General features: G+C 63.1%; 43 protein-coding genes and 2 tRNA genes (1 of these 45 running past the window's edge). 29 read left to right on the forward strand and 16 right to left on the reverse strand.

What is annotated here, in order from left to right; all coding sequences use genetic code 11:
- Both RMO51_RS09810 and RMO51_RS09815 read right to left on the reverse strand, forming a co-directional pair.
- Positions 1-1,469, reverse strand: a 1,469-nt coding sequence (locus tag RMO51_RS09810; protein ID WP_310394229.1) for a M13 family metallopeptidase N-terminal domain-containing protein, incomplete at its 3' end; no start/stop codon positions are given.
- Positions 1,470-1,854: 385 nt separating this feature from the next.
- Positions 1,855-3,921, reverse strand: a complete 2,067-nt coding sequence (locus RMO51_RS09815) for a M13 family metallopeptidase (RefSeq protein ID WP_310394230.1) — start codon at positions 3,919-3,921, stop codon at positions 1,855-1,857.
- Between the two features lie 179 nt (positions 3,922-4,100).
- Between RMO51_RS09815 and xseA the strand changes: the two genes are divergently transcribed.
- The 6 genes from xseA to RMO51_RS09845 all read left to right on the forward strand — a co-directional run bounded on the left by xseA (position 4,101) and on the right by RMO51_RS09845 (position 8,477).
- Entirely contained in the window at positions 4,101-5,480 is a 1,380-nt protein-coding gene (xseA, locus tag RMO51_RS09820) for an exodeoxyribonuclease VII large subunit (RefSeq protein WP_310394232.1), read from the forward strand.
- Between the two features lie 47 nt (positions 5,481-5,527).
- Positions 5,528-5,827, forward strand: coding sequence for an exodeoxyribonuclease VII small subunit (gene xseB, locus RMO51_RS09825; protein ID WP_310394233.1), 300 nt, complete (start codon positions 5,528-5,530; stop codon positions 5,825-5,827).
- A gap of 99 nt (positions 5,828-5,926) precedes the next feature.
- Positions 5,927-6,241, forward strand: coding sequence for a hypothetical protein (locus tag RMO51_RS09830; RefSeq protein WP_310394234.1), 315 nt, complete (start codon positions 5,927-5,929; stop codon positions 6,239-6,241).
- Between the two features lie 75 nt (positions 6,242-6,316).
- The gene (locus RMO51_RS09835) at positions 6,317-6,973 is read left to right on the forward strand and encodes a hypothetical protein (protein ID WP_310394236.1); all 657 of its coding nucleotides are present in this window, start codon (positions 6,317-6,319) and stop codon (positions 6,971-6,973) included.
- Between the two features lie 269 nt (positions 6,974-7,242).
- Positions 7,243-8,064, forward strand: coding sequence for a sensor histidine kinase (locus tag RMO51_RS09840; RefSeq protein ID WP_310394238.1), 822 nt, complete (start codon positions 7,243-7,245; stop codon positions 8,062-8,064).
- Positions 8,061-8,477 carry a response regulator transcription factor gene (locus RMO51_RS09845; protein WP_310394240.1) on the forward strand — a complete coding sequence of 139 codons (417 nt, stop codon included), beginning with the start codon at positions 8,061-8,063 and terminating at the stop codon, positions 8,475-8,477. The genes RMO51_RS09840 and RMO51_RS09845 overlap by 4 nt, the downstream gene beginning before the upstream one ends.
- 53 nt (positions 8,478-8,530) lie before the next feature.
- Here RMO51_RS09845 and RMO51_RS09850 read toward each other — a convergent pair whose 3' ends face one another.
- The gene (locus RMO51_RS09850; protein ID WP_310394242.1) at positions 8,531-11,203 is read right to left on the reverse strand and encodes a TonB-dependent receptor; all 2,673 of its coding nucleotides are present in this window, start codon (positions 11,201-11,203) and stop codon (positions 8,531-8,533) included.
- 376 nt (positions 11,204-11,579) lie between these two features.
- Entirely contained in the window at positions 11,580-11,936 is a 357-nt protein-coding gene (locus RMO51_RS09855; RefSeq protein ID WP_310394245.1) for an MGMT family protein, read from the reverse strand.
- A gap of 195 nt (positions 11,937-12,131) precedes the next feature.
- Between RMO51_RS09855 and RMO51_RS09860 the strand changes: the two genes are divergently transcribed.
- From RMO51_RS09860 to RMO51_RS09875, 4 genes are all read left to right on the forward strand, one after another.
- On the forward strand, positions 12,132-13,355 hold the full coding sequence (locus RMO51_RS09860) for an efflux RND transporter periplasmic adaptor subunit (RefSeq protein WP_310394246.1): 1,224 nt from the start codon (positions 12,132-12,134) through the stop codon (positions 13,353-13,355).
- Between the two features lie 56 nt (positions 13,356-13,411).
- Complete coding sequence (locus tag RMO51_RS09865; RefSeq protein WP_310394248.1) at positions 13,412-13,777, forward strand: four helix bundle protein; 366 nt, start codon at positions 13,412-13,414, stop codon at positions 13,775-13,777.
- A gap of 31 nt (positions 13,778-13,808) precedes the next feature.
- Positions 13,809-16,886, forward strand: coding sequence for an efflux RND transporter permease subunit (locus RMO51_RS09870; RefSeq protein WP_310394249.1), 3,078 nt, complete (start codon positions 13,809-13,811; stop codon positions 16,884-16,886).
- Positions 16,887-17,047: 161 nt separating this feature from the next.
- Entirely contained in the window at positions 17,048-18,454 is a 1,407-nt protein-coding gene (locus RMO51_RS09875; RefSeq protein ID WP_310394250.1) for a TolC family protein, read from the forward strand.
- Positions 18,455-18,699: 245 nt separating this feature from the next.
- Here the strand turns inward: RMO51_RS09875 and RMO51_RS09880 are convergent, their stop codons facing one another.
- Complete coding sequence (locus tag RMO51_RS09880) at positions 18,700-19,593, reverse strand: T9SS type A sorting domain-containing protein (protein ID WP_310394252.1); 894 nt, start codon at positions 19,591-19,593, stop codon at positions 18,700-18,702.
- 142 nt (positions 19,594-19,735) lie between these two features.
- Here RMO51_RS09880 and eat point away from each other — a divergent pair, with 142 nt between their 5' ends.
- The 4 genes from eat (at position 19,736) to eutC (ending at position 24,359) form a co-directional block, all read left to right on the forward strand.
- Positions 19,736-21,040, forward strand: coding sequence for an ethanolamine permease (eat, locus tag RMO51_RS09885; RefSeq protein ID WP_310394253.1), 1,305 nt, complete (start codon positions 19,736-19,738; stop codon positions 21,038-21,040).
- Between the two features lie 245 nt (positions 21,041-21,285).
- The gene (locus RMO51_RS09890) at positions 21,286-22,674 is read left to right on the forward strand and encodes an ethanolamine ammonia-lyase subunit EutB (protein ID WP_310394255.1); all 1,389 of its coding nucleotides are present in this window, start codon (positions 21,286-21,288) and stop codon (positions 22,672-22,674) included.
- A gap of 151 nt (positions 22,675-22,825) precedes the next feature.
- Complete coding sequence (locus tag RMO51_RS09895; protein ID WP_310394256.1) at positions 22,826-23,473, forward strand: VOC family protein; 648 nt, start codon at positions 22,826-22,828, stop codon at positions 23,471-23,473.
- A 112-nt stretch (positions 23,474-23,585) separates the two neighbouring features.
- Positions 23,586-24,359, forward strand: a complete 774-nt coding sequence (gene eutC, locus RMO51_RS09900; protein ID WP_310394258.1) for an ethanolamine ammonia-lyase subunit EutC — start codon at positions 23,586-23,588, stop codon at positions 24,357-24,359.
- A 485-nt stretch (positions 24,360-24,844) separates the two neighbouring features.
- On the opposite strand, the gene RMO51_RS09905 is transcribed toward eutC, so the two are convergent.
- Both RMO51_RS09905 and RMO51_RS09910 read right to left on the reverse strand, forming a co-directional pair.
- Complete coding sequence (locus RMO51_RS09905; RefSeq protein WP_310394259.1) at positions 24,845-25,000, reverse strand: hypothetical protein; 156 nt, start codon at positions 24,998-25,000, stop codon at positions 24,845-24,847.
- 143 nt (positions 25,001-25,143) lie between these two features.
- Positions 25,144-26,346, reverse strand: a complete 1,203-nt coding sequence (locus RMO51_RS09910) for a glycoside hydrolase family 43 protein (RefSeq protein ID WP_310394261.1) — start codon at positions 26,344-26,346, stop codon at positions 25,144-25,146.
- Positions 26,347-26,511: 165 nt separating this feature from the next.
- On the opposite strand from RMO51_RS09910, the gene RMO51_RS09915 reads away from it, so the two are divergent.
- From RMO51_RS09915 to RMO51_RS09945, 7 genes are all read left to right on the forward strand, one after another.
- A complete protein-coding gene (locus RMO51_RS09915; protein ID WP_310394262.1) occupies positions 26,512-27,603 on the forward strand; it encodes a 1,4-beta-xylanase in 1,092 nt (363 codons plus the stop codon).
- 39 nt (positions 27,604-27,642) lie between these two features.
- Positions 27,643-28,704 (forward strand): glycoside hydrolase family 43 protein, encoded by a 1,062-nt coding sequence (locus RMO51_RS09920; protein WP_310394264.1) that lies wholly within the window; start codon positions 27,643-27,645, stop codon positions 28,702-28,704.
- Between the two features lie 534 nt (positions 28,705-29,238).
- Positions 29,239-32,349, forward strand: a complete 3,111-nt coding sequence (locus tag RMO51_RS09925) for a TonB-dependent receptor (protein WP_310394265.1) — start codon at positions 29,239-29,241, stop codon at positions 32,347-32,349.
- Between the two features lie 43 nt (positions 32,350-32,392).
- Positions 32,393-34,045, forward strand: coding sequence for a RagB/SusD family nutrient uptake outer membrane protein (locus RMO51_RS09930; protein WP_310394267.1), 1,653 nt, complete (start codon positions 32,393-32,395; stop codon positions 34,043-34,045).
- A gap of 103 nt (positions 34,046-34,148) precedes the next feature.
- Complete coding sequence (locus tag RMO51_RS09935) at positions 34,149-35,225, forward strand: glycoside hydrolase family 43 protein (RefSeq protein ID WP_310394269.1); 1,077 nt, start codon at positions 34,149-34,151, stop codon at positions 35,223-35,225.
- Positions 35,226-35,437: 212 nt separating this feature from the next.
- Positions 35,438-36,919 (forward strand): family 43 glycosylhydrolase, encoded by a 1,482-nt coding sequence (locus RMO51_RS09940; protein WP_310394271.1) that lies wholly within the window; start codon positions 35,438-35,440, stop codon positions 36,917-36,919.
- A 95-nt stretch (positions 36,920-37,014) separates the two neighbouring features.
- Complete coding sequence (locus RMO51_RS09945) at positions 37,015-38,238, forward strand: aldose epimerase family protein (protein WP_310394272.1); 1,224 nt, start codon at positions 37,015-37,017, stop codon at positions 38,236-38,238.
- A gap of 88 nt (positions 38,239-38,326) precedes the next feature.
- Here the strand turns inward: RMO51_RS09945 and RMO51_RS09950 are convergent.
- From RMO51_RS09950 to mltG, 5 genes are all read right to left on the reverse strand, one after another.
- Positions 38,327-38,411, reverse strand: a tRNA-Ser gene (locus tag RMO51_RS09950).
- Between the two features lie 112 nt (positions 38,412-38,523).
- Positions 38,524-38,610: transfer RNA gene (locus tag RMO51_RS09955), tRNA-Ser, on the reverse strand.
- A 106-nt stretch (positions 38,611-38,716) separates the two neighbouring features.
- The gene (locus RMO51_RS09960) at positions 38,717-39,691 is read right to left on the reverse strand and encodes a YihY/virulence factor BrkB family protein (RefSeq protein WP_310394274.1); all 975 of its coding nucleotides are present in this window, start codon (positions 39,689-39,691) and stop codon (positions 38,717-38,719) included.
- 109 nt (positions 39,692-39,800) lie between these two features.
- Positions 39,801-40,292: a thioesterase family protein gene (locus tag RMO51_RS09965; protein WP_310394276.1), complete on the reverse strand. Its 492-nt coding sequence runs from the start codon at positions 40,290-40,292 to the stop codon at positions 39,801-39,803.
- Positions 40,293-40,412: 120 nt separating this feature from the next.
- Positions 40,413-41,495, reverse strand: coding sequence for an endolytic transglycosylase MltG (gene mltG / locus RMO51_RS09970; RefSeq protein WP_310394278.1), 1,083 nt, complete (start codon positions 41,493-41,495; stop codon positions 40,413-40,415).
- Positions 41,496-41,700: 205 nt separating this feature from the next.
- Between mltG and RMO51_RS09975 the strand changes: the two genes are divergently transcribed.
- Positions 41,701-42,333 (forward strand): L-threonylcarbamoyladenylate synthase, encoded by a 633-nt coding sequence (locus RMO51_RS09975; protein ID WP_310394280.1) that lies wholly within the window; start codon positions 41,701-41,703, stop codon positions 42,331-42,333.
- 83 nt (positions 42,334-42,416) lie between these two features.
- On the opposite strand, the gene RMO51_RS09980 is transcribed toward RMO51_RS09975, so the two are convergent.
- Both RMO51_RS09980 and RMO51_RS09985 read right to left on the reverse strand, forming a co-directional pair.
- Positions 42,417-43,340, reverse strand: a complete 924-nt coding sequence (locus RMO51_RS09980) for a lysophospholipid acyltransferase family protein (protein ID WP_310394283.1) — start codon at positions 43,338-43,340, stop codon at positions 42,417-42,419.
- Positions 43,337-44,218, reverse strand: coding sequence for a hypothetical protein (locus tag RMO51_RS09985; protein WP_310394285.1), 882 nt, complete (start codon positions 44,216-44,218; stop codon positions 43,337-43,339). Before RMO51_RS09985 ends, RMO51_RS09980 begins: the two co-directional genes overlap by 4 nt.
- Positions 44,219-44,288: 70 nt before the next feature.
- Here RMO51_RS09985 and RMO51_RS09990 point away from each other — a divergent pair, with 70 nt between their 5' ends.
- The 6 genes from RMO51_RS09990 (at position 44,289) to RMO51_RS10015 (ending at position 55,208) form a co-directional block, all read left to right on the forward strand.
- Positions 44,289-44,987 carry a WbqC family protein gene (locus RMO51_RS09990; protein ID WP_310394287.1) on the forward strand — a complete coding sequence of 233 codons (699 nt, stop codon included), beginning with the start codon at positions 44,289-44,291 and terminating at the stop codon, positions 44,985-44,987.
- Positions 44,988-45,162: 175 nt separating this feature from the next.
- Entirely contained in the window at positions 45,163-47,772 is a 2,610-nt protein-coding gene (locus RMO51_RS09995) for an ATP-dependent Clp protease ATP-binding subunit (protein ID WP_310394289.1), read from the forward strand.
- Between the two features lie 1,455 nt (positions 47,773-49,227).
- Entirely contained in the window at positions 49,228-51,333 is a 2,106-nt protein-coding gene (locus RMO51_RS10000) for a S9 family peptidase (protein WP_310394291.1), read from the forward strand.
- Positions 51,334-51,533: 200 nt separating this feature from the next.
- Positions 51,534-53,102, forward strand: a complete 1,569-nt coding sequence (locus tag RMO51_RS10005) for an acyl-CoA carboxylase subunit beta (RefSeq protein ID WP_310394293.1) — start codon at positions 51,534-51,536, stop codon at positions 53,100-53,102.
- A gap of 111 nt (positions 53,103-53,213) precedes the next feature.
- On the forward strand, positions 53,214-54,284 hold the full coding sequence (locus RMO51_RS10010) for a M42 family metallopeptidase (protein WP_310394295.1): 1,071 nt from the start codon (positions 53,214-53,216) through the stop codon (positions 54,282-54,284).
- Positions 54,285-54,497: 213 nt separating this feature from the next.
- A complete protein-coding gene (locus tag RMO51_RS10015; protein ID WP_310394297.1) occupies positions 54,498-55,208 on the forward strand; it encodes a helical backbone metal receptor in 711 nt (236 codons plus the stop codon).
- On the opposite strand, the gene RMO51_RS10020 is transcribed toward RMO51_RS10015, so the two are convergent.
- The gene (locus RMO51_RS10020) at positions 55,192-56,316 is read right to left on the reverse strand and encodes a 3-phosphoshikimate 1-carboxyvinyltransferase (protein ID WP_310394299.1); all 1,125 of its coding nucleotides are present in this window, start codon (positions 56,314-56,316) and stop codon (positions 55,192-55,194) included. The two genes, RMO51_RS10015 and RMO51_RS10020, sit on opposite strands and share 17 nt — an antisense overlap.
- 152 nt (positions 56,317-56,468) lie before the next feature.
- Entirely contained in the window at positions 56,469-57,524 is a 1,056-nt protein-coding gene (gene aroB / locus RMO51_RS10025; protein ID WP_310394300.1) for a 3-dehydroquinate synthase, read from the reverse strand.
- A 115-nt stretch (positions 57,525-57,639) separates the two neighbouring features.
- On the opposite strand from aroB, the gene RMO51_RS10030 reads away from it, so the two are divergent.
- Positions 57,640-57,671 carry the 5' portion of a hypothetical protein gene (locus RMO51_RS10030; RefSeq protein ID WP_310394302.1) on the forward strand. 397 nt of this gene lie beyond the right edge of the window, so the window shows 32 of its 429 coding nt (coding positions 1-32); the start codon lies at positions 57,640-57,642; its stop codon lies beyond the right edge, outside the window.

A 57,671-nucleotide genomic window follows, 5' to 3' on the forward strand; every position in this document is an offset into this window, starting at 1 on the left:
CCGCGGTTAATCGGCTTGCCAAACTTGCTGGTGTTGTCCCGGGCCGCCCACTCGGCGGCGGCAAACAGGTTGTTCAGGGCGCTTTCGCGGCTGATGGTCAGGGCCGAATAGTCCTTCCACTTGTCGGGGTAACCAATTTTCACGGCGAAGGCGTTGAGCTTCTTCAGCGCCTCGGCTTTGGTGGCCGCGCTCATCCACTCGGTGGCCTGGATGCGCTCGGCGTAGGCCACGCGCAGGTTTTCCACCATCTCCTTAGCCCGGGCCTTGGCGGCGGGCGAGAAGGCTTCGTCCACGTACAACTGGCCAAACGCCTCACCCAGGGCGCCGTCGGTGGCGCGCAGGGCGCGCTTCCAGCGGGGCTGCTGCTGCTTGGCCCCGGTCAGCACCTGGGTATATTTGAAGCTCTCGTCGCCAAATGCCTTGGGCAGGGCCGGGGTCACGGCCGACACCAGATGCCAGCGCAGGTACTGCTTCTGGTCGGCCAGGGGCTCCTCCTTGAACATGGCGCTTACTTCTTTCAGAAACTCGGGCTGGCCCACGATGACCTCCTTGGTCGCGCTCAGGCCGCTGCCCTGGAGCAGCAGCGGGATGTTTAGGTTGGGGTAGTCGGCCGCGGCTTGCTCCACGGTCATCTTGTTGTAGTTGGTAAGCCGGTCGCGCAGGGCCACGCGGGTGCGGCTGATTTTGGCCAGCCGCGTTTCGAGGCGCGTGACGGCCGCGGCGTTTTTCTCGGCCGTGGCCGGGTCGTCGCCCAGCAGCTTCAGCAGGTTCACCTGGTAGGTCTGGTAGGCCGCGCGGATGGTCCGGGAGCGGGCGTCGTCTTTGAGGTAGTAGTCGCGGTCGGGCAAGGTCAGGCCGCCCTGGCTCATGCGCACGGCGTATTGGGTGCTGTTCTTGCTGTCCTGGGCCACGCCGAACCCGTACCAGCCGGTGCCAAACGACTTGGGGTCGGCCAGGTACTTCTGCAGGCCGGCCAGGTCCTGGATGGCGTTGATTTGGGTGAGGCGGGGCTGCAGGTACTTCAGCCCGGCTTGCTCGATGGCCACGCTGTCCATGGCGGCGGCGTAGAAGTCCCCCACTTTCTGGGCGTTGGTGCCGGGCTTGGCGGTGCGGTCGGCGGCCGACTTCTCCAGGATGCGGCGCGCCACGGCCTGGTTGCGGTCGGCCAGCTCGTTGAAGGCGCCCCAGCGGGTTTCGGCGGCCGGAATGGGGTTGTTCTTCAGCCAGGAGCCCGAGGCGAACTGAAAGAAATCATCGCAGGGCGCCACCGACCGGTCCAAGTTGGCGAGCGAAATGCCGGTGCCGGTTTGGCCGGCCGGGCTCGCCGCCGCCGCGGGCATCGTGGTTTTCTGCTTGCCGCCGCTGGTCGACTTGGTCTTAACCTTGGTTTGGGCCTGGGCCGCACCGGCGACCAAGCCCAGCAGCGCCGCCGACAAGGCCGCACGGCGCATAAAGGAGAATTGCTTCATATGGATGAGAAAAAGAGCGAAGTATTGTGAAGTGCAAGATACAACTGCGGTTTAGTGTTGAAAACAGCACAAAAAGAGCAGGAAAGAGCAAAGGACGGGCAGTTGATTGCGCTCCCAGTTCCTTTTAAGAAAGACGCCTAAAAAAGAACGTCCTGCTCACCTGGCGTCCGCGCCGCCGAAGCATTTCGCCCGCCTCGTTCGCCTAGCAACCTCACCCTCGGCCCCTCTCCCAAAGAGAGGGGAGCCTGACGCCAGCGCATGTCCGGTGCCCCCTCTCCACGGGAGAGGGGGTCAGGGGGTGAGGTTCACGGGCGAACGAAGCGGGCGAGATGCCTCGGCTGCCCTCGGCATGACGTTCCTTTTGGATGTCAAACGACCAACCGGCTTACCAGATTTTGGAGCGCTCGGCTTGGGCGCGCATCATCTTGTTGCCGTCCTGGCAGTTGAAGGCCTTGTAGAACTCGGGCATGTTCATCAGCGGGCCGTTGGTGCGGAACTGGGCCGGCGAGTGCGGGTCGGTTTGCACCTGCTGACGCAGGTATTCGGGCCGGGCGTTGGTGCGCCAGATTTGCGCGTAGGCCAGGAAGAAGCGCTGCTCGGGCGTGTAGCCGTCGATGGTTTTGGCAGCCTTGGCCTGCGGCGTTTTCATGAAAGCCTGGTAAGCAATGGTGAGGCCGCCGAGGTCGGCCAGGTTCTCGCCCATGGTCAGCTTGCCGTTCACGTGCACCGAGTCGAGGGGCATGAAGGCGTCGTACTGCTTGCCCACCACGGCCGCCTTGGCGTTGAACTTGTCAGCGTCCTCCTTGGTCCACCAGTCGCGCAGGTTGCCCTTGGCGTCGTACTGCCGGCCCTGGTCGTCGAAGCCGTGGGTCAGCTCGTGGCCAATCACGGCGCCGATGCCGCCGTAGTTCACCGCGTCATCCGCCTTCGGGTCGTAGAAAGGCGGCTGCAGGATGCCCGCCGGAAACACGATTTCGTTCATCGGCGGGTTGTAGTAGGCGTTCACCGTGGGCGGGGTCATGCCCCACTCGTTGCGGTCAATGGGCTTGCCGAAGTGGCTGAGCTGGTCCTGATTGGCCCACTCGCGCGCCGCCAGCAGGTTGTTGAGGTGCGACTCGCGGCCGATGTTCAACGCCGAGTAGTCCTTCCACTTGTCGGGGTAGCCGATTTTTACCGTGAAGGCGTCGAGCTTCTTCAGGGCTTCGGCCTTGGTGGCCGCGCTCATCCAGTCCGTGGATTTGATGCGCTCGCCGTAGGCCACGCGCAGGTTCTCAATCATTTCTTTGGCGCGGGCCTTGGCCGCGGGCGAGAAGGCCTTGTCCACGTACAGCTGGCCAAACGCCTCGCCCAGGGCGCCGTCGGTGGCACGCAACGAGCGTTTCCAGCGGGGCTGTTGCTGCTTGGCCCCGGTCAGTACCTGCGTGAGCTTGAAGCTCTCGTCGCCAAACGCCTTGGGCAGCGCGGGCGTCAGGCTGCTCACCAGGTGGAAGCGCAGGTACTGCTTCTGGTCGGCCAAAGGCTCTTCCTTCAGCATGGCGCTCACTTCTTTGAAGAAGTCGGGCTGGCCCACGATGACCTCCTTGGCCGTACCCAGGCCGTTTTCTTTCAGCGTGAGCGGCAGGTTCAGGTGGGGGTAGGCGGCGCTGGCCTGGGCCACGGTCATCTTGTTGTAGTTGGCGTAGGGGTCGCGCAGGTCCACGCGGCTCTTGCTGGCCTTGGCCAGGCGTGTTTCGAGGCGCACGACGGCCGCCGCATTGGCTTTGGCCGTGGCCGCGGCGTCGCCCAGCAACTGGAAGGTGTTGACCAAAGACGCGTCGTAGGCCGCGCGGATGGCTTTGGAGCGGGCGTCGTCCTTGAGGTAGTAGTCGCGGTCGGGCAGGGTGAGGCCGCCCTGGCCCATGCCCACGGCGTACTGGGTGCTGATTTTTTCGTCCTGGCCCACGTACAGGCCGTACCACACGCTGCCGGCGTGCGCCTTGGGGTCGGCCAGGAAACGCTGCATCTCGGCCAGGTCCTTGAGGGCCGCGATGCGCGCCAGGTGGGGCTGCAGGTACTTGAGGCCCGCGGCCTCGATGGCGGCCGAGTCCATGGCCATGGCGTAGAAGTCGCCCACTTTCTGCGCGTTCGAGCCCTTGGCGGCTTTGGCGGAGTTCTTGGCGGCGTCGTTCAGGATGGCGCGCAGGGTGGCGTTGTTCTGGTCGGCCAGCTCGTTGAACGAGCCCCAGCGCGACTCCGCGGCCGGAATGGGGTTGTTCTTGAGCCAGTTGCCCGAAGCAAAGTGGAAGAAGTCTTCGCAGGGCTTCACCGCCGGGTCGATGTTGGCGACGTTGATGCCCACGCCTTTGGGAGCCGCGGCTGGCTTGGTGGCTTGTCCCCAGGCCGCGGTGGCGGCCAGGCTGCCGAAACCGAGCATAGCCAAGCTCAATTTTCGGGCATTAGATAGTGAAAGCATGAAGTGAAATTGGAATGGGAAATGATGCCGTGAAGTTACGGACATGCGAGCTTCATGGCCGCTGAACCAAAGAGTGATGGGGTAATGAGGTGATGAAGCGGCGACCGGTTGTTGTTCTGAAGAACGTGGTAACCCCATCACCTCATCACCTCCCCCCTCCCGAACCGTAACTTGCGCCCATGCCGCTCTACAACCGCCGCCCCGAGCTTCCGCTCGCCCCGCCGCCCGCCCCGCTGGGCCTGACCGAGCTGCTCGGCCGGGTGCGCCAGGCCCTGCAGCAGCAACTGGCCGACGCGTACTGGGTGGTGGCCGAAGTATCCGACCTCACGCTGCCCCGCTTTGCCGGCGCGCACTGCTACCTCACCCTCACCGAGCAAACCACCGACGCCCGCGGCACCGTGAAGGCGCAGGCCCGCGCCACGCTCTGGAGCCAGCGCTACCAGCAGCTGGCGCCGGCCTTTGAGCGGGCCACCGGCCAGCCCTTGCGCCCCGGCCTGAAACTGCTGCTGCGGGTGCAGGTGCGCTTCCACGAGCAGTACGGCCTGAGCCTCGACGTGGTGGCCCTCGACCCGAGCTACACCGTGGGCGAGCTGGCCCTGCTGCGCCTCCAAACGCTGCGGCAGCTGGAGGAAAAAGGCCTGCTCGACCGCCAGAAGGAACTCCTGCTGCCGCTGGCCCCACAGCGGCTGGCCGTTATTTCGTCGCCCACGGCGGCGGGCTTTCAGGACTTCGTGCAGCAGCTACAGGAGGCGCCGTATGATTTTGCCCTCACCCTGTTTCCGGCCGCCATGCAGGGCGACGAGGCGCCGGCCAGCATCCGGGCGGCGCTGGCGGCCGTGCGGGCCCGGCGCGGGCAGTTCGACGCCGTGGTCATCATTCGGGGCGGGGGCAGCCGCGCCGACTTGGTGGCCTTTGACGAATACGGCCTGGCGGCGACCGTGGGCGCCTTCCCGCTGCCCGTGCTCACGGGCATTGGCCACGAGCGCGACGAAGCCGTGGTGGACCTCACCGCCCACCGCGCCCTGAAAACGCCCACCGCCGTGGCCGCCTTCCTGGTCGAGCGCCTGGCCCGGCTCGAAGCTGCGCTGCTCGGCTACGGCGAGCAAGTGGCCGCCCTGGCGCGTCGGCAGCTCGGCCAGCGCCGCGCCCGTCTCGACCAGCTCAGCGGCCGCGCCCGTTACGCCGCCCACCGCCAACTCGACGCCGCCCGCGAAGCCCTGCGGGCGCGCACCCGCCAGGCGGCCCAGGGCCCGCGCGAGCAACTGCGGCAACTGGCCCTGGGCCTGGCCCGCACCCAGCACCAACTACCGCGCGCCGCGCGCCGCGCTCTGGCCCGCGAACAGCGGGGCCTGCGCCGGCGCGGCCGGGCGCTGATGGTCCGCTTCAACCGCCACCACCGGCGGCGGCGCGAGGACGTGCTGCGCCACCGCTTCCGGCTGCAACTGGCCCTGGAGCGGCACCTGCACCGGGCCGAGCTGCGCCTTTGTCAGTTAACAGTTAACAGTGAGCAGTTAGCAGTCGGCAAGGCGCGCATCAAGCCATCCGCTGGCCATTCCTGAACATCATCTGTTCACTACTGTACTAACTGTTAACTGTTCACCAAAAAATGACCTACCGCGAAGCCATCGAGGAGCTGGAAACCATCCTGCGCGCCCTCGAAACCGATGCCGTGGACGTGGACGACCTCACCATCCGAGTCGAACGCTCAGCCGAGCTGATTAAGCTCTGCCGCCACAAGCTGCGCCACGCCGAAGCCTCCCTCGACCGGGTGTTCGACACGCTGGATGACGAGGACGACGAGGACGACAGGGACGGGGCTGACGGAGATGAAAGTGAAGAGGCTGAAGCAGAGGACGAGGACGAGGAGAATGACGACCTGCCCGGTGGGCCGGGCCGGAGCTGGTAAAACTTTTAAGCCGAACCTTACCTTTTCAATTGAAGTCCTATATTTGGGTCATTCATCCAATTCAACCCTTTTTTTTTGCAAGTTCTAACTTAACTTTTTATGGCATTCAACGGCACCGAAGGCAAACCCATCGAGCAGAAACTGGCAGCGAAGTGGACGAACAACCACCGGAAAGTAGACCCCAAAGGGGGCCAGGCGTGTTTTTTTGGTCGGGATAATTTGTTAGCTATTCTCAAGCAGAAGGATTGCCAAGGCATCCGCTTCTACTACGGCCTCCACGACGGCGAGCCGCTGCTGCTGGCCGTGGGAGCCGATACGGAAGAAAACGACCAGCTCGGCGAAAGCTTCCTGGTGGTTAACGATTCGGTAAAGTGCCCGCCGTGCTCGGGCCAAGCCAACATGTTGAATAGCTGAGCCCGCAACCGCCGCCCCGGCCCAACGATGCCCAACGAAACGGTGCTTCACCTCCTGCAGTGGCTATTGACTGCCATGCAATTGAGCATTTTGGTGCCCATGCTGGTGGTGTGGCGGCGATGGCGTCATTTTTCACCGCCCGTAAAGCTGCTCAGCTGGTACGTGTACTTGTCGGCGGCAGCGGCCATCGGGGCCCGGCTGCTGTACCCGCATTATTTCGCCACCAACTACGGCTTTCTCGTCGGCTTCAACTTGGGCAAGGTGGCTTTGTTTGGGGCGGTCTACCACCAGGTGCTGGCCCCGGGCCCGGGGCGCCGGGTGGTGGCCGTGGCCACCGTGGCTACCCTGGCCGGCGGAGTCATCGCCGCCGCCCACGACTTCGAGCTGGCCGTGACCATAAGCCGGGTAGCTCAGTGCGCCGTGCTCGCCGGGTTCGCGTTGGCTTACTTGAACGAGTTGCTAAACCACGCCAGCGCGCGGCCCGTGGCCCAAGACCCGCTCTGGCTGCTAAGCGTGGGGCAACTGCTCTATTCGGCCGGGGTCATTACCGCCTTTAGCCTTGACTATTTGTCGGCAACGGAAATTGATAATTACGTTAAGTTTTCATTTGCTTCCATTTCGGGCCTGGTGTTCAATTACTTCCTGACCCTGGCCTTCTTACGGGCCGACCCCACCAGCGACCCCGCACCGGAAACAAAGGGCCAACCCGTAGACCAACTGGCGGGTTTGTAGAGTAGCTTTCAACCGTGCTTGTTCCTTTCGTTTTGTTCGCCTAGCTTTTAAGCACTCCGCCCGTGTTCCGCTCTTTCCTGCCGTTGCTGACCCGACCCAGCGGACGGCTTCGACCGGAAACGAGTCAGCGCTCGCGGCGGCTGCTCGCAACTTCGGCCGTGGCCCTTGCGGTATATGGCCTGTACGCTTACTGCCTGCTGTTTCGGCCTGACTGGTCCGAACGCACATTTTTTCTTCATTTGCGCCACCTGTCTGCGGGCGGCCTCCTCGTGACTGACCTTCTACCGCTGTTGTTCATCACCCCCACGTTGCTCCTGCTGGTGCTGGGGCTGGTGTGGTTTGTGGTGCGCTACCAGCGCGTGCAGCTGCGGCAGCAGCAGGAAGTGGCGCAGTTGCAGGAAGCCGCCCAGCAGCAGGCCCTGGCCGCCGCCCTCGTGGCCCAGGAAGACGAGCGCCAGCGCATTGCCGGCGAGCTGCACGACGGCGTCGGCACCATCCTGGCGCTGGCCAAGCTGCACCTCTACGCCCCCGGCCACCCGCCCGCGCCCGAGGCCAGCGCCCTGATTGACCAAGCCGTGGCCGAGGTGCGGCGCATTTCGCGCAACCTGCAGCCCGCCACGCTTCAGCAGCTGGGCCTGGCGCAGGCCCTGCGGGCCCTGGTGCAGGCCGTGCCCGCCGACCACGGCCCCGAGGTGCGCCTGGAGCAGGAAGGGCCCATGGGCCGGCTCATCCCCCCGCACGAGCTGATGGTGTACCGCATTGCCCAGGAACTGCTCACCAACGGGCTGCTGCACGCCGAAGCCCCGCACATTGTGCTGCGGGTGGCCGCCGTGCCCGGCTTGCTCACCCTCACCTACTCCGACGACGGCCAGGGTTTCGACTTGGCCGGGCTGGAAGAATTGCCGCCCCCCGGCCCCCACGGCCAGCCCGTGGGCATGGGCCTCATCAACCTGCGCAGCCGCGTGGCCGTGCTGGGCGGCCAGCTGCATTACCATTCCGAACCCGGCGTCGGCACCCGCGTCGAGGCCGTGTTGCCCGTCACGCTGCTGCCCGCTGGCACCCCCACCCCCACTTTTACGCTCAATTCATGAATTCCCCCCCCGCCCCTGCCGCCGTGCCCGTGCGCCTGGCCATCGTCGACGACCACATTCTGTTCCGCAAGGGGCTGCGGGCCCTGCTCAGCGGCTACGCGGGCATCGAAGTGGTGTGCGAAGCCGGCAACGGCCAGGAGTTGCTGGAGCTGTTGGACCAGGGCAGCAGCCCCAACGTGGTGCTGATGGACATGCAAATGCCCATTCTCGACGGCCTGCAAACCACCCGCCTGCTGCGCACCCAGTTTCCGGGCGTGCGCGTGGTCATCATCTCCATGCACGACGACCCTTCGCTGGTGAGCACCGTGCTGGCTGAAGGCGCGCACAGCTACCTGGTTAAAAACACGTCGCCCGAAGAAATGCGCAGCGCCGTGCTGGCCGCCGCCGCCGCGGGTAATATCAATGAGCAGTGAGCAGTGAGCAGTTAACAATGAATAGAAATTGCTCACTGTTAACTGTTCACTGCCTACAGTGTGACCGAGAGGCCCAGCGTGAACGTGCGGCCGCGGTTGAAAAAAGCCTGCAACTGGCCGAGGTCGGCGGCGTTGGAATTCGAGCGGTTCGAGACGTCGGTGAAGAAGTACTGGTCCAGCACGTTCAGGATGGAGCCCCGGAAGCCGAGGCGCACGCTTTCCTTGAACAGCGGCTTGAGTTCGTAGCCCAGGTGCAGGTCGAGGTTGCGGGAGGTGGGCAGGCGGTAGGAGTCGGTGCTGATGGCCGGGTCCCGAATGGTTTCGGGGTTGAAATCGGCGTAGTACTTGGTGAACAGCAGGAACGAGGGCCGGATGTAGGCCCCGCGGAACGGCTCGTAGCGCAGCCCCATCTGAAACTGGTTTTGCGCGGCATCGCCCACGTGCACCCCATTGAGGAACACCGGCTGGTCCTCCACGCCGGGGTTCACGAGCGTTCCGTCTTCCCGGGTTTCGTTGAGCAGCCCCCGCCCCGTCCAGCGCCAGTCGCCCAGCGAGATGGCCGCGTTCAGCTGCAGGCGGCGGCTGATTTCCTGGGCCACGCTCAGCTCCACGCCCGCGTGCCGGGCGCTCACGTTGCGGACGTTGCTGTAGACAGCTTCGCCGGTGGTGGTCGAAAAGGAAGTAGTGGTTTTGTTGCTCCACAGCGTGTAGTAAGCGTTCAGCGTCACCTTCAGGCTGGGGTAGCTGATGCCGTAGCCGATTTCGGCACTTGAAATGCCTTCGGGTTTCACGTTGTCGTACTTGCGGCCGGCGTTGTTGTAGAGCAGGTTAAAAAACGGCACCTTGCTGTTGTAGCCCACGTTGGCGAAAATATTGTCGTGCTCGGTGAGGTTGTAGTTGGCGCCGGCCTTCACGCTGTAGCCCGTGAAGCGGGTCTGGCCGGTAGTCACCGGGCGGCCATCGGGCTGCTGCGGCTGGAAATAGTCGATGCGTTGGTACGCAACCCGCGACAGCGTGCCGCTGACGACGGCCGAGAGCAGCGGCGTCTTGTACTCCAGCTGCGAGTAGCCGCCCAGCCACTGGGTTTTGCCGTCGTAGTTGTAGCCCAGCTTGTCGCCCACTTGCAGTTGGGCGGCGGGGTCGGCGTTCTGGTTGCGGCCGCCGGTGGGCGCCACGGCGTAGTCGGCCCCCAGCAGGTCGCGGATTTCGCGGTAGTGCAGGCCGGTGTATTTGCGGCCATCCACGCCGGCCGACAGCGTGAGCTGGTCGTTGAGCAGGTAGTCGCCGCCCACCACGAACCCGTACCAGCGGTGGCTGTTCACGCTGTTGATGAGGACGGCCGTGGCCTTGCGGGTGGGATTGGGGTTGGGATTAGTGGCGGTGGGCAGGCCAATGTTGTCGTCGTAGATTTTTTGGAAATCGGTCTGGCCATCCCGCAAGGGCAGAGTGGTGGAGTTGCCGCTGGTCAGGCCGCTGGAGCCGCCGCCCGTGCCGTAGGAAGCGTACAGCACCGTGGACACGAACAGTTTGTCGGTGGCCTGCCACAGATCGTTGAAATTGACCTGGGGCTTGTGGTAGAAGTTGGTGCGCTCATTAAGCGCCTTCGCGCCCGCGCTGACTTTGTTCCCGTTGCCGTCGAACGAGTAGCGGTCCAGCAGGCCCCAATAGGGGTTGTATTTGAAGCCGCGGTTGCCGTCGGCCAAGGGCTTAACGCCAATTTCGCGGGCTTTTTCATCCGAATAAATCCCCACGAAATTGGCGAAGGAACGCTGCCCGTGGCGCTGGGGCGAGCCCAGGCCCGTGAGCGACAAGCTGTGCCGGCCGGCCCGCTTGCTCACGGTGCCGAAGTAGGTGTAGGCGTCGTCGAAGGCCTTGTCAACCCAGCCGTCGGAGGTGCGGCGCGAGCCGTACACCGTGAACGCCCAGTCGCCTTTCAACTGCCCCGAGCTGAGCATGAGCGAATACTTCTGGTAGTTGTTCGAGCCGGTTTCAACGCGGGCCAGCACCGACCGCTTGTCGTCGAAGCCCTTGGTGAGCACGTTGATGGTGCCGCCCACCGAGGGCACGGCAATCTTAGACGCCGACAGGCCCCGCTGCACCTGCAAGGACTTGGTCACGTCGCCCAGGTCCCAGTTGCTCCAGAACACGTTGCCGTTCTCCATGTCGTTCACGGGCACGCCGTTGATGAGCACGGCCACGTTGCGCTGGTCGAAGCCGCGCACGTTGATGCGCGAGTCGCCGGTGCCGCCGCCGGCCTGGGTGGCGTACACGCCGGGCGTCTCGTTGAGAATCATCGGCAGGTCGCGGTTCGAGAGCGTTTCGCGCAGCTTCACCTCGTTCACGGCCGAGAAGGCCACCGGCGTTTCGCGCTCCTGGGCCTGGGCGGCCACCACCTGCACCTCGCCCAGGCTGGCGTTGTCGGAGCCGAGGCCGAACGAGGCCACCACGCTTTGGGTGGTGATTTTCACGGTCTGCGTTTGGGACTTGTAGCCCACGAAGCTGGCCTGCACCGCGTAGGTGCCAGCCGCCAGGTTGCTGATTTTGTAGCTGCCGTCGGCATCGGCGCCCACGCCGGTGTTCTGGCCGCCGCTCACCTGCACGGTGGCCCCGGGCAGGGTCTCGCCCGTCACTTTGTCGAGCACGCGCCCACGGATGGAAAAGGTACTTTGGGCCAGGGCCGGCACCGCCAGCAGCACCGTCAAAAGAGCAGTAAAGAAATGCGTCATACCCAACGTAAAGAGCACCCGGCACGCTCCGGGCCCAGCAAAGGTACAGCATTGGCCCGGCTGGTAGTCAGGCCCTGCGGGCAAATACCGAATCAAAATAATGCACGCCGTGGCGGCAATGCCGGCACGCCGGGTTTAGGCGCGGCGCCCGGCTTTCGCTTGCCCCGCAGCGGGGATGCGCGGCTTTTTTTGAGGGGCGGAAGTCAGTAGCTTTGCCCGACGGCTCATCACCCGTGCGCTGCTTTTTGACTGGCGCGGCGCCCCACCGACCACGCGGTGGTGCTGTGCGTGCGCCAGCTGCGCGCCAGCGAGCAGCTCAGTGCTTAACCGAGCTGGCCAGCGCCGACCTGGCTGCGGACGTGTACATTCATTTGCCTCACGCCAGCTCCACGGCGGGGTCCCAGAACAGCTTCCCGAACTCCACTACCCGGTCTTCGTGCACGCGCACGCCTTCGGCTTCCAGGGCCTCCTGCATGGCGAAGGGCGTGGCAAAGTGCAGGCGGCCGGTGAGGTGGCCCAGCCGGTTGATGACGCGGTGGGCGGGCACATACTGCCCGGCGGTGTGGGCGGCCATCATGGCGTAGCCCACGGTGCGGGCGCCGTGGCGGGCACCCAGGTAGTGCGCAATGGCGCCGTAGGTGCTCACCCGGCCGCGGGGGATGAGGCGCACCACTTCGTGCACGTCCTGGAAAAAATTGCGCGGCGCGGGCGGTTTTGGGGCGGCTGGCTTCATCGGGGCGAAGGTAGGCCCGGTCTACTCGATGGCGCCCTACGTCTAGTTTCGGGGCTTGGGAAGCAACCTTTGGCGGCAAAACCGCACTATAGTAGCTCTATTTGTAGAATTATTCCATTCTCACCGCTTGTCTCACCGCTTGGGCGACGGGCCATGCCCCAAACCTCCGCCGCCCCTCGTGCGTTCATGCCAGCCATGCCAGTTGAAAACCCGCCCGTTGCCCCTCCCCAAACCTGGGACACCACCAGCACCCCCGCGCCTACCGCCGCTACGCCCCCACCTGCGGACCCCGCGCCCGGAACGCCGCCTTCCAAAGGCCGCGCCTGGCTGGGCTGGCTGCTGGCGGCGCTGGTCGTGGCCGGGCTGGTGTTCGTGAAGATGAAATACTTCCCCAGCAACGCGGCGGGCGACAAAAAAGGCGGTGCTGCGGGTGGCAAAGGCGGCGGGCCCGGCGGCCCGGGCGGCGGCGGCAAGGGCGGTGGGCCGCGCCTGGCCGTGCAGGTGTACGTGGTGGCCGCCACCAACCTGGCCGACGAAGTGGCCGCCACCGGCTCGGTGCTGGCCGAAGAATCGGTCATCATCAAGAGCGAGCTGTCGGGCAAAATCACCAGCCTCAATATCAAGGAGGGCCAGTCGGTGCGCAAGGGCCAGCTCCTGTTCAGCATCAACGCCGACGAGGCGCAGGCCGGCATTCAGAAGCAGGAGTACAACATCAAGCTGTTTCGCGACCAGGAGCGCCGCCAGCGCACCCTGCTGGACAAGGAGTACATCAGCGTGCAGGAATACGAGCAGGCCAACAACCAGCTGCTCACCGCTCAGGCCGACTTGCGGGCCCTGCGCGCCACCCTGGACAAAGCCTACGTGCGGGCGCCCTTCGCCGGCGTGCTGGGCCTGAACACCACCACCGTCGGCACGTACGTGAGCCCCGGCACCGAAATCACCAGCCTGTCGCGCGTGCGGCCGGTGAAGATTGACTTCGCCGTGCCCGGCCGCTTCGCCACCAGCGTGCGGGCGGGCGACGTGGTGAGCGTGCTCGACGAGACGACCAACAAGAAGTACGCCGCCAAGGTCTACGCCGTGGACCCGCAAATTGACCCCGTGAGCCGCACCCAACCGGTGCGGGCCCGCTTCGCCAACACCAACAACGAGCTGCGCCCCGGCGCCTTCGTGCGCGTAAACCTGCAACTGGGCGAAACCGAAACCGCCCTGCAAGTGCCCACCGAATCGGTGATTCCCGAGGCCAGCGGCTACAGCGTCTACACGGTAAAAAACAATAAGATGGTGCCGAAGAAGGTAAAAATCGGCATTCGTTCCGATAAGGTCATCCAAATTACCGACGGCCTGGCCGTGGGCGACTCTGTGCTGCGCACGGGCATTCTGCAAGTGAAGCCGGGGGATGGTGTTTTAATTAGTAATTAGTAATTAGTAATTAGTAATTAGTAATTAGTAATTACTAATTGGGTGCCAATTTAATTATGAAAGAAGACAATGTCGTTCTACAAAAGTCGTATGCTTTTGCGGTACGCATTGTTCGATTAAGTCAGTTTTTAGTAAGAGAAAAGCAGGCGTTTCAATTGGCTGACCAGATTCAGCGGAGTGGTACTTCCATTGGCGCTAACATGGAAGAAGCAGTTGGGGGCCTTTCCCGCAAGGATTTTATCGCGAAATGCGGAATAGCGTACAAGGAGGCCCGCGAAACCCATTATTGGCTACGCTTGCTGCGCGACACTGATTACATCGACGTTCCACAAGCTACCTCACTTTTAACTGACTGCGAAGAAGTGTTGAAAATCATCACCGCCATTATCCGCACTTCGCGAGATAACTCAGACAATTCTTAATTACTAATTCCTAATTATTAATTAGCGAAGCATGAGCTTATCCTCCACCAGCATCAACCGCCCGGTCCTCGCCATTGTGATGAGCCTGGTCATCGTCATTTTTGGCATTATTGGGTTTCGGTACCTCAGCATTCGGGAGTACCCGAGCGTGGACCCGCCCATCATCACGGTGCAGGCCAGCTACACCGGGGCCTCGGCCGACGTGATGCAGGGCCAAGTGACCGAGCCGCTGGAAGAAGCCCTCAACGGCATTGCCGGCATCAAGAACCTGACCTCGAACAGCCGCGACGGCCGCACCCAAATTACGGTGGAGTTTGACCTCGACGCCGACCTGGAAACGGCGGCCAACGACGTGCGCGACAAGGTGAGCGGCGCCCAGGGCCGCCTGCCGCGCGACATCGACCCGCCGGTGGTGAGCAAGGCCAACGCCGACTCCCAACCCATCGTCATCACCTACCTCAACAGCAACAAGCGCACCCTGCTGGAGCTGACCGACTACGCCAACAACACGCTCAAGGAGCGGATTCAGACCATTCCCGGCGTGTCGGAGGTGCGGGTGTACGGCGAGCGCAAGTATTCCATGCGCCTGTGGCTGGACCCGGTGAAGCTCTCGGCCCTGCGGGTGAGCCCGGTGGACGTGCAGGCCGCCCTGACGCGCGAAAACGTGGAGCTGCCCAGCGGCGCGGTGTCCGGCGAAGCCACCCAGCTCACGCTGCGCACCATGGGCCGGCTCAGCTCGGTGAAGGACTTCAACGACCTGATTATCCGCAAGGACAACGTGTCGCTGATTCGGCTGTCCGACATTGGCTACGCCGAGCTGTACGCCGAAAACGACCAGACCATCTTCCGGGTGAACGGGACGCCGGGCGTGGCCCTGGCGGTGGTGCCGCAGCCGGGCTCGAACCAGATTGATATCGCCGACGCCTTTAATAAGCGGCTGGAGCAGTACGGCAAGGACCTGCCGCCCGACCTGAAATTGCAGCCGGCCATCGACAACTCTATTTTCATCCGCGACTCCATCCGCGAGGTGGAGCACACCATCGTCGAGGCCTTCGTGCTGGTGGTGGTCATCATCTTTTTGTTTTTGCGCGACTGGCGCTCCACGCTCATTCCGGTGGTGGCCATTCCGGTGTCGCTGGTAGGCATCTTCTTCGTGATGTACCTGCTCGATTTTTCCATCAACGTGCTCACGCTGCTGGCCATCGTGCTGGCCATTGGCCTGGTGGTGGACGACGCCATCGTGGTGCTGGAGAACATCTACTCGCGCATTGAGGACGGCGAGGACCCGAAGACGGCGGCCATCAAGGGCACCGAGGAAATCCTGGTGGCCGTGGTGAGCACCACGGTGGTGCTGGCGGCGGTGTTCCTGCCGGTGGTGTTCCTCACGGGCATCACGGGGCGGCTGTTTCGCGAGTTCGGCATCGTGGTGGCCGGCTCGGTGCTGATTTCGGCCTTCGTCTCGCTCACCCTCACGCCCATGATGTGCTCGAAGCTGCTCAAGCGGCAAGAAACCCACAACTGGTTTTACCGCAAGACGGAGCCCTTTTTTGAGCGGATGATTAGCGCCTACCAGAACAGCTTGAAGACCTTCCTGAACAACCGCTGGCTGGCGTGGGTGCTGATAGCCGTGACGGGCGGCGGCATCTGGTTTTTCATGCGGGCCATTCCGGCCGAACTGGCCCCGGTGGAGGACCGCAGCCGCGTGAACATCAGCGCCACGGGCCCGGAAGGCGCCTCGTTCGAGTTCATGGACGCCTACATGGCCCAGATTACCAAGATGGCCCTCGACTCGACCGGCGCGGGCCTGAGCAGCGTGTTCACCGTAACCTCGCCCGGCTTTGGCGGCGGCTCGAACTCGGGCATCGCCCGCGTGCTGCTCACCAACGCCGACGAGCGCACCCGCACCCAGGACGACGTGGCCAAAACCCTCACCAACGGCGTGAAGCGCCTCTCGGCCGCCCGCACCTCGGTGAGCCAGGACCAGAGCATTGGCTCGGGCGGCGGGGGCCTACCGGTGCAGTTCGTCATCCAAACCCAGGACTTTGAGAAGCTGCGCGCCGCCGTGCCCAAGTTCCTGGACCTGGCCCGGCAGGACCCCACCTTCCAGTTCGTGGACGTGAACCTGAAGTTCAACAAGCCCGAGCTGCGCGTGAACATCGACCGCGAGAAGGCCCAGAGCCTGGGCGTGAGCGTGCAGAGCATTTCGCAGACCCTGCAGTCGGGCCTGAGCGGGCAGCGCTACGGCTACTTCATCCGCAACGGCAAGCAGTACCAGATTATCGGCCAGGTGGCCCGCGAAGACCGCAACCAGCCGCTCGACGTGCGCCTGCTCTCGGTGAAAAACGACCAGGGCGAGCTGGTGCAGCTCGATAACGTCATTCGCCTCGAAGAAAGCAGCACCCCGCCCCAGCTCTACCGCTTCAACCGCTACAACGCGGCCACGTTCTCGGCCTCGCTGGCGCCGGGCAAAACCCTGGGCGACGGCATTGCCGCCATGCGCGCCATCGCCGAGAAGAACCTGGACGAAACCTTTACCACCGAGCTGTCGGGCGCCTCTCGCGACTTCGAGGAAAGCTCTTCGTCCCTGCTCTTCGCCTTCGGCCTGGCGCTGGTGCTGATTTACCTGGTGCTGGCCGCGCAGTTTGAGAGCTTCCGCGACCCGGTCATCATCATGGTCACGGTGCCGCTGGCCCTGAGCGGCGCCCTGCTCAGCCTGTGGTACTTCAACCAAACGCTGAATTTGTTCTCGCAAATTGGCATCATCATGCTCGTCGGTTTGGTGACGAAAAACGGCATCCTCATCGTGGAATTCGCCAACCAGCGGGTTGAGAAATTTAACGTGGACTACCTGACCGGCCTGATTGAGGGCGCCACGGCCCGCTTCCGCCCCATTCTGATGACCTCGCTGTGCGCCATTCTGGGCATCTTGCCCATTGCCATTGCCACCGGCGCGGGCGCCCTCAGCCGCCGGGCCATGGGCATCGGCGTGGTGGGCGGGCTGTTTTTTGCCACGGCCCTCACGCTGTACGTGGTGCCGGTGATGTACTCGTATTTTGCCACGGCCAAAAAGCACAAGCCGAAAGCGGCCGCCGAAGCCGTGCCGGCGTAACCGCGCAAAAACGGGGGTGGCCGGGGCGTTGCGCGATGCCCGAAAGAACCCCGGGCGGCGGTGCGGCCGGCCGTGCACCGCCCCAACCACCCCAGCTGACGCTTCGCGCCAGCGTCCCCTCCGTGGCAAGGAGGGGAGTTTGACGTTCTTTAATTTACTCGATGTCCCGTTACCTATTTCTTTTTTTCCTGCTCGTTGCCGCTGCCCTGGCCCAGGCCCAAAAGCCGGCGCTGGTACCGCGCAAGCCCACTGCCGCGCCCAAGGCCAAGCCCCAGACCGAGCAGCCCGCTACGGTGGCCGCCGCCCCGCCCCTGACCCTGGCGCAGGCCATTCAGATTGGGCTGGAAAACAACTTCGACATTCGCCTCGCGCGCACCGACGAGCAGGTGGCCGCCAACAACGTGACGCGCGGCAACGCCGGCCAGCTGCCGGTGGTGGACGGCAACCTCACCCGCACCTTCAACCGCAACAATGTGCGGCAGGAATCATCGAGCCGGCCCGAGCCCAGCATCGCCAACAACGCGCAGTCGAACCTGCTCAACGCCAACGTGGCCGCCACGTGGACCATCTTCGACGGCTTGGGCATGTTCGTTGCCTACGACCGGCTGAAGGCCCTCAACCAAAGCCAGCGCCAGCTCACCCGCGCCACGCTGGAAGAAACCGTGGCCAACATCACGGACGCGTACTACGCCGTGGTGCGCGAGTCGGGCAAAATCAAATCCATCGAAGAGGCTTTGAAAATCGGCCAGGCCCGCATCGACCTCACCCAGGGCCGCGTGGACGTGGGCGTGAGCGCCAAGGTGGAAGTGCTGACGGCCCGCGTGGACTACAACGCCGACCAGTCGGCCCTGATTCAGCAGCAGGAACTGTTGACCACGGCCAAAATCACCCTCAACAACCTGCTGGGCCGCACGCCGCGCCTCGATTTCAGCCCCGCCGACTCCATTGTGGTAACCCGTGACCTGGACCAGGCGGCCATCACCCAGGGCATTCAGCAAAACAACCCGCGCCTGCAACTGGCCAAAACCAACACCGACGTGGCCACCTACGACCGCCGGCTGGTGCGGGCCTCGCGCTTCCCGCAGGTGGGCCTCACCTCGGGCTACGGCCTGAACCGCAATGTGAACGGCGCCGCCTTCTTCGGCAATCAGCTCGTGACCAACACCGGCCGCACCTACGGCCTGAACTACGGCGTGGTGGCCAGCGTGCCCATCTTCGACGGCTTCAACCGCAACCGGCTGGAGCAGAATGCCCGCATCGTGGAGGAGCAAAGCCAGCTGCAGCTCGGCCAAACGCAACTGCAAATCGAAGCCGACGCCCAGCAGGCGTACGCGCAGTACCAGAACCGCCTGCGGCTGCTGGAACTGGAGGAAACTAACATTCTGCTGGCGCGCGAAAACGTGGCCATTGCCCTGGAGCGCTACCGCCTGGGCCTGCTCACGCCCATCGTGCTGCGCGAGGCCCAGCGCACCCAGCTCGACGCCGAGGTGCGCCTGCTCGACATCCGCTTTCAGGCCAAGCAAGCCGAAACGGTGCTGCGTAGGCTGAGCGGCGGGCTGGTGCAGTGACGCTGCGCTTGAACGCTTCGCTTAATGAGGAATGAGGAATGAAGAATGAGGAATTGGCCTTGCGAGTGCAACGAAGCAATCCGTCCGGTGCTCAGCGAATAGGCTGAAACGCAAGAAGCCCCAGCTCTGCCACGGGCCGGGGCTTCTTGCGTTTCAGAGTGCGCACCACCAATAAGCTAAGCCATGTGGGGAGGGAGTTACCGTGCGGCAAGCGCAATTCCTCATTCCTCATTAAGCGAAGCGTCCTACTCTTTGACAAACCGCTTGGTTTCCGAGCCGGACTTGGTGGTGATTTTATAGAAATAGGTGCCGGCCGGTAAGTCCCGCAGGTCCAGCTGCTGGGTGCGGGTTCCTTTTTCCTGCTGGGTTTCAGCCAGGAGCGTGCGGAGCTTCGTCCCGTTGTCGTCGAGCAAGTCAATGGTGACGGGCCCGGCCTTCTTCACTTCGTACTCCAGTTGGCTGGTGGCCGCAGTGGGGTTGGGGTAGAAACTGGTGGCGCCCAGGCCGGGCTCCGTCGGGCCAGTAGCGGGCGCGTTGGGGTCCAGGAGCAGGAACGCGGCGGGCTTGAAGAAGCGGCGCGTTCCGTGGTGTCCGCGCATCCGGCCACCGAAAGCGGCCAGTTTTTGCTGCTGCTCGGGGGTGGCGTTTTTGGCCGCAATGGCCCGGATGTCGGTGCTCCACTTTTCCCGCTGGGGCTGCACTTCCCGGGCCAGTTGGGCGATGGCGCCATCGTACTTCTGGGCCAGCTGGGCCACGTTCAGCATGACGCCGCGAGCTTCGGCGCGCAGCTGCTGCACCTGCTGCTGTTGGGCGTCGGTCAGCGCCGGGCGAGGGCCTTGGGAGGCGCCTGCGGGGCGCAGGCTGCGGCGCAGGGCCTGGCCGCGAGCTTTCACGTCTTGCAGCTGGGCGCGGTAGGTGGCGAGCTGGGCGCGGTCGGCGGCGGTGAGCTGGGACTCCAGCTGCTGCCGCTGCTGCCGCAACACGGGCAGCACGTTGGCCTGGAAGTAGGCCTTGATTTCGCGGCGCACGGGCCGGTCTTCGCGCGGGCGGAACCGGCCGTCGCGGGCCGCACCGGCCAGGGTGGCCGAGAGGACGACGAGCAGCAGCAGGGCCAGAAATTTGGGAGCGGTAAGTTTCATGACGATGAGTTAAGCACTAGTTTGAAGTAGAATGCTCCCTATAGATGCGCGGGCGGCGACGGGGTTTAAGCCGCGGCTTTCATTTCTTTGCGGCGCGTTTCCGGGCCTATATTCAGGCGGAAATTTCACGCTGCCTCGCTGCATGTCGAAGCCCCGCCCCGCCCCCGGCCTGAAGAAAACCCTCACGCCGCTGCACCTGTGGGCCATTGCCGTGGGCCTGGTCATTTCGGGCGAATACTTCGGCTGGAACTACGGCTGGGCGGTGGCCGGGCCGGTGGGGTTTCTGGTGGCCACGGGGCTGGTGACGGTGCTCTACGTCACGTTCATTTTCAGCTTCACGGAGCTGACCACGGCCATTCCGCAGGCGGGCGGGCCGTTTGCGTACGCGCACCGGGCGTTCGGGCCGCTGGGCGGGTTCGTGGCCGGCTACGCCACGCTGGTCGAGTTCCTGTTCGCGCCGCCGGCCATTGCCTTTGCGCTGGGCAGCTACGTGCATTTTCTGTACCCCGCGGTGCCGGTGCTCTACACGGCCTTCGGCAGCTACGTGGCATTCACGCTGATTAACCTGCTGGGCATCAAGGAGTCGGCCAACTTTTCGCTGGTGGTCACGGTGCTGGCCGTGGCCGAGCTGCTGCTGTTCATGGGCCTGGTGGCGCCGCATTTTAAAGTGGCCAATTTCCTGGCCCATCCGGTGCCGGTGAGCGCGCCGGGCGTGTTCGCGGCCCTGCCGTTTGCCATCTGGTTTTACCTGGCCATCGAGGGCGTGGCTATGGTGGCCGAGGAAGTGGCCGAGCCCCGCCGCACCATCCCGCGCGGCTACGGCTACGGCCTGCTCACGCTGGTGGGCCTGGCCCTGGGCGTGATGGTGCTCACCGGCGGCGTGGGCGACTGGCGCCAACTGGCCCGCATCGACTACCCGCTGCCCGAGGCCCTGGGCCTGGCGCTGGGCAAAGACAGCGGCTGGACCCGCTTCTTCGCCAGCATTGGGTTGTTTGGGCTGGTGGCCTCGTTTCACGGCACCCTCATCGGCTACTCGCGGCAGGTGTTTGCCCTGGCCCGCGCCGGCTACCTGCCCGGCTTCCTGGCCCGGCTCAACGGCCGCCAAACGCCCCACTGGGCCCTGGTGGCGGGCGGTGCCGTGGGCGGCGTAGCGCTGCTCACCGGCACCACCGCCCAGGTCATCGTCCTCTCGGTGCTGGGGGCGCTGGTGATGTACATCGTCAGCCTGCTCAGCCTGTTTGCCCTGCGCCGCCGCGAGCCGACGCTGGTCCGGCCCTTCGCGGTGCCGGGCTACCCGCTGGTGCCGCTGATGGCGCTGGCGCTGTGCCTGGTAAGCCTGGGGGCGCTGGTGTACTACAACCTGCGGCTAAGCGGCGTTTTTTTGGCGGGCCTGCTGGGGCTGCTGGCCGTGTACTGGCTAATCAACCGTAACAGCAGAAATAACTAGCCAGACCGTCCTGCCAAGCTTGTCGAAGCACCCGCCCTGGGAAACCTCACCCCCGGCCCCTCTCCCAAGAAGAGGGGAGCCTGACGATTTTCGGTAAAAATTAAAGTCAGTTGTCGGTAAAGAATTAAAATTTAGCCGTGTTTGCAATGTTCACATCTTGTGTCAGGCTCCCCTCTCCGCGGGAGAGGGGCCGGGGGTGAGGTCATTCGCAAGCTCATCTCCCATTCCTCACTAAGCGCAACGCCATGTCCTACCGTCACACCATCGGCTCCCGCACTTACGTGTTTGCTGACTTGAAAACGCTGCTGGCGCGGGCCTCACCCCTGCGCTCGGGCGACGTGCTGGCCGGCGTGGCCGCCGCCACCTACGAGGAGCGGGTGGCCGCCCAGTACGCCCTAGCCGATGTGCCGCTGCGGCAGTTTCTCGATGAAGCCCTGGTGCCTTACGAGCAGGACGAAGTGACCCGCCTGATTCTGGACACCCACGACGCGGCGGCCTGGGCACCCGTCGGCCACTTCACCGTGGGGCAGCTGCGCGACTGGCTGCTCTCGGACGCCGCCGACGCGGCCACGCTCCGGGTGCTGGCGCCCGGCCTCACGCCGGAGATGGTAGCGGCCGTGTCCAAGCTTATGCGCAACCAAGAGCTGATTGGCGTGGCGCGCCGCTGCGAGGTCGTGACGCGCTTTCGCAACACGCTGGGGCTGCGCGGGCACCTGGCCACCCGCCTCCAGCCCAACCACCCCACCGACGACGCCCGCGGCATTGCCGCCAGCTTGGTCGACGGCCTGCTCTACGGCAGCGGCGACGCCGTCATCGGCATCAACCCGGCCACCGACAACCCCCGGGCCGTGCGCCACCTACTGCAGATGCTCGACGCCGTGCGCGAGCAGTACGCCATTCCCACCCAAACCTGCGTGCTCTGCCACGTCACCACCACGCTGGCGCTCCTCAACCAGCAGGCGCCTGTGGACCTGACCTTCCAGTCCATCGCCGGCACCGAGGCGGCCAACGTCAGCTTCGGCATCAGCCTAGCGCTGCTGCAGGAGGCCTGGGAAGCCACGCTGGCGCTGAACCGGGGCACCGTGGGCCAGGACGTGATGTATTTTGAAACCGGCCAGGGCAGCGCGCTTTCGGCCAACGCCCACCACGGCCTCGACCAGCAGACCTGCGAGGCCCGCGCCTACGCCGTGGCCCGGCGCTTCCGGCCGCTGCTGGTGAACTCGGTGGTCGGCTTCATCGGCCCGGAGTACCTCTACGACGGCAAGCAAATCATCCGGGCGGCGCTGGAGGACCATTTCTGCGGCAAGCTGCTGGGCCTGCCCATGGGCCTGGACGTGTGCTACACCAACCACGCCGAGGCCGACCAGGACGACATGGACACCCTGCTCACATTGCTGGGCGTGGCCGGCTGCAACTTCATCATGGGCGTGCCCGGGGCCGACGACATCATGCTCAACTACCAGTCCACCTCCTTCCACGATGCGCTCTACCTGCGCCGCGTGCTGGGCCTGCGCCCGGCCCCCGAGTTTGAGGCCTGGCTGAATCAGCAGGGCATCTTCGATGCGCAAAACGAGCTGCTGCCCGCCGCCAGCGCCACCAAGCTGCTGACGCAGCTCCCGGCCGCGCTGCGGTGAATAAAAACGGCTTGCTGCCAATCGCGCTTCTATCCAATCGCGGCGCCACTTCCACGAAGGCCATTTTGTATCTTCAACGCCACAAGCCCGGCCGGCCGGTTGTTGAAACTGGTTGGTTTATCTGCTTCGGCACCGGGCAAAAGGAAGCGTCATGGCAATAGACCACGTGTTCATTTTTTCAGCCCGGCACGGCGCCGAAGCCGACGAACTGCTGGCTTTCGGCTTTACCGAAGGAAGCAGCCGGACGCACCCGGGGCAAGGAACCCGCAACCGTAAGTTTTACTTCGAAAACTTCTTCCTGGAAATCCTTTGGGTGATAAACGAGCAGGAGTTGAGGAGCGACTTGCTGGCGCCAACCAAGCTCTGGGAGCGGGCTAATTTCCAAACCAATGCTCATTCCCGATTTGGCCTGTGCCTGCTCAACGACGACTCCACGGACGCGCTCTTTACCCCCAGCGTGGCCTACCAGCCCGCTTATTTTCCGCCTGGTTCCGCGATTGAGGTCCTTCCTAACGCGGAGCAGCCCGCTTTGCCGTGGACGTTTCGGCTGCCTTTCAAAGGGCCACGCCAGAAGTCCGACGAGCCCACTGCCCACCCGAATGGCCTCGTGCGTTTAACCAACGCGACGTTTGGGGTCCCGTCGCTCGACCCGCAAAACAGCTTCGTCCGTCACTTCCAAAACGAACCGGATATTGCCTTCACCGCAAGCAGTAGCCCCGATTTAGTTTTGCTCTTCGACAACCACAAAACCAACAGGACCAAGGTTTTCGAGGGGTTCCCCCTGACAATAAAATATTAAAAGGGCGCGGCCCCTCGCCTGATTTCCCCAACCGCCTCGCCGCGTGTGCTTCTTTTCGCTGCTGCGGGGCTGTTTCGTAACCTGACTTGGCCGTTACAGCCCCAGCTTCGCCATGCCTGACGCCCCCGTTCCCCTCTCGACCGCTCCCGAACCCGACCCCTGGGCTCCGCTCAAAGCCTTCACCGCCGCCCGCATTGCGCTGGGGCGCACGGGAACGAGCGTGCCGCTGCGCGAGTCTCTGGCGTTCAAGCTGGCCCACGCCCACGCCCGCGACGCGGTGTATTCGGTGCTGAATACCGAGCAGCTGCTCACCGACCTGCGGCCGCTGGAGCTGCCCGTGCACCAGGCGCGCAGCCGGGCCGCCACGCGCCCGGAATACCTCCAGCGCCCCGATTGGGGCCGGCAGTTGGCAGGATCTGCCAAAGCCGAATTAGCGGGGCAGGCCGCGGGCGAGTGCGACCTGGTCATCGTACTGGCCGACGGGCTCTCGGCGGCAGCCGGCAACGAGCACGCCCTGCCGCTGCTGCGCCTGCTACTACCCCGGTTGCGGGAAGCCGGGCACCGGCTGGGCGCGGTGGTGGTGGCCGAGCAAGCCCGCGTGGCCCTGGGCGATGAAATCGGGCAGCTGCTACGGGCCCGGCTGGTGCTGGTGCTCATTGGCGAACGGCCGGGCCTGAGCTCGCCCGACAGCCTGGGGGCCTACTTCACCTTCGGCCCGCGGCCCGGACTTACGGACGAGGCGCGTAACTGCGTGTCCAACATCCGCCCAGAAGGGCTGACGTACCCGGCCGCGGCGGATAAGCTGTTTTACCTGCTGCACGAGGCGTTGCGGCTCCAGCTATCGGGCGTGGGCCTGAAGGATGAATCGGACTTGCTGTCGGCGTGAATTGACGGCACAAAAAACGGTGCTTCGCGTCCTTTCTATAAGTTGCCAGTTGCTGATTAACAAGCCATAAGTAAGCAGTGGTAAGACTTCATCTGGCTAAGGCTTACGCCCTTCCAGCCCCCGTAGGGTCGTACCTGGGAAACAGGAGTTGAGAATTGCTTAGGCAAATTCACCTTTGGCTTAATCAGGCTAAAAATCACCCGAGCCTGAATCGAAATAATAGTAATCCGACTGTAAATCGTTTAACTCCAGACGGCATTTGGGTTGGCCCGGATAGCAACCGTACAAGTCAGGATGGGAATCGTCTGGTCGGGCCCGGAAAGTGGGTGACGCTGGAGCGGAGTCGCACAAATCGGGCACGGATTTACAATAGTCAGAATGCCAAAAAAGCCTTGGCACGCCCAGGAAGCTGTTTGCATCAGCTAAAAAAGGGTAGCGTTGCCCTATTTTGCGTCTCGTTGGGCGCGCCGCCTACCCCAAACGCTTCACGATGAGCCCAAGGACGAGACGCCAACGGTTGCGTCGCAGACGCGCGCCAGTACCAAGTTGGCCTGGTGGGTGAGCACGGCGTAGGCCGCCGCCCGGCGCGGAACCGCCAGGCCCAGCAACGCGGCCAGCAGCAAAGGATATAATTGGAGCATGGGCGCAGTAAGCACAACGTTGGGTGCCTGCCACGGCGAACCGGGCCCAACCGTTGCTGGCGGCGGCTCCGGGCAGCATTGCAACTTTCAGTCGGTCAGTTAGCCGCCGCGGCCACCGGTGCGTTAGCCCACCGGTGCCTCGCCTAAGACGGCCGGGGCTGGGGCGTGTAGGTGGGCCCCGCGCAGCGCGGGCCCTGGGCCGTCCAGGCCAGCCGGTCGATGCAGAACTGCCGCTCGGTCATGTCGGGGTTCCAGGCGTGATACGCGAGGTATTCGGTTTTGCCGTCGAGGCTCATCACGTGGGAGTGGTGGCCGGGGCCGCGCACGTGGCCGGCCACGGCGTGCAATACCCGCGGCCCTTGCTCGGCCCCTTTGTCGGAATAAGGCCCCGTGATGGCATCGGCCACGCAGTAGTCCACGCCGTAGCGGGGCGTGAGGAAGTTGGCGCCGCTGTAGAAACAGTAGTACTTGCCGCCGTGCCGCCGGATGAAGGGCCCTTCCAGGGTGTGCCACTCGGGGAAGGTCTGGTTGTCGTAAAGCGGCATGGTGCGGTTTTTCTCAAACACCGTCCAGTCGTAACGGGCGCGCATCACGGTGCGGCCTTCGCCGGCCAGGCGGGTCATGTCGAGCAGGCGGTCGACCACCAAGCCAGTACCGGGGCGGTAGCCGTTCTCAGAGTCGATGAAGTCGCGGGCATAGAACAAATACCACTGCCCGTCGGTGTCCTGGTAAGCGTGGGCGTCGATGGTAAACTTGCTGGCGGGCACGTCGAGCAGGGCCACTTGGGTATAAGGGCCTTCGGGGCGCTTGCTGGTGGCCACGTGCAAGCGGTGCCCCACGGTGGCGTCGATGGCGCCGCCGCCCTTGGAGTAGTACATGTAAAATGTGCCCTTGTGGTACACCACTTCGGGGGCCCAAAAGTCGGCGCCCTCGGCCCCGGGGGGCGGTGTAAGGCCCCCTCCGGCGCTTTTCCAGTCCACCAGGTTGGCCGAGGTGAGCAGAGTGAAAATGCGACCGTCGGCGGTGCGCCCCTGCCCCGTAGTACCAAAAGCGTAGTAGCGGCCCTGGTGCCGCAGCACAAAGGGGTCGGGGAATTGGCCGACGTACACGGGGTTGGTGTAGGTGCCAGCGGCGGCGCGGGCGGCGGCTTGGCTGGCTGTGGATAGGGCAGCCAAGCCGGCGGTGGCTTGCAGCATAAAGTCTCGGCGGGTGGGCATGGCGGGCGGGGCGTCGGTGAGGAAAAGCAGGTTTGCAACGGGCAAGATATGAGCAGGCGCGGCGTACTGGTGGTCGGGGCAGTCCTTTTGCGGCACCGGAACCGCCACGGCCTTCGCAGTGCCAGCCACTACGCAAAACACCTTCCGAGTGCCCAATGCCCCTATCTTTCCCGTTGCAAAACCACCTGCGGCCAGGCCACGTGGCCCCACGCCCGAGCCCCTGCCCGGCAGAGAGCCACGGCGGCACTTGCCAAAACCGGACTTGCTTACGCTTCCTTCACCCTGATTCAGTCCATGAAAAAGCTACTTCTCTTCGCGCTGCTGGCACTGGCCTCCACGGGCTCGTTTGCGCAGAAAACCAAGGCCAAAAGCAAAGGCGCGGCCGCCGCCGTGCAAGGCCAGCGCTGGTCCGTGGAAAAGGCCAACGCCTGGTACAAAGCCCACCCCTGGATGAGTGGCGCCAACTTCACCCCGAGCACCGCCATCAACCAACTGGAAATGTGGCAAGCCGCCACCTTCGACCCCACTACCATTGACCGGGAACTGGGCTGGGCCCAGGGCATTGGATTTAACACCATGCGCGTGTTTTTGCACAGCCTGGCCTGGCAGCAAGACCCCAAAGGCTTCAAGCAGCGCCTCGACACGTATTTGGGCCTGGCCGACAAGCACCGCATCAAAACCATCGTGGTATTCTTCGACGACTGCTGGAACAAGCTGCCGCAAACCGGCCCGCAGCCCGCGCCCAAAACCGGCGTGCACAACTCAGGCTGGATGCAGGACCCCGGCGACGTCATTTCGCGCGACTCCAGCAAGTTCATCGCCCTCAAGCCCTACGTGCAGGACGTGCTCGGCAGCTTTGCGCACGACCCGCGCATCCTGCTCTGGGACTTGTTTAACGAGCCCGGCAACTCCGACAAGTTCGCCACCTCGCTGCCGTTGGTGCGCAACGTCTTCGCCTGGGCCCGCGCCGTGGGCCCCGACCAGCCCCTGAGCATCGGCCTCTGGAACTGGGATTTTGAGGCCCTGAACAAGTTCCAGGCCCTGAATTCCGACATCATCACCTACCACTGCTACGACGAGGTGCCCTCCCACCAGCGCATCATCGAGCTGCTGGAAACCCACGGCCGGCCGCTCATCTGCACCGAGTACATGGCCCGGCCCCGCAACAGCCGCTTCGCCAACATCATGCCCCTGCTCAAGAAACAAAACGTGGGCGCCATCAACTGGGGCCTCGTCGACGGCAAAACCAACACCAAGTACCAGTGGGACCTGCCCATTACCGACGGTGGCGAGCCGGTGGAGTGGTTTCATGAAGTGTTCCGGCGAGACGGGGTGCCCTACCGCCAGGACGAAACAGATTTGATTAAGAAAACAAACGGAAAATAACGCCGCCCAGCCCGGCAGCACCTCACGAGACCCCCGTAGATGAATTATTCCTGCCTCCGACTGCTCTGCGTTTGGACAGCTTTGCTCCTGGCCGGGCCCGGTTTTGCGCAGCAACCGGCAGCCCTCAAGACCACTTTCACCAACCCCCTGCTGCCGACCGGCGCCGACCCGTGGAGCATCTACCACAAAGGCTATTACTACTACACCCACACCACCGGCCGCAACATCACGCTCTGGAAAACCAAGTCCCTGAGCCAACTCAAAACCGCGCCCAGCAAGGTGGTGTGGACCCCGCCGGCCACCGGCCCCAACTCCCGCGACATCTGGGCGCCCGAGCTGCATTTCCTCGGCGGCAAGTGGTACCTCTACTACGCCGCCGACGCCGGCACCAACCAAACCCACCGGCTTTGGGTGCTCGAAAACGCCTCGCCCGACCCCCTGCAAGGCACATGGACCGACAAGGGCCAGGTCACCGATGGCTCCAACAAATGGGCTATCGACGGCTCGGTGTTTGAGAACAACGGCCAGCAGTACCTGGTGTGGTCGGGCTGGGAGGGCGACGTGAACGGCCGCCAAAACATCTACCTGGCCCGCCTCCAAAACCCCTGGACCGTGGCAGGGCTGCGCGTGAAGCTGTCGACACCCGTCTTCCCCTGGGAGCGCAACGGCGACCTGAACAACCCCCAAGACCCGCCCCACGTCGACGTGAACGAAGGGCCGCAGGTGCTGCGCCGCGGCAACAAGCTGGTGCTCGTTTACTCGGCCAGCGGCTGCTGGACCGACTTCTACTCCCTGGGCATGCTCACGGCCTCAGCCGGCAGCGACCTGCTGCTGCCGGGCTCCTGGACCAAGTCGACCGCGCCGGTGTTTCAGCAAGACCCGGCAGCCAAGGTGTTTGCTCCGGGCCACAACTCGTTCTTCAAATCGCCGGACGGCACCGAGGACTGGATACTCTACCACGCCAACGACGAGCCCGGCCAAGGCTGCGGCCGGTTCCGCTCGCCCCGGGCCCAGCCCTTCACCTGGCGGGCCGACGGCACTCCGGTGTTTGGCCGGCCGCTGGCACCGGGCCAGCCCCTGCCCCGCCCTTCGGGCGAATAGGCGCCGGGGTAACTCACAGAGGTTCGTCCGGTTGTTCCACAAGCCGTGCCGTGCCCCATCGAGGGCCCTGGTCAAGTCCCGTCGACCTCGGATTTTGCGGCTAAAAATTGCGGGGCGCGTGCCAACGTTCGTTAAACTTTTGTATATTTAAAAGGGGATAATCAGGCCTGTGGAGTCGCTTCATGCAACCATTGAGCCGGATGAGAGTAAGACGAGATTACAGATGAAGAACAATTTGGTAACATCTGCAATTCAAGTATTGCAGTTGGTTTGCTCAAGGTTGCTTACCCCTGAATACTTTCTGTCTTTTCTTGACAAATTCTTGAATCGTAGGTACTATTGCGTAGCAGTTGGCTCGAACCCGAAATAGGCTAATCCTATTTTTTCGACAATAAACATCTTTTACTGGCCGCTTTTTCCCAGGCATTTTCGTTGCGTTCCCGCGTTCCCGATTGGCCCTTACCACTACTCGCTGTACCGTAGTGCAAACGTTTGCCTTGCTATGATTCCAAATTCCCACCAACCCTTTTCACAATGAAAAAATCTTACCTGAGTTTGCGCCGACAATTTGTACCGGCGCTGCTGTGCTGCCTGCCCTTGTGCACGCTGCCAGCAGTTGGGGCCACAATCGCCACCCCGCACGCAGTAACGGCCCGCCACGCCATGGCCCCGCTGCAAGTGATTACGGGCCGCGTGCTGGACGACAAGGGCGAGGGCCTGCCCGGCGTAACGGTGCTGGTAAAAGGCACCAGCACCGGCACGTCCACCGGGGCCGATGGCGGCTTCTCCATTGATGCGCCCGCCGATGCCACCCTGCTCATTTCGTCGGTGGGCTACTTATCGCAGGAAGTGCCCGTTAACGGACAGACGACCGTGACCGTGAGCCTGGCCACCGACGTGCAGCAGCTCTCGGAGGCCGTGGTGGTGGGCTACCTGGTGCAGGAACGCCAAAATGTAACCGGAGCCGTGTCAACAGTTGGTGCGCAGGATGTGCGGCGCGCCCCAGTAGCCACGATTTCTGAAGCCATTCAGGGCCGCCTGCCCGGGGTGCAGGTAACTTCTGGCGGCACCCCGGGTCAAACGCCTAACATCAACATCCGCGGCGTGGGCTCGATTAACAACGGCTCGGGCCCGCTGTTCATCATTGACGGTTTGTGGGTGACCGGCGGCCTGCGCGACTTCACGCCCCAGGACGTAGAGAGCGTGCAGGTGCTGAAAGACGCTGCGGCGCTGGCGCCCTACGGCGTGTCGGGCGCCAACGGCGTGGTCATCATCACCACGAAAAAAGGCAAGTCGGGTACTACGGCCATCAATTTCAACGCTTACGCCGGCGTGCAAAACCTTGCCAAACGCTACGACTTGGCCAATGCTGAGCAATACCGGTCCCTGGCCACGCAATCCTACGCCAACGCCAACCGACCAGTTCCTTCCGGCATTGCTACTGCCTCGGGCGTGGACACCGACTGGCAGGAAGAATTCTTTAAAACCGGCGTGGTGCAGAACTACAACCTGGGCTTTTCGGGCGGCGGTCCCAACTCTACCTACGCCATTTCGGGCGACTACTTCAGCCAAACCGGCACGGTTATCGGTCCGAAATATCAGCGTTACAACCTGCGCGTGAATTCGGGCTTTACTAAGGGCCGCTTGAAGCTGGGCGAGAACATCGGTCTGACCCGCGCCAACCAGACGCGCCTTAACGGGGTGCCGTTTATTGACATTCTGCGCATCACGCCCATCACGCCGGTGCTCGACGCGGCCAACCCCGGCGGCTTTGGCTACGGTGACTCCAACAACCGCCCCACCTTCGGCTCTAACCCCATTGGAGCTCAAGAGCTGCTCAACAATATTGGCACCAACAACCAGCTGCAAGGCAACGTGTTCGGGGAATTCGCTCTGACTGATTTCCTGCGCTATCGCCTCAACCTGGGCACCCAATTCCGCGCCTTCCGCGACCAACGCCAACAGCAGGCCGGCGGCTTGGCGCCCAACAACATCGTGCCCGTGTCGGGCTTTGTGGATGCGCAGGGCAACGAAACGTTCCTGCTGGCGGAAAACACACTGACTTTTGACCAAAGCTTTGGCAAGAACAACGTAACTGTGGTGGGCGGCTATTCGGAGCAGAAGAACCGCTTTGAATTCACCCAGGGTGCGGCCCAGGGCTACGGCAATGGCCCCACTTTCTTCTGGGCGCTCGATGCCGGGGCCACGCCCCTGCCCCCCGTGGGCTCTACTTACGTGTGGGCCAAACGCTCTTACTTCGGCCAGCTTACTTACGACTACGACGGCCGCTACCTGGTGACCGGCGCTTTCCGCCGCGACGGCTCGTCGCGCTTCTCGGCTGACCGCAAGTACGGCAACTTCGGCGCGGGCTCGGTGGGCTGGCGCGTCTCGAAAGAGGCTTTTTTCTCGGGCATCACCGCCGTCAGCGACCTGAAGTTGCGCGCCTCCTACGGCATCCTCGGCAACGACCAACTTAACGGAGCATACGGCGGCTCGTACTTGTACCAAGCCTTCATCAACCCCAACGTGAACTACAACTTCGGGGGCGTGGTGGCCAACGGCGCCATCCAGACGGCCCTGGGTTCTGGCTCGGTGGGCTGGGAAGAGCGGCGCACCCAGAACTACGGCATCGACCTGGGCTTCCTGGACAACCGCGTGACTGTGAGCGCCGACTATTACATCTCGGAAACGCGCAAAGCCAACGTGAACCCCCAAATTCCGCTGTTTTTGGGCAACGCCGGTGGCGACCCGTTCCAGCAGATTGGTCGCATTCAAAACAAAGGATTTGAGCTGCTGGTGGGGTACAATGAAACCAAGGACCGGTTTCGCTACAGCATCACGGGCAACTTGACTACCATCAACAACAAAGTACTGGAGTTGGGCTCTTCGGGTGCCAACGCCAACTTTTTCAACGCAGGCCCCAACGCCGTGACGCGCACCGAAGTTGGCTACGAGGTGGGCTCGTTTTACCTTTACCAGTTCGACGGCATCTTCCAGACCGCCGATAACATCGCCACCAGCGCCCAGCCCACGGCGGTGCCCGGCGACATCCGCTACAAGGACGTGAACGGCGACGGCAGAATCACCGACGCTGACCGCGCCCACGTGGGCCGGGTGTTTCCCAAGCTGCAGTACGGCCTGAACCTGACGGGTGGCTACGGCGCCTTCGACCTCGCGGCCTTCTTCCAGGGGGTGCAGGGCAACGACGTGTACAACTCCGGCGCTTACTGGCTGGGCCGTTTCGATGACCCGACCAACTACCGGGCCGACCTCTCGCCCTGGACGCCGAGCAACCCGTCGAACACCACCCCGCGCCTGGCCCAGCAGGGCGGCCCCAATACCTTCGCCAATTCCACGCGGTTCCTGGAAAGCGGCTCCTATTTGCGCCTGAAAAACTTGCAAATCGGCTTCACCGTTCCCAAAACCCTGGTGGAAAAAACCAAGGGCCTGAGCAGCCTGCGCCTCTACATGACGTCACAAAACCTGTTCACCGTCACCGACTACTCAGGCTACGACCCAGAAACAGTTGGCGGAATAGCGGGCGACCCACCGGTACAGGGCGGCTCGCTTCTGACCCGCGGCGTGGACGAAGGCGCCTTCCCCAATCCGCGCTCGTTCACGGTGGGTGCCCAGTTGGGCTTTTAATCGTGGCCCGCTTCTTTTCCCTGACTTTAACTTTTATTCAGTGATGAATCTTTCTAAAAAAACCCTGCTGACGGCGGCTGCCGCCGTCACGCTGCTGGGCACGGGTTGCGAGAAAAACCTACTCGAACAGAACAACCCCAACCTGGCCACCACAACTACGTTCTGGAAATCTAGCGACGACGCCGTGCGCGCCTCCAACGCGTGCTACGCCGGCCTACAGGCCGTGGGCACGTACCGCCGTTGGTTTTCCTTCCTGTATGACGGCCGCGACGACACCGGCTGGAGCCAAAGCCCATTTACCCCGCTGCAGGAAGTGACGAAGTTCGTGCAAACGGACTACAACTTTGAAGTCACCAGCAGTGCCTATCGCGATAGCTACCGCACCATCGACCGCTGCAACCAGGTTTTGGCCAACGTGCCCGGCATCGAGATGGACGCCGCGCTCAAAACTCGCATCGTCAGCGAAGCTTACTTCCTGCGCGCTTTGAGCTACTTCAACCTGGTGTCGCTGTTCGGCAACGTGCCGCTCTCCACCCAACCAGGCACCCTTGATTACCGTCCGGCTCAGGCCACCGAAGCCCAAGTATGGGCCCTGGTCATCAGCGACTTGCAGGCCGCCATTGGCACGGGTGCCACGCCCAATCTGCCGGCTACTTACCCGTCGGGTACCGACCGTGGCCGGGCCACGGTGGGCGCGGCGCGCACGTTGCTCGGCAAGGCTTACATGCAGCAGCCCGCCGCCTTCACCGCCAACGGCCAATCGAAATGGAAGCTGGCCAGCGACCAGTTTGCCCTCGTGATTGCCGGCCCCTATTCGCTGGCGGCCTACACCGACAATTTTCGTCACACCACCGAAAACAACCCCGAGAGCATTTTTGAAGTGCAATTTCTGGACTTGAACATCGGCGGCCCCGACGGACAGGGCGGCGTGGATGCTAACACGGCCCAAGGCTTCCAGCGGCCCAAGTTTTTCGGCCCGCCCCAAAACGGCGGCACCGCCAATCTGGGGTTCACCGACTGCGAAGTGCGGCCGTGGGTGGTGAATGAATTTTTGCAGGAAGGCACCACTACCGGGCAGCGCGACCCGCGCCTGGCGGCTACGGTGTTCTACAATTACCGCGCCTTTGCGTCGTCGTTACCGCTCAGCAGCGACACGTTGGTGTACGACCGTTCTCGTCCGGCCGGCGTTGCCGCTGGCACTTACGGCTTCCGCAACCGCTACCGCGGCGATAACTTCAACCTAGGCCGCACCTACTGGCGCAAATACCAGAGCGACTATTACGTTGGCGAAGAAAATTTCGACTCCCCCATCAATTTTCGAGTGATGCGCTTAGCGGACGTGCTCCTGCTGCAAGCCGAAGCCCTGAACGAACAAGGTCAAACCAGTGCTGCCGTGCCGCTCGTCAACCAAGTGCGCCGGCGCGTGGATTTGGCCGACCTTTCAGCCGCGGCTTCGGCCGGCCAGGGGGCCATGCGCACCCAAATTCGCCACGAGCGGGTGACAGAGTTGGCTGGCGAGGGCCTGCGCTGGTTTGACTTGCAGCGCTACGGCTTGCTCAACACCCAGTCCGGTATCGACGAGCTCAAGCAGCGCGATGCACAGTTCAATACCTTCAGGCTCGGCACCTCGCAGTTTCTGCCATTGCCGCAGCAAGACGTGGATTTAGCGCGTCTTACGCAGAACCCCGGCTATTAACTCCACGTTAAATATCCAGTGCGATTGACCAAGAACAGCCGCTCTGCCAAAATAAGCAGAGCGGCTGTTATGTTTCTAATATGCCTTTTAGTCCCTTTTCACGATGCTTTCCTTCCTCCGCTTGTCCTTGTTGGCTCCGCTTCTGCTGGTGAGCCTGGTGAGTTGCAAAAAGTCGTCCGACCCTGGCACTACGCCACCGTCCGTGCCGCCCACCACTTCCACCGCCACCACGTTCACCAACCCAATACTGTCTTCGGGGGCCGACCCTTGGGTGACACAAAAAGACGGCTTCTATTACTACATGCACACCACTGGCAACAACCTTACCTTGTGGAAGACCGCCAAAATGAGTGAGCTTGGGTCGGCGGTGAGCAAAGTCATTTGGTCGCCGCCGGCTGCGGGTCTGAACTCCCGCGACATCTGGGCGCCAGAAATTCATTTTCTGGATGGCAAGTGGTACGTCTACTTTACAGCGGGCCCCGGCAACTGCTGCGGTGGCCAGCGTTTGTGGGTGTTAGAGAATGCCAACGCCGACCCCACCACCGGTACCTGGGTTGAGAAAGGACAGATAGCCATATCCAGCCAAGACCTTTGGGCCATTGACGCCACCATCTTGGAGCAGAACGGCAACCGTTACCTGCTGTGGTCTGGTCAGGAAGTGGGTTCCGAACAGCAGAACCTGTACATCGCACGCATGGCATCGCCTGTTGCTCTCACTGGCTCCCGCACACAGCTCAGCCGCCCCCAGTATGCTTGGGAACAGTACGGCAGCAACACCCCGTATGTGAACGAAGGGCCGCAAGTCATCAAGCACGGCAGCAAAACACTCATCGTTTATTCGGCCAGCCACTGTAGTTCCGACGAATATGCTCTTGGGCTCCTTTCAGCCGGCAGCACTGCCGACCCAATGAACGCGGCCTCCTGGACCAAGACACCCACCCCGGTTTTCACCAAAGACCCCGCCGACCGCGCGTACGGCCCCGGTCACAACGCTTTTTTCACGTCAAAGGACGGCAAGGAGGATTGGGTAATTTACCACGCCAACCTGGCTCCCAACCAAGGCTGCGGTGGTGCGCGCAATCCCCGAATCCAAAAGTTTGAATGGAATGCCGACGACACCCCCAATTTTGGTACGCCGGCTCCCACTGGCACACCGCTTCCACGCCCCGGCGGGGAGTAGCTTTTTCAAATCATTAAGAGCAACTCCGCCAAGCAAGTTGTTTTTTCGTTGAAAACATGCATCTTACCTCCCCAACGCTTAAATCTTTTCTTGTAATTAGCGGCTTGCTGGCGGTAGCTTGCCAGCGAACCCCAACGGGTACCCAGACGAGTGAAACTGGGCGCAAGGAGAGCTCTACAACGGGCGCGGGGGCCGCCGCTGCAACGGCAACGGTGGCCCCCGCGCCCGTTGCCAACCCGGTGCTGCCCGGCGACTTTCCCGACCCTTCGGTGGTAAAGATTGGCGATACCTATTGGGCTTCGGCCACCTCCTCGAACTGGGGGCCGGCCTTCCCCCTGCTCAAGTCAAGCAACTTGACCGACTGGCAACTGGTCGGGCACGTTTTTCCCGACAAGCTGCCCGATTGGGCCGATTATTACTTCTGGGCCCCGGAAATCACGCAGGAAGGCAACAAAACCTACGTGTTCTATTCGGCGCACAAGAAAGGCGGCAACCTGGCCGTGGGCGTGGCCAGCGCCGACCGCCCCGAGGGCCCCTACACCGACCACGGCCCGCTGGTGGGCCAGGCCGCCGGCTCCATCGACGGCTTTCCGATACGCGACGAAAAGGGGCGGCTGTATTTGATTTGGAAAGAGGACGGCAACAGCATCAACCAGCCCACGCCCATCTGGGCCCAGCCCCTGAACGAAGCCCGCACCAGCCTCACGGACGAGAAAAAAGAGTTGTTTCGGAACACGGCGACCTGGGAGGGCAACTTGGTGGAAGGCGTGAGTATGGTGCGCCACGGCGACTACTTCTACGCCTTTTACGCCGCCAACGGGTGCTGCGGCCAGGGCTGCCGTTACGGCACCGGCGTGGCCCGGGCCAAAAGCCTGCTTGGCCCCTGGGAGAAAAACCCGCGCAACCCCATCTTGACTGCTGCCGACGCCTGGAAATGCCCCGGCCATGGCACCGTGACCCAACGCAACGGCCGCTGGTACCTGCTGCACCACGCCTACGCCGCGGGCAGCTTCGAGAATGTGGGCCGCCAGGGCCTGCTCACCGAGTTTGCGTGGACGGCGGACAACTGGCCGGAATTTGGGGCGCAGAGCGGCGCCAGGGCCAGCAACCCGGTGGCGACCCAGCCCGTGACCGACGAGTTTACCGGCGCCAAGCTGGGCCTGGACTGGCAGTGGCCCATCGAAGACAAGCCGCAGTTTGCCCTGCGCGGCGGCCAACTGCGCCTCACTGCTCACCCCGACAAGGGCGGCGCGGCCCTGGGCCGGCACACGCTCACCGGCACCTACACGGCCACCACCACCTTGCTGGCCCCGGCCGCGCTGCCGGCCGGCACCGCCGCGGGCCTGGCGGCACACGGCGACCCCAAAAACGCCGTGGCCCTCACCGCCGGCGGCGGCAAGCTGCAGTTGTGGGAGCGGCGCGACGGCAAGCAGCAAATTCTGGCCGAAGCCACTCTCCCTACGGCAGCGGACAAGGCTGTGCAGTTGCGCATGCAGGTAACCGGCGGCAACAGCTACCGCTTTGCCTGGAGCACCGACGGCACCACCTGGACCAATCCGTTGGTCAACAACGGGGCCGTCAGCGGCCAGTTTCTGCCACCCTGGGACCGGGGCGTGCGGGTGGGCGTGCTCGCCCAGGGGCCGGCTTCGGTTACGGCCGCGTTCGAGCGGTTTGCGCTCAACAGCCAGCCGTGAACCACCCTTTCCAATGCCCGGCACCGTCCGCTACTTAGCCGGACCCGCCGGGCGTTTCTCTGTACTTTATTTATTTTCTCACTTTTTTCAATCGCATGATTTCACCTTTTCGCGCCGGCTTAGCGGGCGGCCTCACCGGCTTGGCGCTGCTGGCTGCCTGCAATTCTTCGCCTTCCACCAAATCCGTATCAGCAGGCAGCCCGGCCTCGGCTCCGGCCGCCGATTCCAGCCAATCAACCCCCAGCACCGTGCCCGTTTCCACTGATTTCGGCAAAATGCCCGACGGCCAGCAAGCGCAGCTGTTTACCCTGACCAACGCCCATGGCCTCAAGGCCACCGTCACGGACTACGGCGGAACGCTTACCAGCATGCTCGTGCCCGACAAAGCCGGCAAGCTGGGCGATGTGGTGCTGGGCTTTGCCGACGTAGCGGGCTACACCAGCGCCCTGTACGTGCAGGAAAATCCGTTTTTCGGGGCGTTGATTGGGCGCTACGGCAACCGCATCAAGCTCGGCAAATTCACGCTCGATGGCAAACCCTACTCCTTGCCCACCAACAACGCCCCCAATTCCCTGCACGGCGGCACCCGCGGCTTCGACAAGCGCCTGTGGACGGCCCAGCCCGGCACCTCCCCCGAGGGCCAAACCCTGACCCTGAGCTACGTGAGCGCCGATGGCGAGCAAGGCTACCCCGGCACCCTCACCACGCAGGTAGTGTACACCCTCACCGCCAACGACGCCCTGCGCATAGCCTACACCGCCACCGCCGACCAGCCCACGGTGCTCAACCTCACCAACCACAGCTACTTTAACCTGGGCTACGGCCAAACCAAGGACATTCTCGGCCACGAGCTGACCCTGAACGCCGACCGGTTCACGCCCGTCGACAACACGCTCATCCCAACCGGGGTGCTGCAATCGGTGGCCGGCACGCCCATGGATTTTCGCCAGCCGCACACCATCGGCGAACGCATCAAGCAAGTGCCCGGCGCCGCGCCCGGCGGCTACGACCACAACTGGGTGCTGGCCGATGCCATGCGCCCCACGCCGGCCCTTGCCGCCACCGTGCACGAGCCCGTTTCTGGCCGCACCATGGAAGTGCACACCGACCAGCCCGGCGTGCAGTTTTATTCCGGCAACTTTCTGAAGGGTAATTTGAAAGGCAAGGGCGACGTGGCCTACGTGCAGCACTACGGCTTCTGCCTCGAAACCCAGCATTTTCCCGATTCGCCCAACCAGCCAAAGTTCCCCAGCACCGTGCTACGGCCCGGCGAAACGTTTAAGTCGGTGACGGAGTACCGCTTCGGCGTGCGCAAGTAGCCAACCAGCCGGAGCAGCGGCAATTGCCTGCCAGAAGTACATTCCACAAAAAAGGGCCCCGTTTCTGATTCAGAAACGGGGCCCTTTGTAGAGAGCGAGGGATTCGAACCCCCGGACCTGTTACAGTCAGCGGTTTTCAAGACCGCCGCAATCGACCACTCTGCCAGCTCTCTGGGTCATTCATTAGTTTAGTTAGCAATTAACAGTAAGCAGCAAACTGCCGAACCGTTTGGGGCCGGACGGAGAGCTGTTCATTGCTCACTGCTAGTTGCTCACTGAAAAAAGTAGAGAAGGGGGGATTCGAACCCCCGATACCGTTGCCGGTATAACGGTTTTCGAAACCGTCGCATTCGACCACTCTGCCACCTCTCTGACAAGCTCCCCGAGTGATTGGGGAGCGCAAAAGTAAGGACGAATGCGCTACGGTGCAGCCTACGCGTCGAATTATTTTTACGAATGCTCGTTGCGCCCTCCGCTCCTACTCGGGCTTCTCGGCCAGTTGCTCGGCCAGCATCCGGCGGCGGCGGCCCGTGACAGCGTCCATGCTCACGTTCACTTCGAAGCCGATAATCAGGGTCATGCACACGAATTCGAGCCACACCATGAAGCCCACCAGCGCCCCAATGGAGCCGTAGAAGGTATTGTAAGAGTCGAAGATGCGAACGTAGAGCGTGAACAGGAACGACACCAAAAAGATGAGCAGCGTGGCCACGATGGCCCCGGCCGACACCAGCGGCCACTTGTCATGCACGGGCGGCACGAAGTAGTATATGACGCACGTCGTGCTCAGAAACAGCCCCACCAGCGAGCCGTAGCGGATGAGCTTTAGCACCAGGTCGGTGAGCCGCTCGGGCACGATTTCGTAAAACACCAGCCCATCAATCAGGTAAGTGCCGAAGAAAATGCCGGCAATGGCCAGCACTAGAATAAGCGACAGCACAAAGGTGAGCACCGTGGCAATGAGCCGCTTGCGAAAGTAGCTGCGGTGCTTGAACCACGGGTATTTCTTCTCAAACGCGTCGAGCAGCGCCATGATGCCGTTGGAGCTGAGCACCAGCGCCGTGCCGAAACCGAAGGAGAGCAGGCCCCCGTGCGGAATGTTCACGATGTCCTCGATGGTGGAAGCCGTGGCCGCGTACAGCTCGCGGGGCATGAAGTCGGCCAGAAACAGCAGGATGTCCACGTTCAGGTTCGGCACGGGAATGTACGGAATGAGCGTGAACAGAAAAATAATGGTCGGAAACAGCGCCACCGTGAGGTTGAAGGCCATGTAAGCAGCGCGCTTCTCCAGGCTGTCGAGCCGCAGCTCGTGCATGATGCGGTCGAGCACGTCGTAGAGCGAGGCCTGCTCGCCGGGCAGCCGCAGCCGCTTCAGCCCCACCATCAGGCGCCGGTAGGGCCGCTGCTGGGTCACATCGGGGAAGCGGGAGCGGCGGATGGCGGGGGCTTTCATCTGTTCAATTAAAAATTAAAAGTGAAAAATTAAAAATCTGCAGGCAGCGAGCAATAGTCTAATCAGGACCTGACTTTTAATTCTCAATTTTTAATTCACTTCCCAAACGTCACTTCCCAAACGCGGCCGGCGCGGGCGCGTCGGGCGGCACGGCGCCGGGCGTGGGCAGCACGGGGCTGTCCACTTCGTCCTCGCTAAAATACGGCGCCAACCGGGCCCGGAGGCTGGCCGGCACCGGCACCGGCCGACCGGTGGTCGTGTCCACAAACACCATCAGCGTGTGGCCTTCGGTGAGCAGCTCCTGCGCCTCGTTGTACACCTCGTACTCAAACAGCACCCGCGAGCCCTCGGCGGGCTGCTTGAGCAGCAGGCGCACCGTGAGCAGGTCGTCGTAGCGGGCCGGGCGCCGGAAGCGGGCGCGCAGCTCGCCCACCGGCATGCCCACGCCTTCGGCCTCCAGGTCCTTGTAGCGGATGCCCAGCCGCCGGAACGACTCGGTGCGGGCCACCTCAAAATACGCCGCGTAGTTGCCGTGGTACACGTAGCCCATCTGGTCGGTTTCGGCGTAGCGCACGCGGATTTGAGTGTCGGAAGTGTACATAGTTAGCTGTGGAGCGCAGCCTTTGCTGCGCCTGTCGCCGCCAAGCGGCGAATGAAGTTCGGTATCTTATTCGGTGCTCCGCACCGATGCGCGCAGCAAAGGCTGCGCGCCACACGGCGGCTACCGAATGCCCGCTCTACTCAGCGCGGCCTGGTAGCGCCGCGCGTTCATGGTGTGCTCCCGCTCGTTGGTCGCGAAGGCGTGGTAACCGCTGAAGTCTTCCTTGGCACAGAAGTATAGGTAGTTGTTGCTCTCCGGTTTCAGCACGGCGTCGATGCTGGCAATGCTGGGCAGGTTGATGGGGCCGGGCGGCAGGCCGCCGTACATGTACGTGTTGTAGGGCGAGTCCTTCTGCAGGTGTACGTTGAGCACGCGCTTGATGGCGAAGTCGCGGTTGGCGTACACCACGGTGGGGTCGGCCTGCAGCTTCATGCCGCGCTTGAGGCGGTTGAGGTAGACGCCCGCGATGCGGGGGCGCTCGTCGGCGTGCTGCTGCTGCTCGGCCTCCACAATGCTGGCCAGGGTGCTCACCTCGGCGCGAGTCAGCTTCAGCTTTTCGCGCTGGGCGTCGCGGGCCGGGGTCCAGAACTGCTCGTACTCCTTCTTCATGCGCCGCATCAGGTTCTCGGCCGAGGTGTTCCAGTACAGCTCGTAGGTGTTCGGGATGAACATGCCGAGCACCGTGGTGGTGTCGAAGCCCAGGCTGCGGGTGTAGCCGGGGCTGGCCAGCAGCGAGTCGATTTGGGCCGGCCGGGCGTCAATCTGCCCCGAGAGCTTGTCGGCCAGCTCGCGGCGCAGGCGCACGTTGGCGAAGGTGAGCCGGAGCGGCGACTGCAGCCCGGCCTTGAGCACGTTCACCAGCTCGCGGTTGGTGTAGCCGTTCTTCAGCTCGTAGCGGCCGGGCTTCACGTGGCCGGGGTACTTCATGAGCTTGGCCACGAAGTGCAGCGAGAGCTTGTCGACCACCACGCCGGTGGCGTCGATGGTTTTCAGGGCCGCCTGCCAGTCGGCCCCGCGGGGCACGATGACGTAGGTGGGCTTGCCCTTGGTTTCGATGTTGGCCGTGAAAAAGACCTGGTAGAAATAGTAGGAGAAGCACACCAGCGTGAGCGTGAACACCACGCTGACGGTGGCCCAGCGGCGGCGGCGGCGCAGGGCCTGGTCGCGGTACTCAATGGCCGACTTTTTGGCAGGCTGGGACATGGGAAGCAGTAAGGAAACCGGTGGAACGGCGTCAAAAGTACGAAGGCGGCCCCCGCGGCGGGTAAGCCAAGCGGTGGTTGTTTCGTTTCGGCCGGGCGTAGTACCTTGCCCGCGCCTTCGGCCCGGCCGGCAACCCCTTGCCACCGGCGGCCGTCCCTGGCCGGCCGCCGCGCGCCGTCACCTTTGTTATCCCTCACCGCACCCCATGCCCGCCACCCTCCTCCGCATTCACCCCGAAAACCCGCCCCACAACCGCATCCAGCAAGCCGTTGACGTCCTGCGCAAAGGCGGCGTCATCATTTATCCCACCGATACGGTGTACGGCATCGGCTGCGACGTGACCAACGCCAAAGCCGTCGACAAGGTGTGCCGCATTAAGAAGCTGTTTCCCGAGAAAGCCAACCTTAGCTTCATTTGCCACGACTTGTCGCACATCTCCGACTACGCCCATGGCATCACCACGGCCACCTACAAAGTCATCAAGAAGGCGCTGCCTGGCCCGTTCACTTTTCTGTTCGAAGCCAGCGCCAACGCGCCCCGCTTCGGCGGCACCAAGCGCAAAACCGTGGGCATCCGGGTGCCCGACAACCAGATTATCCTCCAACTGGTCAAGGAGCTAGGGAATCCCATCGTGAGCACCTCGGTGCGCGAAGATGAAAACACCCTGGACGAATACGTCACCGACCCCGACCTCATTTTTGAGAAGTACCGCCTCCTGGTCGACCTCGTCATCGACGGCGGCTTCGGCGGCAACGTCCCCAGCACCATCATCGACTGCACCAACGACGACTTCGAACTCATCCGCCAGGGCGCGGGCGACATCGAGCAATACCTGTAACGCTTCGCTTAATGAAGAATGAGGAATGAAGAATGAAGAATTACCCTGGCGATAATTCTTCATTCTTCATTCCTCATTCTTCATTAAGCGAAGCGTTGGTGTTTCCACCTTCGGTGCGTCCACAGGTATTGCTCGGGACTGGCCTGCATGTCGCGCTCCAGCTGGCGGGCAAAGGCTTCGGTGACGGGGAAGGTGCCGGCGGGCGCGGCGGCGGCGGCGCGGCCGTCCGGCAATTCGGTGAACGTGACTTCGTAGTAGCCCCGCCGTACCCGCCGGATGCCCACGTAGAGCACCGCACAGTCGAGCTGCACGGCCAGGCGGTCGGCACTGGTGTAAAAGCTGGTGTCCTGGTGCAGGAAAGTGGTCCAGTAGGGCCGGTCTTCGGGGCCGGCGGCCTGGTCGGTGAGCAGGCTCAGGGTGTGGCCCTGGCCCTTGTGCGCCACCAGGTAGCGCAGCGTGGCGAGCATGGGCACGGCATCGGCCCCCAGTCGCGTGCGGAGCCGGCGCATAAAATCCTCAAAAAACGGGTTGTTCAGCGGTTTGTACACGCCCGCCGCCCGGCCCGGAAATTCCAGCGCCGCGCCGCTCAAAATCCACTCCCAGTTGCCCATGTGCGAGCCCAGCGAGAGCACCAGCCGCTCCTGGGCAAAAGCGCGCGTCATCAGTTCCGGGTTGGTGAAGCGCATCCGCTCGGCCAGCTCCGCGGGGCTGATGGCGGCCAGCTTCAGGATTTCGACCACCACCTGCGCGAAGTGCCGGTAAAAATCCTTGCCAGTGCGCGTGATTTCCGCCTCCGACTTCTCGGGAAAGGAACGGCGCAGGTTCGTCGTCAGCACCGGCCACCGGTAGCGCACCACGTAGGCCAGCAGCAAGTAAATACCCTCCGCCAGCCCGTAAAGCCCCGCCAGCGGCAACCGGGCCAGGCCCAGCAGCAGCCACCGCAGCGGCTCGTAGTACCACGCGTAGGGCCGGGACCGGGCGGCTCCGCCGGGTGCGGGTTGGCTCATCGGGGCCCGGCGGCGCCGGCGGGCGCGTAGTCGACGGGGTTGCGCTGCCCAATGGCGCGGTGCCCGGCCAGCAGCTTTTTATTGCCCGGCCCGCCGTACACTTCCACGAACAGCGTAAACGGGCCTTCGGGCAAGGGGCCCAGCGGCAGTTGCCCCACCACGGTGGTCGGGCGCCCGCTCTGGGGGGTGAGGTCGGCGTCGGCGTCGGCGGCCGAGCCGTCGGGGGTGGTGAGGTGGTAGTGCACGCGCAGGGGTTGGCCCACCGGGGCCCCGTGCAGCTCGGTGTAGAAAAAGATATTGTCGGCGCCCCGGGCGTAGGCGCTGCCGGGCGCCCGGGTGAGCCGGTAGCCGCCGCGGGCAAAAGTATCCCCGCCCCCGCTGCGGGCAGCGGGCCGGGCCAGCAGCACCACGTCGGTTAGGAAAGTGCCCACCGGCGTTTCGAGCACCAGTGGCTTTTCAACCGTCGTTTCGCCGCCGGTGGGGCGGTACTGGTCGCGCACGGTGCCGCGCAGGGTGTATTTGCCGTCGGGCAGCAGTACCCTCTTGAGAAAGCTCTGCGGGTTTTTGATGGCAATGGTGGTATCGCTCAGCACCGGCGGCTTGAGAGTGACGACTTCGCGGTAGGCCGAAGCGCCGTCGGCTTTCAGGATTTCCAGTGTGACCGTGGCCGCCGACTGAAACGCCTTGGGCGCCCGCTGCCGGTACATGAGCGACTGCGTGGGCACCGTGACGTAGATTTCCACCTCCGCGCCTTTTTGCACCGTATTCAGGTTGCGGAACCGGGCCACGTCAAGCAAAATTTGCGGCGGGCCCGCGTAGGCGGCCAGCGGCCCAACCAGCGAGAGAACAACGGCGGAAAACAACAGGAGGCTGCGCATGCGGCAAAAGTAATGCTGCCAGGACGGGCCCTGACCGGACCCCGTACTTTGCCCCTCAATTTCATGCCCGGTGCCCCATTTCGTGATTCTGCTTACCGAACTGCATTACCACCCCCCGGCCGCCCTCTTCGCCGAGCTGCTCCGCGCCGACGGCCTGCTGCTCGAAGCGCACGAGCACTACCGCAAGCAAACCTTCCGCAACCGCTGCCTCATCCGCACGGCGCAGGGCGTGCAGCCGCTCACCGTGCCGGTCATCGACGGCAACCGGGCCGAAAAAGTAACGGCGGCGGCCATCGAAATCGACTACCGCCAGAACTGGGTGCATCGCCACTGGCGCACCCTGCAAACTGCCTACGGCAACAGCCCGTACTTTGAATATTATGCCGACTACCTGCACGATATTTACGTAAGCAAGCCGGCGCTGCTTTTCGACCTGAACCTGCAGTTTTTGCGCCTGCTGCTCCGCTGCTTCCGCCTCAACCTGCCCCTCGCCCTCACCATCGACTACCGCCCGCACTACCCCACCCCCACCGACGCCGAGCAACCATTTGCTCCCCCGCTTGGTCAATCAATCACGCCGTTGCTTCTGGACCGGCGCGACTGGTTGACACCTAAAAGTGCTTTGCGAGCCCCAGAACCTGACACTCCGGCAGCCCGTTCCCAGGTGCGGCCGTACCCGCAGGTATTTGGCCCAGGTTTTGAGCCCGGGCTGAGCGTGCTGGACCTGCTGTTTTCGCAGGGGCCGGCGGCCGGCGGGTATTTGCAGTAACCGCGTTTTGCGCGGCAACCCGTAAATTTCTGTCGCCGTTAAGATTAACGCTTTAGGGCCTTTTCGGCCCGAACCTTCGCCCGAACCGGCTTGTTTGCAAGCCACACCGGCCCAACCCGTTATTCGTGTATTCGCCCGACGCGGGGCTATCTGATTTTTCACTACGTTTATTGGCATGGAAGCTAAATTCTCAAACCGCGTCAAAGAGGTTATCTCCCTCAGTCGGGAAGAGGCCATCCGGCTTGGTCACGACTACATCGGCACCGAGCACCTGTTGCTGGGCATGATTCGCGAGGCCGAAGGCACCGCCCTGGGTTTGCTGCGCAAGCTGGGCGTGGCCATCGACGAGCTGAAGTTCTCGCTGGAGCAGGCCACCCGCAACACCGCCACGCAGGGCACCAGCATCACCGGCTCGATTCCGCTGACCAAGCAGACCGAAAAGGTGTTGAAAATAACCTACCTGGAGGCCAAAATCTTCAAGTCCGAAATCATCGGCACCGAACACCTGCTGCTGTCCATCCTGCGCGATGAAGACAACATTTCCTCCCAAATTCTCTCCAAGTTTAACGTGAACTACGAAACTGTGCGCGACTCCCTGGACTACCACGGCAACGCCTCGCCGAGCCCCAAGGCCGGCCCGGACACCGACGATGACGACAACGACAAGCTGTTTGGCTCCTCCGGCCCCGGCGGGCGCGGCGGCGCGGGCAGTGCCGGCGCCACCAAGAAGCCCGGCGAAAAGTCGCGTACCCCGGTGCTCGATAATTTTGGCCGCGACCTCACCAAGCTGGCCGAGGACGACAAGCTCGACCCCATCGTGGGCCGGGAAAAAGAAATTGAGCGGGTGGCCCAAATCCTGAGCCGCCGTAAAAAGAATAACCCCATCCTCATCGGGGAGCCCGGCGTGGGCAAAACGGCTATTGCTGAAGGCCTGGCCCTGCGCATCATCCAGAAGAAGGTGAGCCGGGTGCTGTTCAACAAGCGCGTGGTGACCCTGGACCTGGCCTCATTGGTGGCCGGCACCAAGTACCGCGGCCAGTTTGAGGAGCGCATGAAGGCCGTAATGAACGAGCTGGAAAAGTCGCCCGACGTGATTCTGTTCATCGACGAGCTGCACACCATCGTGGGCGCCGGCGGCGCTTCGGGCTCGCTCGACGCTTCGAACATGTTCAAGCCGGCCCTGGCCCGGGGCGAGATTCAGTGCATCGGCGCCACCACGCTGGACGAATACCGCCAGTACATTGAGAAGGACGGCGCCCTGGCCCGGCGCTTCCAGATGGTGATGGTGGACCCCACCACGCCGGAGGAAACCATCGAAATCCTGCACAACATCAAGGACAAGTACCAGGACCACCACCACGTGGTGTACACCGACAAGGCCATTGAGCAGTGCGTGATGCTGAGCGACCGCTACATGTCCGACCGGTTCCTGCCGGACAAGGCCATCGACATTCTGGACGAGGCCGGCGCCCGCGTGCACATCAACAACATCGTGGTGCCCGAGGACATTCTCACGCTCGAAGAGCAGATTGAGAACATCAAGGGTGAGAAGAACCGCGTGGTGAAATCGCAGAAATACGAGGAAGCCGCCAAGCTCCGCGACACCGAAAAGAAGCTGCTGGACCAACTCGAAGCCGCCAAGAAAGGCTGGGAAGAGGAAACTAAGAAGAAGCGCTACACGGTGAAGGAGGAGAACGTGGCCGAGGTGATTGCCATGATGACCGGCATCCCCGTTTCGCGCGTGGCCCAGAACGAAAGCCAGAAGCTGCTCAACATGAACGAGGAGCTGCAGGGCAAGGTGATTGGCCAGGAGAAAGCCATTAAGCAGCTCGTGAAAGCCATCCAGCGCACGCGGGTGGGTTTGAAGGACCCCAAGAAGCCGATTGGCTCGTTCGTGTTCCTCGGCCCGACGGGCGTGGGCAAGACGGAGTTGGCCAAGGTGCTCGCTACTTATTTGTTCGACAAAGAGGATGCGCTGGTGCGCGTCGACATGTCGGAGTACATGGAGAAGTTCAGCGTGTCGCGCCTGGTGGGCGCGCCTCCCGGCTACGTGGGCTACGAAGAGGGCGGGCAATTGACGGAGAAAATCCGCCGCAAGCCGTACTCGGTGATTCTGCTCGACGAAATTGAGAAGGCGCACCCGGACGTGTACAACCTGCTGCTGCAAGTGCTGGACGACGGCATCCTGACCGACGGCCTGGGCCGCAAGGTGGACTTCCGCAACACCATCATCATCATGACCTCGAACATCGGGGCGCGGGACTTGCAGGACTTTGGCGCCGGCATCGGTTTCGGCACCAAGGCCCGACAGGAGAACATGGACGAGCTCACCAAGAGCACCATCACCAACGCGCTGAAGAAGACGTTTTCGCCCGAATTCCTCAACCGTCTGGACGACGTTATCGTCTTCAACGCGCTGGAGAAGAAGGACATTCACAAAATCATCGACATCAGCCTGGCCAAGCTGCTCTCGCGGGTAAAGGCCCTGGGCTACCGCGTGGAATTGACTGATAAGGCCAAGGATTTTGTGGCTGACAAGGGCTACGACCCCAAGTTTGGCGCCCGGCCGCTGAACCGCGCCATTCAGAAGTACATCGAAGACCCGATTGCGGAGGAAATCCTAAAAGCCCAAGTGGTGCACGGCGACGTCATCACGGCCGACTACGAGGAGGGTAAAGAGGAATTGCTCTTCGCCGTAACCAAGAGCGGCGAGTCGCAGAACCTCGCCAGCGACGAGCGCCCGGCCGAAGCCCCGGAAGCCCCCGACGCGGATGCGAAAAAATAACACGGGGCACCAGCCCTGGTTCCTGTGCATGCGCAGCAGCAAGCCGGCCTTCGCGAGAGGGCCGGCTTTTTTGTGGTAAATTGCTGGTTCGAAACAGTTACCTACCAACTGGATACGCTGCGTTTTACCCGTTTGCGGCCGCCCTTCGAAATGCGTCTTCTGCCCGTGGTTGCCGGGCCTGCTCCCCGGCTGCTGGGCGCTTGGCCCGCCCGCCGGTAGGGAAGACCAGGTTGTTAAATTACATTAATTTGCAGGGGTTTACCGCCGCTTTTGAATCTTATGAATTTATTTCGACTTGCAAGCCTGTTCGGAATCAGCGTGTTGCTAGCGAGCAGTGCGGCGGCTCAGGTGGCGCCCACTCCCGTCCCCAAAGCTTCCGTACCCAAGAAAACGCCGCAGCCGGGCGTGGCGGCTTCGGCCCAAAAACCCCTTCCCCAAAAACGGGTCTACAGCCGCAAGACTTGGCGAAAACCGGTGGCGGGCGGCTGGAAAAAGGCGCCACTGGCCGGCCCGGCCCGGCCGGTACGCCGGTGGGCAAAGGCGGCGCCCGGCCAGAAACCGGCGCCACCAGCCCGGCTGGGCCCGGCGAAGAAAGTGCCCGCGTCACGGGTGGCAACGGCGACTGTGGCTGCGGCTGCGGCCAAAAAAAGGGCGCCGGTGGGGCGAAAACCCGTATACCGAGCCAAGCCGGTTGTGACTACTAAAGCTGCGAAAAGCACATGGGGGACCCCGTTGGCCGCCCGCAAGCCCGCCGCCCGCCCCCCCTACGGCAAGCCCGCCATCCGCCGCCCTTACGGTAAGTACGGTAAGCCCGCCGTCCGCCCGCCCTACGGCAAGGCTGTCGCAGCGCCGGCGCTGCGCCGCACGAGCCCGGTTGGACCGACGCCGGGGGCCGTCGGCAAAAAAACCATTGCCGCCCCTTCAATTGGGGCGGCCCGCCCGGCGGTGCGGGGATTCTCCGCGCCGGCCAAACCAGCTCCGGTGCTCGTTGCCAAGAAGCCGGCCCCAACGGCCTCCGCGCTCGCCCCCGTTCCCGTCGTTCCACCGGTTCAAGCCGCCGTCAACAGCGCCAAACCGACGACCCTCCCGAAACCAGCGGCCGCCCTGCGGCCGGTGGTGACGCCGGCCCCAGCCCCGGCTCCAAAGCCAGTGGCAGTGCCTAAGTCAACCGTGGCTCCCGCGCTGGTAGCAGCTCCGGCTTCGATGGCCGCCATGAAAACAGCGGCGGCTCCGGTGCCGGCAGCAGCCCCGCCAGTGGCAACCGCATCGAAACCCACCGCCAACGCCCAGCCAGTTACCGCTCCCAAGCCAGCGGTCATTTCAACTTCCATGGCAACTCCCAAGCCGGTGGCCGCACCGAAACCAGGGGCAACCGCTCCTTCTTCAGTGACTGGGCTGCCCCCAACCACGGCGCCCAAGCCAGCGGCGAGCCCTGCGCCACTGGCCGCCGCCCCCATGCCGAGGACCAGAAGCTTGGGGCTGACGGCCCCGGTGGCCCCCATCAAGCCCAAGGTTTTCACCAATTTCGGTATTACGCGCACCGACAACTATTACTGGCTGAATCAGCCCACCAGCCCCGAAGTACTCGATTACCTCACTGCCGAGAACCTGTATTACGACAAGCAAATGGCCAGCGCGCAGGCCACGCAGCAGAAGCTGGTGACCGAAATCAAGGGCCGCATCAAGCAGGCCGACACCTCGGTGCCCTACCGCGACAACGGCTACTACTACTATTCCCGCTTCGACCTGGGCAGCGAATACCCCGTGTACTGCCGCAAAAAAGGCAGCACCGTCGGGCCCGAAGAAGTGCTGCTCGATGCCAACGATTTGGGCAACGGCCGGCCGTATTTCCAAATCGGCAATTGGGCCGTGAGCGACAACAACCAACTGCTGGCCTACACCGCCGATACCGTAAGCCGGCGCCTCTACACGCTGCGCTTCAAGGAAATTGCCACCGGCAAGCTCTACCCGGAGCGCATTGCCAACACCGGCAGCGAAGTGGTGTGGGCGGCCGACAACAAGACGGTGTTTTACACCCGCAAAGACGTTACGACCCTGCTGCCCTACCAAGTGTACCGGCACACCCTGGGCACCGACCCCAAGAGCGACGCCTTGGTGTACGAGGAGCGGGACAATACTTTTAGCCTGGAAATAAACCGCTCAAAATCGCGGAAGTACATCGGGATTGTTATCGCAAGCTCGCTCTCCTCGGAGTACCGCTACCTCGATGCCAGCTCGCCCACCGGGCCTTTCAAGGTGTTCTTGCCCCGCGAGAAAGACCACCTCTACGAAGTGGAGCACCTGGGCGAAAAGTTTTACCTGCGCACCAACTGGATGGCCCCCAACTACCGGCTGATGACGACGCCGGTGAACAACACGGCCAAGACCGCGTGGGCGGACGCCCTGACCCGCCACCCGGAAATCTTCCTCGACCATTTTGAGCTGTTCAACAACTACTTCGTGCTCAACGAGCGCAGGGGCGGCCTGCGCCAGCTGCGCGTGGTGAGCTGGCGGGACAAGCAGGAACACTACCTCAAGTTTGACGAGGAGGCGTACACCGCCACCGTTGGGGTCAACCGCGAGATGGACACGCCGCTGCTGCGCTACAACTACACTTCGCTGGCCACGCCGCCCTCCACGTTTGAGTACGACATGAGCACGCGCACGGGCACCCTGCTAAAGGAGCAGCCCGTGCTCGGGGGCTTCAACAAGCACGACTACGTGTCGGAGCGGGTGTTTGTGAAGTCGCGCGACAACGTTTTTATTCCCATGTCCATCGTGTACAAGAAGGGCACCAAGCTGGACGGTACCGCGCCGCTGTTGCAGTACGCTTACGGCTCCTACGGCCTCTCGCAGGACCCCACCTTCAGCGCGGCCAGGCTGAGCTTGCTCAACCGGGGCTTCGTCTACGCACTGTGCAACATCCGCGGGGGCCAGGAAATGGGCCGGCAATGGTTCGAGAACGGCCGCCTGCTGCATAAAATCAACAGCTTCAACGACTTCATCGACTGCTCGCTGTATCTTACCAAGCCCCAAACCGCGGCCGACGGCACCGCTGCTTCGCCCAAGCAGCTGTTCACCAGCCCCGACAAGCTGTTTGCCATGGGCGGCAGCGCCGGCGGCCTGCTCATGGGCGCGGTGATGAACATGCGCCCCGACCTCTACAAGGGCGTCATCGCCGCCGTGCCGTTCGTGGACGTCGTCACCACCATGTCGGACCCCAGCATTCCGCTCACCACCGGCGAGTACGACCAGTGGGGCAACCCCGCCAACGAGGACCATTTCACCTACATGCTTTCGTATTCTCCCTACGACAACGTGAAGGCTCAGGCTTACCCCAACGTCCTGGTCACCACCGGCCTGCACGACTCGCAGGTGCAATACTACGAGCCGGCCAAGTGGGTGGCCAAGCTGCGCGCGCTCAAAACCGACAAGAACCAACTCCTGCTCCACACCGACATGAACGCCGGCCACGGCGGGGCTTCCGGCCGCTTCAAATCCATCGACGACACGGCCCGGCAGTACGCCTTTATGCTGCAGCTGCTGGGCAAGAATTTGTAAGAAGCAGGTCATCAGGTCTTGCAGCAGCGCCATCGGCTCCCGTGCTGCCCCCGGCACGGGAGCCGATTTTTGCTCCACCGAAGGGGGAGAACCTGGCGCGGCCATTGGTCTCTGCTTCGTAACGCGCCCGTAATTCGCCCGTAACCTACCTTTGGCTCCCCATCCCCGCGGCCCGATTCGCGCCGCGCCCACCCTTGCCCATGCCCGACCCGCACGCCCACGCCCCCCTTTCCAAAACCGACTTACTGGCCCGCAAAAACGAAGAAGCCCTGCTCGGGGGTGGCCAGGTGCGCATCGACTCCCAGCATCAGAAGGGCAAGCTCACCGCCCGCGAACGGGTTGACTTGCTGATGGACGAGGGCTCGTTTGAGGAGATTGGCAAGTTCGTGATGCACCGGGCCAAGGACTTTGGCCTCGACAAAGAGCACTACCTCGGCGACGGCGTGGTGACGGGCTACGGCACGGTGAACGGCCGCTTGGTGTACGTTTTTTCGCAGGACTTCACGGTGTTCGGGGGCTCGCTGAGCGAAACGCACGCCGAGAAAATCGTGAAAATCATGGACCTGGCCCTGAAGAACGGGGCCCCGGTCATTGGCCTGAACGACTCGGGCGGCGCCCGCATCCAGGAGGGCGTGGTGAGCCTGGGCGGCTACGCCGATATTTTCTACAAAAATACCCTGGCCTCGGGCGTGGTGCCGCAGCTCTCGGCCATCATGGGGCCGTGCGCGGGCGGCGCGGTGTACTCGCCGGCCATCACCGACTTTATTCTAATGGTGGAAAACACGAGCTACATGTTCGTGACCGGCCCCAACGTGGTGAAGACCGTGACCCACGAGGAGGTGACCAGCGAGGAGCTCGGCGGCGCCAGCACCCACTCGGCCAAGAGCGGCGTCACGCACTTCAGCTGCGCCAACGAAGTGGTGGCCATCACCAACCTCAAGCAGCTGCTGAGCTACATGCCGCAGAACTGTGAGGAAACCGCCCCCGCCCAGCCCTACGCGGCCGGCGACGACGAGCGCCGCCCCGTCCTCGACGCGCTGATTCCCGACAACGCCAACCAGCCCTACGACATGCGGGAGGTGATTGAGGGCATCATCGATGCCGATTCTTTCCTCGAAGTCCACCAGAATTTCGCCGAGAACATCGTCGTGGGCTTCGCCCGGCTCGCGGGCCGCAGCATCGGCATCGTGGGCAACCAGCCCGCCGTGCTGGCCGGCGTGCTCGACATCAACGCCAGCACTAAGGCCGCCCGCTTCGTGCGCTTCTGCGACGCGTTCAACATTCCGCTGCTGGTGCTCGAAGACGTGCCCGGTTTCTTGCCCGGCACCGACCAGGAGTGGCGCGGCATCATCACCAACGGCGCCAAGCTGCTCTACGCTTTTTGCGAAGCCACCGTGCCGCGCATCACCGTCATCACCCGCAAGGCCTACGGCGGGGCCTACGACGTGATGAACTCCAAGCACATCGGGGCCGATTTGAACTACGCCTGGCCCACCGCCGAAATCGCCGTGATGGGCGCCAAGGGCGCGGCCGAAATTATTTTCAAGCGCGAGATCGCCGCCGCCGCCGACCCCGCCGCCAAGCTGCAGGAGAAGGTGGACGAGTACCAGGAAAAATTTGCCACGCCCTACCGCGCCGCCCACCGCGGCTTCGTGGACGAGGTGATTCTGCCCTCGCAAACGCGGCAGAAATTAATTCGCGCCTTCAAAATGCTGGAAAACAAAGTGGACGTGATGCCGCGCAAAAAACACGGCAACATTCCGCTGTAGCTTTTTCGCACGGAGGCAGAAGAGAGTAAAAAGGAGTTGCACGAAGTCCTTTTTACTCCCCTGCACTCCTTTTTACTTCTTCTGCCTCCGTGCGAAATATCCGTGTTAATCATGCGTCCCGAATCGTTCGAGTTCCTCCAAACCTACCTCAACAACCCCTCCCCCACCGGCTTCGAGAAAGAAGGCCAGAAACTGTGGCTGGAATACCTGAAGCCGTATATCGACGAGTATTTCGTGGATACCTACGGCACGGTGGTGGGCGTGATTAATCCTAAAGCGAAGTACAAAGTCGTCATCGAAGCCCACGCCGATGAAATTTCGTATTTTGTGAATTACATCACGAAGGAAGGCTACATCTACTTGCGCCGCAACGGCGGTTCCGACCCGTTGGTGGCGCCCAGCAAACGGGTAAATATCTTTGGCGAGAAGGGCGTTGTGAAAGCCGTATTCGGCTGGCCCGCCATCCACGTGCGCAAAGTGGAGCAGGACAAGGCGCCCACCATCGAAACCGTGTTTCTGGACTGCGGCGCCAGCAGTGCCGAGGAAGTGGAAGAAATGGGCGTGTACGTGGGCTCCGTGGTCACGTTCGAGGACGAGTTCACGGTGCTGAACGACAAGTACTACGTGGGCCGGGCGCTTGATAACCGGGTGGGCGGCTTCATGGTGGCGGAAGTGGCCCGGCTGCTGAAGGAGAACAAGAAAAAACTGCCTTTCGGCCTCTACATCGTGAACGCCGTGCAGGAAGAAATCGGCCTGCGCGGCGCCGAAATGGTGGCCCACCGCATCAACCCCGACGTGGCCATCGTCACGGACGTGACCCACGACAGCCAGTCGCCGATGTACGAGAAAAAAACCTCCGGTGACATTTCCTGCGGCAAAGGCCCGGTGATTACCTACGGCCCCGCCGTGCAAAACAACTTGCGCGACCTCATCATCGACACCGCCAAGAAGCACGGCATTGCCTTCCAGCGCGCCTCGGCCACCCGCGCCACCGGCACCGATACCGATGCCTTCGCCTATTCCGGCTCCGGCGTGGCCTCGGCCCTGATTTCGCTGCCGCTAAAGTACATGCACACCACCGTGGAAACCGTGCACAAAGACGACGTGCAAAACGTAATTCAACTGATTTACGAAACGCTGCTGCGCGTTGAAGACGGCCACGATTTCCGGTATTTTGCCTGACGCCTGAACCACTGATTGGCCGGATGGGTCGGATTCGGGGGATTTTGCAGCCGATTTTCTTTTTTGCCCCGTTGAATGTTGCAAAAATCAGCGTGCCCTCCCCGAAATCCGATGAATCCGACCCATCCGGCCGACCCGCGGTTCCGACTGCCCCTCACCGTTACCGACCAAATGGGCCGGCGGGTGGCGGTGCCGTTTCCGCCGCAGCGCATTGTGTCGCTGGTGCCGTCGCAAACCGAGCTGCTGTTCGATTTGGGGCTGGCGGAGAAAATTGTGGGGGTCACTAAATTCTGCACTCACCCGGCGGAAGCGCGGACAAAGGCCACGGTAATTGGTGGCACGAAGAATTTTATTTTTCCGAAAATAGCCGCGTTGAGTCCCGACTTAATTATTGGAAACAAAGAGGAAAATTATCGGGTGGGAATTGATGAATTAATCGTTCGTTTCCCGGTGTGGCTGAGCGACATCAACACCCTTCCCGAAGCGCTGGACATGATTCGGCGCGTTGGTTTTCTTGCGGGCGCCAAGGAGAGGGCCCAAGCATTGGCGGCGGCAATCGATGCTTCTTTTGCCGCCCTCGCAGCCGATGGGCCGGAAACGTCGGCGGCTTACTTCATCTGGCGCAAACCTTACATGGTAGCCGCCACGGGCACGTTTATCGACGACATGCTCCGCCGGGCCGGCTTCCGCAATGTCTTTGCCGGCCAGAGCCGCTACCCGGAAATAACCGCTGCGCAGTTGGCCGCCGCCGCGCCACAACGCATTTTACTATCCTCCGAGCCCTACCCTTTTGGCGAGAAGCACATCGCCGAGTTCCGGGAAATATGCCCCGCGGCTGCCATTGAGGTTGTGAACGGCGAATTATTCAGCTGGTACGGCAGCCGCTTGCAGCAGTCCGCCGCGTATTTCAGCCAGCTTCGCTAATCACGAATCCACGCCTTGCCAGCTCTGTCCAGAATTGCGGGTAGGATTTTTTAACCACCGTGGGCGCCTCAATGACGAGCGGGCCGCGCAGGGCCAGCGGCGCGAAGGCCAGAGCCATGCGGTGGTCATGGTAGGTGGCCACCGCTTGGCTGGCCACGGCGAACCCCGTCGACTCGGCCCGGAAGCGTCCGGCAGCTATTTCTCGCAGCTCCCCGCCGAATTTGGCCAACTCCGCTTGCAAGGCCGTAATCCGGTCGGTTTCCTTGATGCGCAGGCTTGCCAGGCCCGTCATGTCGACGGGTCGGGCCAGCGCCGCCGCCACCACCGCCACGGTCTGCGCCAAATCCGGGCAGTTCGTAAAATCCACTGTCGCCACCTCGCTGTTCGCGGGCATTGGCTGCTGCCGGAGGTGAATACCATCGGGCAGGAACGTGGTTTCTACGCCGAAATGCTTCATGATTCCCGCAATGGCCTGGTCGCCCTGCAAAGACTGGCGGCGCAACCCCGGCAACCCAATTTCCGAGCCCGGAGGACCCAGGGCCACCATGGCATACCAGTAGCTGGCGGCCGACCAGTCCGCTTCCACCGTGTAATTGGTGGGCTGGTACGCGCCGGCTGCGACCAGCAAGCAGTCGTCCTCCGCGGCGCAGTTGGCCCCGAACCGCTGCATGAGCGCCACCGTCATGTCGATGTAGGGGCGGGAACCCACGGGGCCGGTGAGGCGCAGGCGCAGGCCGCCGGGCAGCCGCGGACCCACCATCAGCAAAGCCGAAATGTACTGGCTGCTGATGTCGCCGCGCACGGCCAGCGCGGTGGGGCTTTGGGCAGCCGCCGCGGCCGCAAAGCCCGCCAGTTCCAGGGGCGGAAACCCGTCGTTATGGAGGTAAGTGATGCGGGCCCCAGCCTGCCGCAGCGCGTCGACGAGCACGGCAATGGGCCGCTCCTGCATGCGCGCCGTGCCGGTGAGGCGGCCGCCCCAGCCGGTCACGGCCAGGTAGGCGGTGAGAAAGCGCATGACGGTGCCCGCGTCCTCGGCGTCGAGCGCGGCGGTGCCGGGGGCAGCGGCCAGCAGCCGGCGCATGAGCTGGGTGTCGTGGGCGTCGGACAAATTATCCAGGGTGCCGCCGCCGGCCAGGGCCTGCAGGACGAGGGCGCGGTTGGCTTCGCTTTTGGAAGCCGGCAGCTGGGCGGTGCCGCGGAGCGGGCCACCGGGCCAGGCAAGGTGCAGGGAAGCGTTGATAAGCGTGGGAGTTAGAGCATCTAAAAAACTCCGTTTTGGAGCCGATGGTAGTAGCGCAACGAGTCGGCAATTTCGGCCAGCGAAACGGGCTGGTCAAACACGCCGGTGCCGATGCCGTTGAGCAGGGTGCAGTTGATGGTGGCACCCGCGTTCTTTTTGTCCTGCAGCGCAAATTCGGCAATGGCGGCGGTTTCGAGCAGCACGAAGCCCAGCTTGTCGAACACCGAAAACACAAAGGTTTCGATTTTATCCAGCTCCTCGGCTTCCAACAAGCCGCGCTGCACCGAGAGCCAGCTCTCGCACACCAGGCCGGCGGCCACCGCCTCGCCGTGCAGGGCCTCGCGGCCGGGCTGCGTCAGCAGGTAGCTTTCGAGGGCGTGGCCCACGGTGTGGCCGAAGTTGAGCAGCTTGCGCGGGCCGCTTTCCAAAGGGTCCTGGGCCACGATGCGCTGCTTGAGCGCCACGGATTCGCGGATGACATCGGTCCAGTCGTCGGTGAGCCAGCCCAGGCGGCGGCGGCGGTGAAAGGCGTCGGCGTCGGCAATGAGCCAGTGCTTGAGCACTTCGGCGTAGCCCGACTTGAGCTGGCGCGGGTCGAGCGTTTGCAAAAACCGGGGCTCGATGAACACGGCCGCGGGCGCCTGGAACACGCCCAGCTGGTTTTTGAACCCCTGAAAGTCGATGCCCGTTTTGCCGCCCACGCTGGCGTCGACCTGCGCCAGGAGCGTGGTGGGCACCTGAGCGAACCGAATGCCCCGCTTGTAGAGCGCCGCCGCGAAGCCGCCCAGGTCCGTGACCACGCCCCCGCCCAGGTTCACCAGCACGGCGTGGCGGTCGGCGCGCTGCTCGGTGAGCTCGCACCACACGGTGTCGCAGCTGGCCAGGGTTTTGTATTCCTCGCCGGCCGGAATTTCAATCAACGAGTAGTTAGCTGGCAGATGCGCTTCGAGCAGCGGCAGGCACAGGCGGACGGTATTGGAGTCGGCCAGCACAAAAACGCGGGTTACAGCCGGCCGGTACAGGAATTCGGCCAAAGCCGGCAGGGCTTCGGGGCCAATGAAGACGGTGCTGTTCATGGGGCAAAAGTCCGCACAAAAAATCATGAATTGCCGGTTTTCTTGAGCAACCTTGGCGGGAGGACACCGGTCAGGGAGTACGACCGCACCTGTCTCACCCGTTCAATTTTCAGCGATGTTCCATTTTCTGCGTTCATGCTCCTTCGG

The organism is Hymenobacter sp., from assembly GCF_031398885.1.
Classification (GTDB): Bacteria; Bacteroidota; Bacteroidia; order Cytophagales; family Hymenobacteraceae; genus Hymenobacter.

What these genes read in the sequence shown, in the direction of transcription:
- aroB (WP_310394300.1), bottom strand. Translation starts at nt 57,524, where the DNA reads ATGAACAGCACCGTCTTCATTGGCCCCGAAGCCCTGCCGGCTTTGGCC.
- RMO51_RS09960 (WP_310394274.1), bottom strand. Translation starts at nt 39,691, where the DNA reads ATGAAAGCCCCCGCCATCCGCCGCTCCCGCTTCCCCGATGTGACCCAG.
- RMO51_RS09835 (WP_310394236.1), top strand. Translation starts at nt 6,317, where the DNA reads ATGCAATTGAGCATTTTGGTGCCCATGCTGGTGGTGTGGCGGCGATGG.
- xseA (WP_310394232.1), top strand. Translation starts at nt 4,101, where the DNA reads ATGCCGCTCTACAACCGCCGCCCCGAGCTTCCGCTCGCCCCGCCGCCC.
- RMO51_RS09845 (WP_310394240.1), top strand. Translation starts at nt 8,061, where the DNA reads ATGAATTCCCCCCCCGCCCCTGCCGCCGTGCCCGTGCGCCTGGCCATC.
- RMO51_RS09965 (WP_310394276.1), bottom strand. Translation starts at nt 40,292, where the DNA reads ATGTACACTTCCGACACTCAAATCCGCGTGCGCTACGCCGAAACCGAC.
- RMO51_RS09920 (WP_310394264.1), top strand. Translation starts at nt 27,643, where the DNA reads ATGAATTATTCCTGCCTCCGACTGCTCTGCGTTTGGACAGCTTTGCTC.
- RMO51_RS09830 (WP_310394234.1), top strand. Translation starts at nt 5,927, where the DNA reads ATGGCATTCAACGGCACCGAAGGCAAACCCATCGAGCAGAAACTGGCA.
- eutC (WP_310394258.1), top strand. Translation starts at nt 23,586, where the DNA reads ATGCCTGACGCCCCCGTTCCCCTCTCGACCGCTCCCGAACCCGACCCC.
- RMO51_RS10000 (WP_310394291.1), top strand. Translation starts at nt 49,228, where the DNA reads ATGCCGAGGACCAGAAGCTTGGGGCTGACGGCCCCGGTGGCCCCCATC.
- RMO51_RS09905 (WP_310394259.1), bottom strand. Translation starts at nt 25,000, where the DNA reads ATGCTCCAATTATATCCTTTGCTGCTGGCCGCGTTGCTGGGCCTGGCG.
- RMO51_RS09995 (WP_310394289.1), top strand. Translation starts at nt 45,163, where the DNA reads ATGGAAGCTAAATTCTCAAACCGCGTCAAAGAGGTTATCTCCCTCAGT.
- RMO51_RS09985 (WP_310394285.1), bottom strand. Translation starts at nt 44,218, where the DNA reads ATGCGCAGCCTCCTGTTGTTTTCCGCCGTTGTTCTCTCGCTGGTTGGG.
- RMO51_RS09875 (WP_310394250.1), top strand. Translation starts at nt 17,048, where the DNA reads ATGTCCCGTTACCTATTTCTTTTTTTCCTGCTCGTTGCCGCTGCCCTG.
- RMO51_RS09870 (WP_310394249.1), top strand. Translation starts at nt 13,809, where the DNA reads ATGAGCTTATCCTCCACCAGCATCAACCGCCCGGTCCTCGCCATTGTG.
- RMO51_RS09850 (WP_310394242.1), bottom strand. Translation starts at nt 11,203, where the DNA reads ATGACGCATTTCTTTACTGCTCTTTTGACGGTGCTGCTGGCGGTGCCG.
- RMO51_RS09865 (WP_310394248.1), top strand. Translation starts at nt 13,412, where the DNA reads ATGAAAGAAGACAATGTCGTTCTACAAAAGTCGTATGCTTTTGCGGTA.
- RMO51_RS09925 (WP_310394265.1), top strand. Translation starts at nt 29,239, where the DNA reads ATGAAAAAATCTTACCTGAGTTTGCGCCGACAATTTGTACCGGCGCTG.
- RMO51_RS09895 (WP_310394256.1), top strand. Translation starts at nt 22,826, where the DNA reads ATGGCAATAGACCACGTGTTCATTTTTTCAGCCCGGCACGGCGCCGAA.
- RMO51_RS10010 (WP_310394295.1), top strand. Translation starts at nt 53,214, where the DNA reads ATGCGTCCCGAATCGTTCGAGTTCCTCCAAACCTACCTCAACAACCCC.
- RMO51_RS09860 (WP_310394246.1), top strand. Translation starts at nt 12,132, where the DNA reads ATGCCAGTTGAAAACCCGCCCGTTGCCCCTCCCCAAACCTGGGACACC.
- RMO51_RS09975 (WP_310394280.1), top strand. Translation starts at nt 41,701, where the DNA reads ATGCCCGCCACCCTCCTCCGCATTCACCCCGAAAACCCGCCCCACAAC.
- RMO51_RS09880 (WP_310394252.1), bottom strand. Translation starts at nt 19,593, where the DNA reads ATGAAACTTACCGCTCCCAAATTTCTGGCCCTGCTGCTGCTCGTCGTC.
- RMO51_RS09935 (WP_310394269.1), top strand. Translation starts at nt 34,149, where the DNA reads ATGCTTTCCTTCCTCCGCTTGTCCTTGTTGGCTCCGCTTCTGCTGGTG.
- RMO51_RS09855 (WP_310394245.1), bottom strand. Translation starts at nt 11,936, where the DNA reads ATGAAGCCAGCCGCCCCAAAACCGCCCGCGCCGCGCAATTTTTTCCAG.
- RMO51_RS09915 (WP_310394262.1), top strand. Translation starts at nt 26,512, where the DNA reads ATGAAAAAGCTACTTCTCTTCGCGCTGCTGGCACTGGCCTCCACGGGC.
- mltG (WP_310394278.1), bottom strand. Translation starts at nt 41,495, where the DNA reads ATGTCCCAGCCTGCCAAAAAGTCGGCCATTGAGTACCGCGACCAGGCC.
- eat (WP_310394253.1), top strand. Translation starts at nt 19,736, where the DNA reads ATGTCGAAGCCCCGCCCCGCCCCCGGCCTGAAGAAAACCCTCACGCCG.
- RMO51_RS10005 (WP_310394293.1), top strand. Translation starts at nt 51,534, where the DNA reads ATGCCCGACCCGCACGCCCACGCCCCCCTTTCCAAAACCGACTTACTG.
- RMO51_RS09890 (WP_310394255.1), top strand. Translation starts at nt 21,286, where the DNA reads ATGTCCTACCGTCACACCATCGGCTCCCGCACTTACGTGTTTGCTGAC.
- RMO51_RS09930 (WP_310394267.1), top strand. Translation starts at nt 32,393, where the DNA reads ATGAATCTTTCTAAAAAAACCCTGCTGACGGCGGCTGCCGCCGTCACG.
- RMO51_RS09815 (WP_310394230.1), bottom strand. Translation starts at nt 3,921, where the DNA reads ATGCTTTCACTATCTAATGCCCGAAAATTGAGCTTGGCTATGCTCGGT.
- RMO51_RS09980 (WP_310394283.1), bottom strand. Translation starts at nt 43,340, where the DNA reads ATGAGCCAACCCGCACCCGGCGGAGCCGCCCGGTCCCGGCCCTACGCG.
- xseB (WP_310394233.1), top strand. Translation starts at nt 5,528, where the DNA reads ATGACCTACCGCGAAGCCATCGAGGAGCTGGAAACCATCCTGCGCGCC.
- RMO51_RS09945 (WP_310394272.1), top strand. Translation starts at nt 37,015, where the DNA reads ATGATTTCACCTTTTCGCGCCGGCTTAGCGGGCGGCCTCACCGGCTTG.